Below are 55,450 nucleotides of genomic sequence, written 5' to 3'. Positions count from 1 at the left end.
GCGCTGCACGCACCCTGACCACTCAGACCCTCGAAGAACTTCCGGGGGGTGACCACTAGCCGCCGGTATGTCGTGGAGCGCGCTGGGTACCTACTTCACCAGGTGGTCACGTCGCTGCAGGGACGGGCGGCTGCCCAGGTCCTCGGGGTCCAGCAAAACGCCCCGGGGACCGAACTCTGCGAACGCTCTAGGACTCGCGCCAGACGACCGGATCGCCGTCGAAGGTGTCGTAGTCGGAGTCGTACGCCGAGAACTGGACGCCGTCGACCGAGTCACCGATTGGGGCCAGAGCAACCACGCAGGTCTCGAACGAGTCGCCGACCCGGGCGTCGGGACGGGCTGCCTTGGCCGGGCACGGCCCGAAGTCGCCGAAGCTGACCAGGCGGCCGGCGGTGGTGGTGCCGATCAGGCCGTCGAGGTTGGTGTTGACGCTCAGGCCGCTCAGGCCGTCTCCGGCCTGCGCCCGGATCTCGACCTCGGCGTGGATGTAGAACGGCGTGTACCGCTCGCCGTCGTCGACCTCGGCGTCGAGCAGGTCCTGGGTGTCGCCCTGCTCGATGCCGGTCACGGTGATCCGAATGGTTCCGGCGCCGTCGTCCCCGGCCGTCACCGGCACCTTGGCCGAGTCTCCGACCGACAGAGTGGCGCCGGGGTTGGTGAGCCGGACGGCGGTGTTTGACCGGCCGTCGGTGAGCCCGCTCCCGGTCGGCTCACCGGACGGGTCGTCGCCGGAGTCACGGGACTCGGAACTAGTGGTGACCGGGTCAGCCTCGACGGCGTCGTCGGTCGCCGCATCACATCCGCTCAAGGCGCACACGGACAGTGCCGCGGCGACCCCGAGCCCGAGACGGATACGCATCAAAATTGGCCCCTCACGAAGTGGGTACGACGGGTGGATGGGCCCGTCGTACCCACGCGTGCACTACTGCGAAACCCCTGACCTGGATGAGTTCTGCGTCAGGAGTCCCGGCCGCTGAGCGCGAGTGCGAAGTACTCGCCCATCTGGGCCGGGTCGAGGACCTCGTAGGCGTTGCCGCCGCCGGTCGTCGTCGCGATCTCCTTGAGCGCCTCGATGTCGGAGTCCTTGGTGAGGCCGAAGGCGTTGATCGAGATCGGCCGCGCCGGGTCGGAGAGCCGCCTGAGCTCGCTCAGCAGCTCCTCCTTCGAGATGCTGCCCGGGTCGTCGTTCTCACCGTCGGTGAAGATGATCACCGAGTTGACCGCGCGCGGGTTCCAGCTCGCCTGTGCCGTGCGGTAGGCGGCGAGGACCGTGTCGTAGAGACCGGTGCCGCCGGAGGTCATGCTCGGCAGCTTCCTCGCCTCGGCCAGGATGGCCTCGCGGTGGGTTCCGGAGCCGACCTTGGCGTCCAGCCGCCGGGTGGGTAGCAGCTCCCGGTAGTCGGCGGTGCCCTGCAGCTTCTCGGAGAACACCCAGACGCCGATGCCGGCCGCGTCGGGGAACAGGCTCAGGCCGCCTTCGACCGTGCTGGCCAGCAGCTCGATCCGGGTGCTGCTGCCGGACTGGTAGTCCATCGAGCCGGACACGTCGATCACGGCCAGGATCCAGCTGGGCCGCGCGAACGTTCCCCAGCTACGGAGCAGGGAGTTGAGGTCGTCGGCGTTCGGCAGCGCCAGCCGGGTGATGTCCTTGACGCCGTTCTCGATGAGCTCGCCGCTGGTCGATCGGAACTTCGCCTCGGCAAGCGCCTCCTTCATCTCCGACGACTTGAGCCGCTTGGTCAGGGCCTCGGTCGTGGCTTCGATGTCGGCGCGCCGGTCCTCGGACGTCGTCAGTAGGACCGGGTAGTCGAGGTAGGTGGTGCCGGTGGCGGGGACCGTCATCGTCAGCCCGGGCGCCCTGGTGAGTACGGCCTGCTCGCTGACCGTGGTCAGGCCCTGCTCGCCGGACTCCACGTCCTTGACTCGCGTCGAGTCGGTGGGGAGCTTGCCGGATCCTTCGGACTGCTCCTGGGCCAGCGGCACGATCAGCTGACTGGACTTCTCGAGGCCGGACTCGGCTCCGGTGCCGACAAGTGGGACCACGGCGGCGGTGCTGGTCAGCGGGTCGCCCATGATCAGGTTCGGGTCCTTCAGCAGGTCCGACCAGGTGCTGGGCGGGTTCCCGACCTTGGAGGCGATCACGATTGGCGACGACGCGACTGAGGTGAGCAGCCGCTTGGGCGGCACCGGCGCCAGCTCGGCGATGCGCGCCTCCCAGGCGGACGAGTCCGGGATCCAGACGTCGGGAGCACCCTTGCCGGCCGACACCTTCTGCGCGGTCTCGGCGGACGGAACCCCGATCACCTCGACGTTGTCGCAGCCGGACATCGCGCCCTGGACCACGTCGGCGATCTCGGGCGCGGCCTCGACGGTGACCGTCGGTCCACCGCAGCCAGTGGCACTGCTATCTTCTTCGTCGCCAGCCACGGACCGGATGACGTAGGCGCCGCCGGCCACCATGGCGATGACAGCGAGCACAGCGACGACCGGCCCCCACCGGACGCTCTGTCTCTCTTTGGCTGCCCTGTGCCGTCCAAGCGGCTCAGGGCTCGGGTCGTGCTTCGACAACTCCCCACCCCTTTGTTTGTCGTGCGCGCGGAGTCTATCCGGGGTTTGGTCCGCTGTCCCACTCTCTGAAATGGACGTGCTTGCGGATGTCAAGACTAAAACCTGGAAATTTGCCCGTTCCGTCCAAATTTATGGCGGTTTCGTTTTGCCTCGGGTTCAGGCGGGTTGTCCGATGAGCGCGAGCGTGAAGTACTTGGCCATCTGAGCCGGGTCGAGGACCTCGTAGGCGCCTCCACCAGTTGCCCCGGCGATCTCTCTGAGCGACTCGATGTCGGAGTCTTTGGTGATGCCGAAGGCCTGGATCGTGACCGGCTTGGCCGGGTCGAACAGCCGCCTGAGCTCGCTCAGCAGCTTCTCCTTCGAGACGCTGCCCGGGTCCTCGTTCTCGCCGTCGGTCATGATCGCCACCGAGTTGAAGGCGCCCGGCTTCCAGTCCTCCTGTGCGGAGCGGTAGGCGGCCAGCACGGTGTCGTAGAGGCCGGTACCGCCGGTGGTCATCGTCGGCAGCTTCCGCGCCTCGCCCAGGATCGCGTCCCGCTGGGTGCCGGACCCGACCTCGGCGTCCAGCTGCCGGGTGGGCAGCAGCTCCCGGTGGTCGGTGTCGCCCTCCAGCTTCTCGGAGAAGACCCAGATCCCCATGCCGGCGGTGTCGGGGAACAGACGCAAGCTGCTCTCGACGCTGCTCGCCAGCAGCTCGACCCGAGTGCTGTTGCCGGACTCGAAGTCCATTGAGCCGGACACGTCGACCACAGTCAGGATCCAGCCGGGCCGGCCGAGGGCTCCCCACCGACCGAGAAGCGACCCGAGGTCGTTGGCGTTCGGCAGCGCCAGGCGCGTGATGTCCTGGACGCCGTTCTTGATGTCAGCGCCGTCGGTCGAGCGGAACTTCGCCTTGGTGAGCCTCTCCTTGAACTCCGGTGACCTGAGTACCTCGGTCAGCGCCTCGGTCGTGCTTTCGACGTCCGCACGCCGGTCGTCGGAGGTGGTCAGCAGCACCGGGTAGTCAAGGAATGCGGTGCCCTTGGCGGGGACCGTCATCGGCAGTTTGGGCGCCCGGCTGAGCACGACCTGCTCGCTGACCGCGGTCAAGGCCTGTTCATCGGACTCCACCAACTCGACCCGCTTCGCGTCGGTCGGGAACTCGCCGTCGCCTTCCGACTGCGCCTGGGCGAGGGGCACGATCAGCTGGCTGGACTTCTCGAGATCAGACTCGGCTCCGGTTCCGACGAGCGGAAGGACGGCGGCGGTGCTGGTCGTCGGGTCGCCCATGATCAGGTCGCGGTCACTGATCAGGTCCGACCAGGTGGTGGGCGGGTCCTTGACCCTGGAGGCGATCACGATCGGCGTCGTCGCGAGTGAGGTGATCAGCCGCCGCGGTGGCGTCGACGCCCGTTGAGCTACCCGTGACTCCCACAGCAACGAGTCCGGGATCCATACGTCGGGAGCACCCTCGCCGGCCACGACCTTCTCGGCGGTCTCAGCGGACGAGGTCGGGCTCACCTCGATGTTGTCGCAGTCAGCCGTCACCTTCTGGATGACCTCGGCGATCTCCGGTGCTGCCTCGACCGTGATCGCAGGTCCACCGCAGCCGTCGGCACTGCCGTCGTCGTCGCTGCTCATCGATCGGACCGCGTAGGCGCCGCCGGCGATCGCGGCAACTACTGGGAGTACGGCGACGACCGGTCCCCACCGGACGTTCCGTCTCTCCTTGGCTGCCCTGTGCCGACCAAGCGACTCAGGGGTCGGGCCATGATTCGACAACTCCACCCCTCGTACTTGCAGTGGGCGGGAGTCTAACCGCGCGTCGAACGAAATGTGTGCAGTCACGTCGAACGCAAACCGGTTACTATGAGTCCATGAGTTCGCAGTTCCTGCTTCTTGGCCAGCCGCGCTGATCGAACAGATCGCGCGGCCACCCCTCTGTGTGAGGGGTTTTTTTATGCCCGACCACCAACCAGGCCAGACAGGATCGACAGAGAGAGCAGGACGATGACCCAGGAAGACGCGTCGTACGACATCGAGGCGACCCAGCAGAAGTGGCGCAAGGTCTGGGACGGACTCGACACCTTCGTCGCGGACGAGTCGTCGGGCCGGGAGAAGCGGTACGCGCTGACGATGTTCCCGTACCCCTCCGGCGACCTGCACATGGGCCACGCCGAGGTGACCGCCCTGCACGACGTGATCGCGCGCTACTGGTGGCAGCGCGGCTACGAGGTGCTGAACCCGATGGGCTGGGACTCGTTCGGGCTGCCCGCCGAGAACGCCGCGATCAAGAACGACGAGCACCCCGCGACGTACACCTACGCCAACATCGAGACCCAGTTCGCGTCGTTCAAGAACTACGGGCTGAGCTTCGACTGGACTCGCCGGCTGCACACCTCCGACCCGGAGTACTACCGCTGGACGCAGTGGCTGTTCCTGAAGTTCCGCGAGCGCGGGCTGGCCTACCGCAAGAACAGCCCGGTCAACTGGTGCCCCAACGACCAGACCGTGCTGGCCAACGAGCAGGTCGTCGACGGCAAGTGCGAGCGGTGCGGCGCCGAGGTCACCAAACGTGAGCTGACCCAGTGGTACTTCAAGATCACCGAGTACGCCCAGGAGCTGGTGGACGACCTGGACGTGCTGGCACCGACTTGGCCGGAGCGGGTGATCACCGCGCAGCGCAACTGGATCGGCCGGTCCGAGGGCGCCCACGTCGACTTCGCGGTCGAGGGTCGGGATCAGCCGATGACGGTCTACACGACCCGTCCGGACACGCTGTTCGGTACGACGTTCATGGTGGTCGCTCCGGACGCCGCGCTGGCCGCCGAGCTGGTCACCGACGAGCAGCGGCCGGCGTACGACACCTACCTGCAGCAGGTCCGCAAGGAGTCCGAGATCGAGCGGATGTCGACCGACCGGCCGAAGACCGGCGTCTTCCTGGGCGTGCACGCCATCAACCCGGCCACGGGCGCGCGGATCCCGGTGTGGGCGGCCGACTACGTGCTGGCCGAGTACGGCACCGGCGCGATCATGGCGGTGCCGTCGGGGGACCATCGCGACTGGGAGTTCGCGAAGAAGTTCGACCTGCCGATCGTGCCCACCGTGCAGGTGCCCGACGACTGGGAGGGCGAGGCCTACAACGGCGAAGGCCCCGCCATCAACTCCGCCAACGACGAGATCTCCCTGAATGGGATGGCCGTCGCCGAGGCGAAGCGCGCCATCACGGCCTGGCTGGAGGAGAAGGGCCTGGGCAAGGGCGCGGTCAACTTCCGGCTGCGTGACTGGCTGCTGAGCCGGCAGCGCTATTGGGGTGTGCCGATCCCGGTGATCCACTGCGAGAAGTGCGGCGAGGTCGACGTACCCGAGGACCAGCTGCCGGTCGAGCTGCCGGAGCTGCGCGGCGCCGACCTGAAGCCGAAGGGCGTCTCGCCGCTGGCCGCGGCCGAGGAGTGGGTCAACGTCGACTGCCCGCAGTGCGGGGGACCTGCCAAGCGCGACTCCGACACCATGGACACCTTCGTCGACTCGTCCTGGTACATGTTCCGCTACTGCTCGCCGACCGATGCCACACAGGCGTTCGACCCGGTGCTGGTGAACTCGTGGATGCCGTGCGACATCTACGTCGGCGGCGTCGAGCACGCCGTACTGCACCTGCTGTACGCGCGGTTCTTCACCAAGGTGCTGGCCGACATGGGGATGCTGGACTTCCGGGAGCCTTTCGCATCCCAGCTGAACCAGGGCATCGTCATCAACCAGGGCAAGAAGATGAGCAAGTCGCTGGGCAACGGCGTCAGTTTGGGGGACCAACTTGCTGACTTCGGTGTGGACGCGGTGCGGCTGACCCTGGTCTTCGCGGGGCCGCCGGAGGACGACATCGACTGGGCGGACATGTCGCCCGGCGGGTCGGTGCGCTTCCTGCAGCGGGCCTGGCGGCTGAGCGGTGACGTCACCTCGGCTCCCGGTACGCAGGCGGCTGACGGCGACGTGGCGCTGCGGCGGGTGACGCACCGGACCGTGCGTGATGCCGAGGAGCTGGTCGAGGGCTACCGGTTCAACGTGATGGTCGCGCGGGTGATGGAGCTGGTGAACGCGACCCGCAAGGCGATCGACTCCGGCTGCGGTCCGGCCGACCCGGCGGTGCGCGAGGCGGTCGAGGCCGTCTCAATCCTGCTGTCCCTGGTGGCGCCGTACACCGCCGAGGAGATGTGGGAGCGGCTGGGCAACCAGCCCAGCGTCGCGCGCGCCGGCTGGCCGAAGGTCGACGAGGCGCTGCTGGTCCAGGACTCCGTGGTGGCCGTGGTCCAGGTGCAGGGCAAGGTCAAGGCCCGCCTGGACGTCTCGCCGGCGATCAGCGAAGGCGACCTGGAAGCGGCCGCCATGGCGGACCCGGCCATCGTCAAGGCACTGGATGGCAAGCAGGTGCGCAAGGTGATCGTGCGCGCGCCGAAGCTGGTCAACATCGTGGCGGGCTGACCAGCCAGCGAACGCGCGCTGCGACCTGCCCCGCGCGCGCCGGTAGTCTCTGGCCATGCCCAGGATCGCGATCGTCACCGACTCGACCGCGAGTCTGCCGGCCGAGCTGGTGGCCAAGCACGACATCGTGGTGGTCCCGCTCCAGGTCGTGATCGGGGCCAAGGTCTACGACGAGGGCGTCGAGGGCGGCGCGACGCCGGACCTGGTGGCCGAGGCGCTGCGCGAATGGACGCCGGTGAGCACGTCACGGCCCGGCCCGGCGACGATGCTCGAGGTGTACGACGGGCTCGCGGCCGACGGCGTCGAGGAGATCCTGTCGGTGCATATCTCCGGCGAGATGAGCGGCACCTTCGAGTCAGCGCAGGTCGCGGGCCGCGAGGCCAAGGCGAAGGTGCTGCCCGTTGACTCGCGGCAGGTCGGCTACGCCACCGGGTACGCCGTACTCGACGCGGCGGAGGTTGTCGCCGGCGGCGGCTCGCTCGACGACGCCGCTGCGGCCGCGCGACGCCGGGCGTCCGCGGCGACGTCTCTGTTCTATGTCGACACGCTTGAGTACCTGCGCCGCGGTGGCCGGATCGGCGCGGCGGCGGCGGTGCTCGGCAGTGCGCTGGCGGTCAAGCCGCTGCTGCGGATCGACGACGGCCGGATCGCGACCCTGGAGAAGGTGCGCACCTCCTCGCGTGCGCTGACCCGGCTCGCGGATCTCGCGGTCGCCGCGGCGGGGGAGAGCCAGGTCGAGGTGAGCGTCGCGCACCTCGCGAACCCGACCGCGGCCGAGCAGCTCGTCGAGCGGCTCACCGAGCGGCTGGCCGACAACCTGTCCGGCCGAGAGGTCGGCTGCGGCGAGCTCGGCGCCGTACTGGGTGCACACGTCGGGCCCGGCATGCTGGCCACCTGCGTCGCGCCGATCGTGGGCTGACGCCGGGCGGGAATAGTCGACACTCGCGGGTTGTCTTGCTGGTGTGACCAGTTCCGGCGGAGACCACCGCGTCTTGATCCAGGGATCGACGATCCGCACTCCGCGGCTGGTTCTTCGGCCGTGGACCGCCGACGACGCGCCGGCGGCACTGTCGGTCTTCGGTGACGACGCGGTCACCCGCTGGCTCAGCCCCGCCATGTCGCGCATCTCGTCGGTTGATGAGATGGCAACGGTCATTTCGTCCTGGCTGGACACTCCACCGGTGCCGCCAGCCGGTCGCTGGGCGGTGACGGCGGCCGACACGGGCACCGTGCTCGGCGGCGTAGCGGTGCTCCCGCTGCCGCCCGAGCGCTCGGACCTCGAGGTCGGCTGGCAGCTCGATCCGTCGGCGTGGGGTCAGGGGTACGCCGCTGAGGCGGGTCACGCCGTCGCCCACCATGTCTTCGAGTCCGGGGTCGAGGAGCTGTTCGCCGTCGTCCGGCCTCGCAACGAGCGGGGTGCCCGTACCGCCACGTCGATCGGAATGGAGTGGGTCGGCGAGACGGAGAAGTACTACGACCTCCGGCTTCAGGTCTACCGCCTCCGCAAGGGCGAGCTCGACGTGCCGAGACTGCCCGGCAGCTAGCCGGCCCGGTTTTCGTCCACAGATCGCGGACCGCCGAGTTATCCACAGCCGGCGACTACCGGCTTTCGGGAGCGAGTCGCGCTGCCTACGTTCTTGGGCATGCGCTCCCGTCGTCACACCGCCGCCCAGGCCGAGGCCGTCTCCCGCCGCCTCGAGCTGCTGAGTGCCGAGCTCGCCGCGACTCGCGGCATGCCCGAGGAGACGTACGACGAGCCAGACACGGTCGTGCCTCCGGGCCGGGTGACCTATCCCGCGACCCACACCCGGGTGCCGATGGACTGGCTCGCCGCGGCCGAGGACCACACCCACGTGCCCGGTCTCCGTGAGCCTGAGCCGGCGTACGACGATGAGCCGCCGACCCGGATCCCGGTGCCGGGTCGGCATGCCGCGCGCCGGGCGGCCGCGTTCCCACTGCCTCAGGTGGTGCCGCCGACCCTGCGTGGGAGGGTCCGGCTCGGCCCCGGGCAGCTGGCCGTGGTCGCGGTGCTGGTGGCGCTCGGCCTGGCCGTGACCGCGTGGTGGGTGATCCGCGGGCAGCAGCCGGGGGAGTCGGTGACGGCCGCGCCGGCGGCGCCGCTGACCGGCGTACCCGATGGCTCGCCGAGCGGTGGGCCGATGACCGGTGCGGCAGCCGGGTCGACGCCGTCGGGTGAGGTCGTCGTCGACGTCGCCGGCAAGGTGCGCCGTCCGGGCATCGTCGTCCTCGACTCCGGCTCCCGGGTCGACGACGCGATCCATGCGGCCGGAGGGGTGCGTCGCGGCGTCGACCTCAGCTCGCTGAACCTGGCGCGAGTGCTCGTCGACGGCGAGCAGATCCTGGTCGGGATGCCGGCACCGACCGGCGCGCCGGGTGCCGCCGTGCCGAGCGCCGGTGCCCCGGACCCGACCGGCCTGGTCAACCTCAACACCGCGACCCTTGCCCAGCTCGACGAGCTGCCCGGGGTCGGCCCGGTCACCGGCCAGGCCATCATCGACTGGCGCACCGCCAACGGCGGCTTCAGCAGCGTCGACGAGCTGCTGGAGGTGGACGGCATCGGTGACGCCACCCTCGCCGACCTCGCTCCCCACGTCACGATCTAGACGCTGGAGCCTCCGATGCCGCACCTGCCCGATGCCGAAGCCGACGAGGATGGCGGGCGGGACGGCGTGGACGCGCCGGACCTACGGATGCCAGTCCTGGGCGCGGCGGCCTGGCTCGGCGGCCTGGTCGCGCTCACGCTGCCGTGGTGGGCAGGACTGGCCGCACTGGCGGGCGGTGCCGGGCTGCTGCTCGGCGTCCGACGGCGGCCGTGGACGCGGACGGTGCTCGCCTGTTTGCTGGTGGCGGCCGCGGTGGGTGGCTCGGCGCTGCTGCGCGAGGCCATGGTCGCTCGGAGCCCGGTCGCGGAGCTGGCGGTCGAGCGGGCGGCCGCTCGGACTGCGGTGACCATCACCTCCGACCCCCGCACGAAGCAGGGCCGGTTCTCGGAGTACGTCGTGGTTCGCGCGCGGACCCACGAGGTGCTCGGCCGCGGCGAGGTGCACCGGGTCGGCGTGCCGGTGCTGGTCATCGGCGACAGCTCGTGGCGCGACGTACAGCTCGGCAGCACGGTCCGGTTCCTCGGCCGGCTGGCACCGGCCGAGGACCACGACCTGGCGGCGGTCGTCACCGCCCGATCCGACCCGGAACTGGTCTCGAGACCGAGCCTCGCGTGGCGCGGGGCCGCGGCGGTGCGTGCCTCGATCCGCGAGTCGGTGGCGCACACGCCGGACGCGCCCCGTGCGCTGGTGCCGGCGCTGGTGGCCGGCGACGACCAGGACCTGCCCGAGGAGGTCGTCGCCGACTTCCAGACCTCCGGGCTGACCCATCTGCTCGCGGTCTCCGGCACCAACCTGACCCTGATCGTGGGCTTCCTGTTGATCGTCGCGCGGTGGGTGGGTGTGCGCCGCAGGTGGCTCTACGTCGTGGGCGCGGTCGGAATCGTCGGCTTCGTGCTGCTCGCGCGGACCGAGCCGAGCGTGGTCCGAGCGGCGGCGATGGGCACCTGTGCGCTGATCGCGATGGGCTCCAACGGCCGCGAGCGCGGAACGCGCGCGCTCGGCTGTGCTGTACTCGGCCTACTGCTGCTCGACCCGTGGCTGGCGACCTCGGCCGGCTTCGCGCTGTCGGTCCTGGCCACTGCGGGGATCCTGTTCCTCGGCCCGGCCTGGCGGGATGCCCTGCGGCGCTGGCTGCCCCGATGGCTCGCCGAGGCGCTCGCCGTGCCGCTGGCCGCGCAGCTGGTCTGTACGCCGCTGGTCGCGGTGCTCTCCGGGGAGATCAGCCTGGTGGCGGTGGTTGCCAACCTCCTGGTGGCGCCGGCGGTCGGGCCGGCGACGGTGCTGGGGGTGCTGGCCGGCCTGGTGGGTCTCGTCGTCGACGACCTCGGCCGACTCTTCGGTACCGCGGCCGGCTGGTGCGCCTCCTGGATCGTGGCCGTCGCCGACATCTGCGCGGCGCTTCCCGGTGCGTCGATGGGCTGGGGTGGCGGCGCGTGGGCAGTGCTCGGCCTTGTCGCGGTCTGTGGAGCGGTGCTGCTGCTCGGACCGCGCCTGCTGGCGCGACCGATGGCCGGGGCTGCCGGTTGCGTGCTGCTCGCCGTGGTGCTGCTGGTCGAGGTGCCGACCCCGGGCTGGCCGCCGGGGCGCTGGGTGCTGGCAGCCTGCGACGTCGATCAAGGCGACGGCCTGGTAGTCAACGCGGGCGGAGGGGCAGCCGTCGTGGTCGACGTCGGCCCGGAGCCGCAGGCGATGGACCGCTGCCTGCGCCGGCTCGGCGTCCGGACGGTCCCACTGCTGGTGCTGACCCACTTCCACATCGACCACGTGGCCGGCCTTCCCGGCGTACTCGACGGCCGCCAGGTCGGCGAGATCGACGTGACCTCGCTGCGCGAGCCGGCCGACAGCGCGGCCATCGTGGCGCGCCAGGCCGCGGGCGTGAGGGCGGTCGAACGGGTACCCGGGTACGGCGAGACCCGGCGGATCGGCGAGCTCACCATCCAGGTGATCGCACCGGCCGGCCGGGCGGCCGCGGGCGCCGGCGATGACGAGGGCAGCCGCGCCAACAACGCGAGTCTGGTCCTGCTGGTCGAGGTACGCGGGCTACGGCTGCTGCTCACTGGTGACATCGAGCCGGAGGCGCAGACCGCCCTTGGTGCAGCCCTCCCGGGCCTGACCGTCGACGTGCTCAAGGTGCCGCATCACGGCAGCCGCTACCAGGACTTCGACTTCCTGACCGGCCTGCGCTCGCGGCTGGCGCTGGTCTCGGTCGGCGCCGACAACGACTACGGCCATCCCGCTCCCGAGCTCGTCGACACCCTCGAAGCCGCCGGCACCGAGGTCCTCCGTACCGACGAGCGCGGCGACCTGGTCGTCGTCGAGAGAGGAGGTGAGCTGCGGGTGGTGACGGGGCGCTAGTGGTCATCTCCGTTGATTCGCCACGGTGGGCGGACGGCGGCTCGACGGCCAGTGGGCGCTGCGGCGGCGCGTCGCGCGCGTGTTGTCCATGGTGGTTGCGCGCCGTACGCGCGCGCCGCGGCCAAGCCGCTTGACGCTGCCCACCGGCCGCCGAGCCACCGCCCGCCAGGCCGAGGATCAATGGAGATGACCAATAGTCCGAGGTGTCGGTGTTGTGTGACAGGGTTGCGTCCATGGCGGGTCCGCGGGCGGGTGATGTGTTGGGGCGGGTCACTTTGGTGACCGGCAAGGAGGAGTTCTTCAACGACCGGACGGTGGGGGCGGTGCGGCGTGCGGTGCGCGAGCACGATGCCGAGGCCGACCTGTCCGATGCCACCGCCGGGGACCTCTCACCGGCCGCCCTCGGCGAGCTGGCGGCGCCGTCGTTGTTCTCGACGGTGCGCTGTGTCGTGGTCAGGGAGCTGGAGAACCTCTCCGACGACGCGGCTACCGCCGTCCTGGAGTACGCCGGGCAGCCGGCAGACGACGTGGCGCTCGTGCTGGTCCACAACGGCGGTCAGAAGGGGTCCGGGCTGCTGACCAAGCTGCGCAAGCTCGGCTCGGTCACCGAGGTGAAGTCCGAGCCGCTGAAGCCGAGCGAGTTCCCGCGCTTCGTCGAGGCCGAGGTCCGGATGCAGGGTGCTCGGATCGACTCCCAGGCCGCCTCGGTGCTGGTGCAGTCGGTGGGCCAGGACGTGCGCTCACTCGCTGCGGCCGCCCATCAGCTGACCAACGACTTCCCGGGCGAGCCGTTGACGGTCGACAAGGTGAAGCAGTACTTCGGCGGCCGGGCCGAGGCCAAGTCGTTCGCGGTCGCCGATGCCGCCTTCTCCGGCCGGACGGCCGCGGCGCTGGAGGAGCTGCGGTGGGCGCTGGACGGCGGTACGCCGCCGGTGCTGGTCACCTCGGCGTTCGCCGGCGGCGCCCGCGGGATCGCCCGCTACCTGGCCGCGCCGCGGGGGATGCGTGAGGGCGACCTGGCGCGCGAGGTCGGGGTGCCGCCGTGGAAGGTGCGCTCGATCAGGGATCAGTCTCGCGGCTGGTCCGACCGCGGCATCGCGAGCGCGATCCAGGCGATCGCTCGGGCCGACGCCGACATCAAGGGCGCGGCGACCGACGCGTCGTACGCGATGGAACGGTTGGTGCTGACCGTCACCGGTCTGCGCGAGGCGCGCTGACCCGGCCCCCGAAATGCACGAAAGCGAAATGCACGAAAGCGCCGTCCCGATGGGACGGCGCCGTGCAGCGTGGCGGTGCTGAACTCAGAGGGAGTTGGCCCGCTTCGCGATGGCCGACTTGCGGTTCGCGGCCTGGTTTTTGTGGATGACGCCCTTCGACACCGCGACGTCGAGCTTCTTCGACGCGGCGCGGCCGGCCGCGAGCGCGGCGTCCTTGTCGCCTGTCTCGGCGGCCTCGCGGAACTTGCGGACGGCGGTCTTCAGGCCGGTCTTCACCGACTTGTTGCGCTCGCGGGCAGCTTCGTTCTGCCGGTTACGCTTGATCTGGGACTTGATGTTCGCCACTACGCTGCGCTTTCGATCGTGTGTCAATGGTCGGAAAGTCTGGGTTCGCGGCCGGAACGCCGAGACGACCCGGCAGTAGACACGCGACCTGAAACTCTAGCAGCGGGCCTCCGAGCCGCCCAAATCCCACCGGCGCCGAAGCCAGGGCAGCAGCGGGGCGCAGGCAGCCACCCACGCGATCCCGAGCAGAACGCCGCCGAGCAGGTCGCTGGGGTAGTGGCCACCCAGTGCGAGCCGGGTCCAGCCCGAGAGCAGCGGGAACGCCACCGCAGCCACGACCGCCGCTACCCGGGCGCCGGGGCCCAGCCGCGGCCACGCCACCAGCAGCAGTGCCGCCGCGGCCAACGTGGCACTGCCGGAGTGCCCGGACGGAAAGCTCAGCCCGGAGAAGGCATGGACCGGCTCGGCGATCTCCGGCCGCGGCCGGTCGACCAGCTGTTTGAGGACCGGCCCGACGAGGCTGCCGATCCCTACCACTCCGAACAGCCAGAGCGCAGTCCCCGCCCGACGCCGCCACCAGAGCAGGAGGGAGACGACCGCGACCGCGAGCACGGTCCACTCCGCGTTCAGAGCGTCGGTCAGCGCGGCCAGCGCGCGCCGGTACCCATCGTGGCGGCGGGTGACATCGGTGATCCGCCGGACTGTCTCGGTGTCGACCTCGTGCAGTGGCGCCCACCCGGCCACCACCAGCGCGAGCAGGCCCAGGAACGCGGCCGCCGCGCAGCCGGCGACGACGAGTGCCGACCTCACGGGTTCCAGCCGCGCCGCTCTCCGAGCCAGGCCCAGATGACGTCGCGCTGCCAGGCCTGGGCGTCGCGGATATGCGGCGAGCTCGGCGGCACCGGCTCGTCGGCGGAGGTGAAGAAGTAGCCGGCGATCAGTGCCAACGCGATGTCGATGTGGTCGGCCGGTACGTCGTGCAGCAGCGGACGGCTGGCGATCACGGCGTCCACGTCGATGCCGTCGCCGCGGGGTCCGATCAGCGTGAACAGCGAGTCCAGCCAGTCGGCGCCGGCGACCGGCCAGTTCCAGTCACAGATCAGCACGCTGCCGTCGGGCCGGATCAGGAAGTTGTCATCGCGGACGTCGGTGTGAACCACGGTGTCGCCCTCGGCGATCTCGGTGTACCGGGCGGCGAGCTCAGCGGCCTCGGCGAGATGGGGCAGGTCCGGCCGGGACTCGGCGACGCGGTCCCAGTTCTCCGGCCAGTTGCTGAACTCGTCGAGGAAGTTGCCGAGCTCCAGACCCTCGGGGACGGGGGTGAGGACTTTCGCTGCCAGCTCGACCGCGTCCAGGCAGGCCGCCAGCTCGTCGTCCCGCCACGGCCGGTGCGGGTTGCGGCACTCGACGTACTCCAGACCGAGCACCACCCAGTCCTCGTCGATGGTCCACAGCAGCCGCGGCGCCGGCGCCTCGGGCGGCAGCGCGGCAAGCTTGCGGGCCTCCTCACGGTAGGCGGAGGCGAACATCCGCTGCGCCTTCGTCGAGGCGGCCTTCACGAAGTGCCGGCTCCCGTCGGCACAGGTCAGCACCGAGGCGAAGCCGGGCGTGAAGCCCGCACCCTGCGACACCGAGTCGACGACCGGCGCGCCGCAGCGCTCCTCGATGGCTGCGCGGAGCTCAGGCGGCAGGAAGCGCCACTCCAGGCGCTGGGCGGTGTTTCCGTGAGGAATGTGCACGCGCACATCGTGCCCAACCTGTTGCCTGCTCGCATCTGCGTTTGCCGGCGCGTCGGTGCCATGCTGATGAGCGTGTTGTCCCGTCGAGAGGTGCTCCAGGCCGGTGTGGGCGTGGCGGCCGGTGCCGCCCTGACCCCGCTGGCCGGCTGCAGCGAGAGCGGCTCGCCGGCCGAGACGGCGCAGCCGTCGGCGCCGGGCAGCGGTACGCCGAAGGGCGGCGGAACCACGACGGCCGAGCCTCTGCGGATCGTGCAGACCGGCGCCGAGCAGCAGCGCTCGCTGGCTTCGGTGGTCCGCATCGACGAGCACCCGACGTACCAGATCGACTGGTGGGGCAGCTCGCCCACGGTCGAGGGAGAGGGCGAGCTGAACGCGGCCGCCCGCGCCGAGTGGGCGGTGACGGCGAGCCTGCCGCCGTTCGGCTGCACGCTGTTCGCGGCGCTCGGCGACCCGGACCGCCCGATCGTGGCCCGCAACTTCGACTGGGATCCCCACCCTGCGATGGTCGTCCGCGCCCGCCCGAGCAACGGATTCGCCTCGACCGCGGTCACCGATCTCGCCTACTACGGGTTCGACGACATTCGCCGGCCACTCGACCTCGACGACGCGGGTGTCCGCGAGAGCATGTCGCGCGCGCCGAGCCTGGCCTTCGACGGCGTCAACGAGCACGGGCTGTTCATCGGCCTGGCCGCCGACGAGGGCGCCCGAGCGGCGTACTCCGACGACCTGCTCGCGGTGGGTGGGGTCAGCGTGCAGAGACTGGTGCTGGACCGGTGCCGGACCGTCGAGAGCGCCAAGGCGGTCGTGGCGGCGTACAACCTGGACTTCGCTGGTGGCCCGCCGCTGCACTACCTGATCGCCGACCGCGCCGGCGCCGCGACGATCGTCGAGTTCGTCGGCGGTCGGCTCACCTTCCACGACCGGCCAGAGCAGCAGCCCTGGCTGGTGCTGGAGAACTTCAACTACGGAGCGGTGCCCGAGCCGCAGCGATCGGCGTACCCCCGATGGAACGGCTGCACCGAGCGGCTCGCCGACAGCGACGGCCGGATGACCGTGGGTGCTGCCCTGGAGACGCTGTACGACGTCCGGCAGGACCACACCCAGTGGTCGGTGGTCTACGACCTGGCGAACGGCGACGCGCACCTATTCACCGGTCAGGCGCGCGAGCGGGTCCATCGGATCCCGCTCGCGCGCTGACCTCCCCTCCTGGGTGAGGGGAGGGCCCTAGGGCTTCGGGTTCGCCTGCAGGAACGACCACACCCGATTGTGGAAATCGGTGAGCGCCGCTCCCGTCGGGTAGGAGTGGCTGGTGCCGGTGTAGGTGCGCCAGAGCACCTGCTCGCCGGCGGCACACGAGTAGACCCGGCCGTTCGCACCGAACGAGTTCGGGTCGGCGGTGCCGGTGGTCTCGCAGCTGCTGCGGGTCAGCCAGGCGTTGCGGGCGTCGGTGCTCTGCGGCGAGGTCGGGAAGAGCGGGTCGCCCTCGACGTTGACCACGCCGACCGACACCGGCCGGCTCACGGTGCAGCCGGTGGTCAGCTCGCCGGAGATGGTGCTGACGCCGGACGCGAAGGTGCTCTCGTGGTCGCAGAGGACCCGCTGGGTCATGTAGCCGCCCAGCGAGCCGCCCTCGGCGTACACCCGGTTGCTGTCGATGCAGTACGTCGCCTTGACCTGGTCGACGACCCGCTTCACGAACGTGGAGTCGCCGGAGTTCGGGAGCAGGTTCCAGCCCTGGCCCCAGCTGCTGCCGGCGGGGTAGGCGACGATGAACTTCTTACTGTCGGCGTACGGGCTCCAGCCGGAGGCGACCTCCTGGAAGAACGCGTTGGAGCCGAGGCCGTGGAAGTCCATCAGCAGCGGCACGCTGCCGGACAGGCCGGACGGGACACGGATGTTGTAGCTGCGCGCCTCGATGCCGATCCAGATCACCTTGGTGACGGTGCCGCCGGTCGGCGTGAGCGAGCAGGCGGCCGCGGGTGCGGGTGCGGCGGCCTGGGTGTGGGCCGGGACGAGCGCCACGAGCAGTGGCGCCACGATCCCGACGGCGAGCCCGGCGGCGAGCCGCCGGAGCCGTGATGCGGTGATGGACATCTTCTTCCTCCAGGTGAAGTGGCGTCAGGCCTTGGGATGGGCCTGCAGGAACGACCAGACGCGGTCGTGGAAGTCGGTCAGCGCGGCGCCGGTCGGGTAGGCGTGGCTGGTGCCGGCGTAGGTACGCCAGAGGACCTGCTCACCGGCGGCACACGAGTAGACCCGGCTGTTGGCGCCGTACTGATTGGGTACGGCGGTACCCGTGGTCTCGCAGTCGCTCCGCTCGAGCCAGGCGTCGCGGGCGTCGGTGCTCTGCGGCGAGGTCGGGAAGAGCGGGTCGCCCTCGACGTTGACGATGCCGACCGAGACCGGGCGGTCGATGGTGCAGCCGGTGGTGAGCTCGCCGGAGATGGTGCTGACGCCGGCGGCGAAGGTGCTCTCGTGGTCGCACAGGACGCGCTGGGTCATGTAGCCGCCCAGCGAGCCGCCCTCGGCGTACACCCGGTTGGCGTCGACGCAGTAGGTGGCCTTGATCTGGTCCACCATCTTCTTCACGAACGCCGAGTCCCCGGAGTTGGGCGTCAGGGTCCAGCCCTGTCCCCAGCTGCTGCCGGCGGGGTAGGCGACGATGAACTTCTTGCTGTCGGCGTACGGGCTCCAGCCGGTCGTCGTCTCCTGGAAGAACGCGTTGGAGTTGAGCCCGTGGTGGCTGACCAGCAGCGGCACGCTCCCGGACAGGCCGGCGGGCACTCGGATGTTGTAGCTGCGCAGCGTGGCGCCCATCCAGATCGTCTTGGTGACCGTTCCCCCGGTCGCGGTCAAGGAGCAGGCGGCGGCCGCCGGGGGAGCGGGCTCGGTTCGTGCCGGCGCGGACATCATCACCACCAGAAGTGGCGCGAGCAGGCCGACGGTGAGGCCGGCGGCGAGCTTGGCGAGCGTGGTCGAGGAGTGGCGCATGTGAGGGGACCTTCCAAGAAGTGGAACGCGTTCCACCGAATGTATGACCAACATCACTGCGTGAAAAGGGGTAGAAGCGATCAACTTCGATCAGAAGCAAGAAATGTCTGGCATCAGACATCGCGTCTGGGCGCGGTCGGCGAATCGTCGCCGAGGCGGGGTCTGCTGGGTGCGCATGGGAGAATGTCGCGACCTCGAAGTGAGCACCGATCCGACGAAAGACGTACGTGGCCAACAAGCACGCGCCCGCGCCAGGCCAGACCGACCCGGCGATCATCCGTAACTTCTGCATCATCGCCCACATCGACCACGGCAAGTCGACGTTGGCCGACCGGATGCTGCAGCTGACCGGTGTCGTCGACGAGCGCGCTGCCCGGGCGCAGTACCTCGACCGGATGGACATCGAGCGCGAGCGCGGGATCACGATCAAGAGCCAGGCCGTCCGGATGCCGTGGACCGTCGAGGCCGGCAACGAGCAGGACGCCGAGCCCGGCACCTACATCCTCAACATGATCGACACCCCGGGCCACGTCGACTTCACCTACGAGGTGTCGCGGTCGCTGGAGGCCTGCGAGACCGCCGTACTGCTGGTCGACGCGGCGCAGGGGATCGAGGCGCAGACGCTGGCCAACCTCTACCTCGCGCTCGGCGCAGACCTGCACATCATCCCGGTGCTCAACAAGATCGACCTGCCCTCGGCCAACCCGGAGAAGTACGCCGCGGAGCTGGCCGGCATCATCGGCTGCGACCCGGCCGACGTGCTCCTGACCAGCGCAAAGACCGGTGCCGGAGTGGCCGAGCTGCTCAACGAGATCGTCAAGCAGACCCCACCGCCGGTGGGTGAGGCCGACAAGCCGGCCCGCGCGCTGATCTTCGACTCGGTCTACGACACCTACCGCGGCGTGGTGACCTACGTCCGGGTCGTCGACGGCAAGCTCACCCACCGCGATCGCATCAAGATGATGTCGACCGGTGCCGTCCACGAGATGCTCGAGGTCGGCGTGATCAGCCCGGAGCCGGTGAAGGCCGGGGAGATCGGTGTCGGCGAGGTCGGCTACCTGATCACCGGCGTGAAGGACGTTCGCCAGTCCCGCGTCGGCGACACCGTCACCAGCCAGCATCACGGAGCGACCGAGCCGCTCGGCGGCTACAAGCACCCCAACCCGATGGTGTTCGCCGGGCTGTACCCGATCGACGGTGACGACTACCCGGTGCTGCGCGACGCCCTGGAGAAGCTCCAGCTCAACGACGCCGCGCTGGCCTACGAGCCGGAGACCTCCGGCGCGCTCGGCTTCGGCTTCCGGTGCGGCTTCCTCGGTCTGCTGCACATGGAGATCGTCCGTGAGCGGCTGGAGCGGGAGTTCAACCTCGACCTGATCTCGACCGCGCCCAACGTGGTCTACGAGGTCACCATGGAGGACGGCACCGAGGTCGAGGTGACCAACCCGAGCGAGTATCCCGAGGGCAAGATCGCCGAGGTCCGCGAGCCCGTCGTCCGCGCGACGATCCTGGCGCCGGCGGACTTCATCGGCACGATCATGGAGCTGTGCCAGACCAAGCGCGGCAGCCTGCAGGGCATGGACTACCTGTCCGAGGACCGGGTCGAGATGCGCTACACGCTGCCGATGGGTGAGATCGTCTTCGACTTCTTCGACCAGCTGAAGTCGCGCACCAAGGGCTACGCCTCGCTCGACTACGAACGCTCCGGCGAGCAGGCGGCGGACCTGGTCAAGGTCGACATCCTGCTCCAGGGCGAGCCGGTCGACGCGTTCTCCGCGATCGTGCACAAGGACGCGGCGTACGGCTATGGCGTGATGCTCGCCGGCAAGCTGAAGGAGCTCATCCCGCGGCAGCAGTTCGAGGTGCCGATCCAGGCGGCCATCGGCGCCCGGGTGATCGCCCGCGAGAACATCCGCGCGATCCGCAAGGACGTGCTCGCCAAGTGCTACGGCGGCGACATCACCCGTAAGCGCAAGCTGCTGGAGAAGCAGAAGGAAGGCAAGAAGCGGATGAAGATGGTCGGCCGGGTCGAGGTGCCGCAGGAGGCCTTCATCGCGGCGCTGTCGACCACCGGTCCGACCGACAAGGGCGGCAAGAAGTAGCGCTCGCCTGGGTGGTACTCGGCAGGTGTGCGGGCGGTTCGACCTCGGGCGCCCGCGGGCGCCGGTCAGCGTTTCGGGAGCTCGAACCGGTCGCGGATCGCTCCGGTCCGGACCTCCCACGAAATGACGCCGTCGGACCCCTCCACCGAGAAGAGGGTCCGGCCGTCGGGGGAGAAGACGACCGCGCCGGGCTCGTCGGAGTGGCCGACCAGCTCGCGGACCGGGCTCTCGCTAGCGGACTCCCCGAGGCTCCATAGGCGGACGACGTCGTCCTTGGTGTCGGTGACCGCGAGGGTGTCGGAGCCGGGCGCGAAGGCGAGGTCGCGCAGCTGACGCTCGGGAAGCTGGTCGACCTGGGCGAAGTCGTCGGTCTCCCACACCGTCGGCGCTCCGTCCGTGCCGGGACCCGCCAGCCACCGACCGTTCGGGCTCCAGGCCAGGCCGAACGCCGTCGACCCGGACCCCTCCGCGGTGGCCACGGCGTCGCCGGAGTCGACGGCGTACACGCGGACCTGGTCGCTGGCGGCCGCGAGCAGCTCGCCGTCGGGGCTGAAGGCAAGCGCAGAGGCGTCGTCGCCGCCGGTCTCGATGGCGGCCACCTCGGCGCCGTCCTCGACCGACCAGACGATCACCTGGCCGTCCATGTCGGCGCCGGCGACCAGCGTGCCATCGGGACTCAACGCGACCGCCCGGACCGGCGACGCGTCTACGACGTCCTCGTCGTGGAGCCCGGTGAGCTCGCGGACGACCTCGCCCGACTCATCGGTGAGCACCACGGTCGCGCCGTCCCCGACACTCGCGAACAGCGACCAGTCCGGGCTGACCGCGACGTGGCTGCCGTCGTCGACCTGCTGGAGGGTTCCCTCGGCGGCGTCCCAGCGGCAGATGCCGCCCGCGCAGTCGGCCAGCACCTCACTCCCGTCCGCGCTCACCCAGAGCTGGTCGGGCAGGACCAGGCTGAACGGGACGTCACCGGCCGGCTCGGACTGCTCGGTCCCGTTCGAGTCACCGCCGTCGTCCCCGCTGGACCCGTCAGCACAGCCGGCCAGGGTGCTCGCGGCGACCAGCAGGCCGACCAGTGCGCTCGCGTACGCCGCCCGGCGAGGCGTGCTCCGCATGATGGCTCCTTCCGTCGGCTCAGACGCGATCGAACAGCTCGGTGACGTCGAAGTAGACGTCGCTGCCGTCGGCGCAGATGTGGTGGTCGAGGTAGCGCGCTCCGTCCCTGACGAGCTCCTGACGAGCCGGAGTCTTCTTCATCGAGCTGAGTACGTCGTACTCGTCACGGACGCGTAGCACCGACCAGGGCCGCTCGGCGCTGCCGTCGCCGGTGGAGACGATGCTGGCGACGGCGGCGCGTGCGAGCGTGGACTCCCGCGCGGCGACCTGGGTCTGTCCGGTGTGGCGCAACGCGCTGGCGAGGCGGGTGTGTACGCCGGGGCTGAACAGGCCGCCGGGCATCAGCTCGCGCAGGGCGGTGACCGCCTCGGCGTACCTGCCGCTTGCGAGCAGCGGGTCGACGGTTCGGTCGAAGGTGAGGTCCGCGCTGAAGTTCGGCGCGGATCGCACGGCCCGACGCAGTGCACTCAAGGTGGCCGGCCCGGGCTCGGACAGATAGGCGGTGACCAGATCTTCGTAGGTTCTCATTCCTGGCTCTCCTCAAGAAGCCGGTCCAGCTCGTCCTCGGTCAGCCCGTCGACGTACTCCCTGCCCTCGTCCCGGGCGTTCGACTCGACCGGCTGCTCGTAGTACTCCTCGTAGGCGTCGCCGGGGATCTCCGGGTCATCGGGGCCGTCGGAGTCCTGGTAGTTGTCGAAGTTGTCCTCCCACGCGTCGGCCTGGTCCTCGGTGATCCCGTCGTCCTCGTGCATGTCGAACGGGTCGTCCTCCCAGGGAAACTGCCAGTCGTTGTTGTCCCGGACGGCTTCGTGCTGGCGGGCGTGCTGCATCTCGTGGGCGACGGTGTGGAGGATGTCGGGGTCGTCGATATTGTCGATGTTGAGTCGGACCTCGCCGCCGTTCTCCTCGCTCCACGAGCCGTTGCCGCTCAGCTGCTCCCAGATGATCGTGGGGTTGTCGATGCCGTAGGCCTCGGCGAGCTCCTCGATCTGCTGCTCGATGATCGCCTTGCGCTCGTCGTCGCTGAGCTCGGACCAGCGCTTGGCGACCTCGGGGGAGACGGTGCCCCGCTCGTCGATCTCCGAGACATGACCCGCTGGGATGCCGTTGGCGATGGTCGCGTCGACCACCGCCGCGTTCGCCAGGATGGTGGAGATGTCGTCGGCGATTGCCTGGGCCTGGCCGCTGCGGCCGCGGCCGTACTCCTCGGCCTCCCACCTGTTGTTGAACTCCGGGGGAGTGGCGCCGTCGGTCACCGATCCGTCTGCCGCGATCCCGAACTCCTGGGTCCGCGCCGTGTCGACCACGTCTTTGACCAGGCGCTCGATCTCGATGACGTCGGTCTCGGCGGCGATTAGTGCTCGCTGAAGCTTGCGCTTGCCCTCGACGTGGGTCGTCATCTGGCCGACCAGGGCGTTGCGCCGGGCCACGGCGAAGAACCGCGAGAGCCCCTGCCACGAGTCGGGGATGCCCTGTTTCTCGAGCCCGTCTCGGCTCTCCTCGAGGGCGTCCGCATCTTTCTTGACGCTCTCACCCGCCTTGCCGAGCGGTGCGGACCGCCAGGTCTGGACCTCGCCGAAGGTGAGCGTCATCAGTGGTCACTCCCGGAAGTTCTTCGAGGGTATGAGTGGTCAGGGTGCGTGCAGCGCAAGGCGTCGGAGGGAGGCGGGCCGGTGGCCCGTCGACCGACGGCAACGCAGCGATGTGCGTGCCCTGACCACTCAGACACCGACGAACTTCCGGGAGTGACCACTAGTTGCCTCCGATGAGGCCGAAGAGGTCGTCGAACAGGCCGCCGGCAGCTCCGTCGGTGGTCTGGGTGTCGGCGCTGGTCGCGGCGATGTCGTTCCCGAACGCCTCGGTGCTGTCTGCCCAGGCCTTGATCTCCTCGTCCCAGCTAGTGCCTAGCTCCGACAGGAAGCCGACCGACTTCGCCCCCGGGATGGCCGCGCCGACCGCGCCGAGGGGAACCGACGAGCCGTGCCCGCGCGCGATGTCGGCGGCTTTGGTGGCCGCGTTCTCGGCCTGCTTCATGTCTTTCTGGCTGAGCTGGAAGGTTGACATTCCCTCTGCATTCCTCGTTGTTCCGCACCTCGTCGGCGCCTGGGTCGAGACATCTCCCCGAAGGCCACGTCGTTCAAACGGGCGGCCGACGAGACTCAGCCGTGGCGACCGTCACGTACCATCGGTATGGATTCGGCAGGTCGCCGGAGGACGGGACTGGTGGGGATGAGCCGGCAGCGCGAGGGCTACAGCGGCAAGCAGGTCCCGGTGACAGCTCCCGACGGCACCCGCCTGTACGTCGAGGTGGACGGCCCCGAGCGGGCCGAGGTCACCGTGGTCTTCATCCACGGCATCATCGTCGACCTCGCCACCTGGATCGAGCAGCGGGAGTTCTTCCAGGACACCGACGTGCGCCGGGTCTTCTACGACCACCGCGGGCACGGCCGCTCCGGCTGGCGCGGGCTGGACCCCTCGATCGCCGGTGTCCGGCAGCTCGGCGACGACCTCGCCGCCGTGATCGAGGCGACCGCGCCGACGGGTCGGGTCGTGCTGGTCGGCCACTCGATGGGCGGGATGACGATCATGGGCCTGGCCGCCCAGCAGCCGCGCCTGCTCCGCGAGCGGGTGGCCGGCGTACTCCTCGTGTCGACCAGCGCCGGACCGCTACGGAAGACGATCACGCTCGGCTTCCCCGACCGGATGGCGCCGGTGCACCAGCTGCTCAGGCTGCTTGCGGTGCCGGTGTTCGCCGGCGTCGGCCGGCTGCCGCACGCCGCGTGGCGCCGGGTCGGCCTGCGTCCGTCCCTGCTAGCGGCCAGCAAGATCGCGGTCGGACCCAGCGGCCCCCGCAGCGCTCGGACCCGCACCGCGCACATGGTGCACCGCAGCCGGCTGCGGTTCACGACCCGGTTCGTGCCCAGGGTGCTGGCCCACGACGAGCGGATGACGATGGCCCGGCTGGAGCCGGCCCGGACCGTGGTGCTGTCGGGTGACCGCGAACGGCTGGTTCCCCACGCCGACAGCCTGAGCCTGGCCCGGCTGGCCGACGGCGCCCGCCTGGTCGTGGTCGACGGCGCCGGGCACATGCTGCCGTACGAGGCTCCCGACATCGTGAGCTCCGAGATCGCCGCGATGGTCGGCCTCGCCGCCGCCGAGACCGCGTCCGCGCGGGACCAGCTCGCTTGACCGCGGCAGTCGAGGTCCCGGAGGGACTGCGGGAGCAGGCCGAGCTCGGACCGAACTGGGCGGCCTGGCTGGAGCGGCTCCCGGCGCTGACCACCGATCTGCTGGCCGACTGGCAGCTGAGTGTCGACGGCGAGCCGATGCACGGTTTCTGCGCGCTGGTTATCCCTGTCCGAACCCCGGCCGGTCGGGCGTGCGTACTCAAGGTGCACCTACCCGATGAGGAGTCCGAGCACGAGCATCTCGCCCTTCAGCGCTGGCACGGCAACGGCACCGTCCAGCTGCTGCGGGCGGACCCGCACCGGTTCGCGATGCTGCTCGAGCGCCTGCATGAGGACGACCTCGAGGACCTCTGGGACGTCGAGGCCTGCGAGATCGTGGCCGGGCTCTATAGCCGCATCCACGTCCCGGCGCTGCCGCAGCTGCGCACGCTGACGTCGTACGTCGACCGCTGGACCACCGCGCTCGCCGGCCTGCCGCGCAGCGCGCCGGTACCGCGCCGGCTGGTCGAGCAGGCGGTCTCGCTGGGGCGTGACTTCGTTGCCGACCCCGCCAGCGTCGGCACCATGATCCACACCGACCTGCACTACGAGAACGTGCTCGCCGGCGACCGGGAGCCCTGGCTGGTGATCGACCCGAAGCCGGTCAGCGGCGACCCGCACTACGAGCCGGCGCCGATGCTGTGGAACCGCTGGGACGAGATCGTCGACTCCGGCAACGTCCGTGAGGGCGTACGCCGCCGCTTCCACACCCTGATCGACGCCGCCGGTCTCGACGAGGACCGGGCGCGCGACTGGGTGGTGGTCCGGATGGTGCACAACGCGCTCTGGGCGGTCGAGGACGCCGAGCGCGCCGGCCGCGGTCTCGACGCCGACGAGCGCGACTGGATCACCCAGTGCATCGCGGTCGCCAAAGCAGTTCAGGACTGAGCTGGCCCGGACGGGCCGGCTGCCTCGTTAGTCTCCGGACGTTGGCGGTCACCGCTGGTCGCCTAGGCCTTGAAGTGGTAGTCGCGCTGTGCGGACTTGCCCGTGTCCTCGCGGACCCAGTCCAACTGCCACAGGTCACTGTCGACGGTTGACTCTCGGTTGAACCCGACCCAGCGGCCTCGCATCGACTTTCCGAGGGGGTCGACGACGTATTGCAATGCGCCGTGGTAGACCGAGCCTCGGTAGTAGCCGGCGGGAGAGGTTCGTTCTGACCAGGTCCCGGTCGCAACGTTGCCATTGACACTGAGGTCGAGGCTGACCCTTGAACCGTTGTTGGACGGCAGGCTTCGTCCGAAGAGACGATCGCCGATGTGTCGGATCAGGACGTAATGCTCGCTGTGCAAGTCGCGGCCTCGTCCAGTGCTCGAGTAGCGGTAGCGGCTGTGCCAGATCCCGGAGAGGTCGCCATCGACCGTTGCTGTCCGTGGTAGCGAGCTGTCGAACTCGTCGGCTGCTGCCGGCGCCGCGGCAGCCATCGACAGGGCGGCGCTCAGCTTCAACAACAACGCGCGTCGGCTGGTAGCTGTGCCCAGTCGCTCGGACCATGTCGACGTCAGGCGAGCGAGCTCCTGAGTATCGATTAGTTCGAGCCGGGCAATGAGACCGCGCAGGTTGGGATCGCTGGGCTCGTTGGTGAGCGCGGTCGGGAGGTGTGCGAGCCGCTCGCTGTCCTGATAGCGTGTCTCGGCGGCGGAAGTCGGCACAGTCGGAGACCAGGTCGGCAAGGCTGCATTCGTAGAGTTCAGCGAGCCGAGCGAGGACGTCGAGTGATGGGGCATGGCCGGTCGCGGCCGGCCATTGCTCCCAGTAGGAGAAGTTCTTGAACGTCTTGGGGTCGTCGGGCCAGCGGGAGTTCCATTGGTCGGCGGCTTCGCGCTGGCTCCAGCCGCGTGCGATTCGGAGCGCGGCGCGCACGTTCATGCCGTACCGGTCGCAGAACGCCTTAGCCACCTCGGCCCAGGTTTGCTGCTTGGCGCGGAGGCTTGCTGTCAGCTCTCGTTGCTGCTGTCGGACGCTTCTCGTCAGCGTTGGCACGAGTCGACTCCTTTCGCAGACACAGTGACGGTAATCCGGTCGATGCGTTGGTCGATTTATCCCAGTTGAACTGGGAGAAATGGTGCCACAAGGTCACCGTTGCAGCCGGTGTCCTGCGGCCTCGACCTGCGGTTTCGTCATGGGTGTCCGGCCGGCCCGTGCCGGCCATCCGAAGCCCGCGGGCCGGCTGGACTGCCACACCGACGGCCCGAATCTCGAAAGGCAGGACTGACCTATGACGATGAGCGCACACGATGCGCCGACCGGCCGAGCTTGGGTGCACGAGTCGCTGTTCGATCGGCTCGCGACCCGGATCGTCACCGATCACGAACTGCCTCGCAGCCTGGCCGAACGGATCATGGACCAGGCGATCGCTTTTCTTGTTGCGTCGGCCGCCAACCCGCTCGAACGGCTCGCGCCTAGCGAGTTGGTCGACATCGGCTGGCACACGTTCGTCCTGCACACCCGCGACTACCGGGAGTTCTGCGCACGGGTCACTCACGGATCGTTCATCGACCACGTGCCGACCGAGGACGGTGATCCGCGCGGGCACGGCGCGCAGGCCCGTTCCACCTTGACACGGACCCTGTGCGCGATCCTGGACACCGGGCTGGCTATCGACGGCGACTTGTGGCCGACCGTGACCAGCCAGTGCTCGCAGTGCCATGCGGGCTGCACCGACTCCCCGTAAGGCGGCCATGACCAGAGTCGACTGGTACGACCTCCCGTACTCGGTCCGCTGTGCAGTCGAGGCCGAGTGCGGGTTGGTCGTGGGCGTCACCACGCCGGACGGCGGACGCAACGCGAACCTGATCGTCGTACTCGAAGTCCAAGACGGTCGCCAGGTCTTCGTCAAAGGCGTACAAGCCGACACAGCTGAGGCCGCCGGGTTCCGACGCGAAGCGGCGCTCAACCCGGCGCTACCCGCGGTCGCACCGCGCCTGCTCTGGCAGGTCGAGGTCGACGGGTGGCTGATGCTCGGATTCGAGTACATCCCAGGTCGGCATGCTGACCTGTCACTCGGTTCGGCCGACCTCATCCTCGTCGCGGATGCCGTCTCGGCGATCGCCCGTCACCGGGCTCCGATCCCGACGCCCGAGCTTCCTGCCCTCGCCGACAAGATCACCAGGATCTCCGCCTGGACACGACTCGGATCCGACCCACCGAGCAACCTCGACCCGTGGGCGCGGGCAAACCTCGACCGATTCGCCGATGCCGACGAGTGCGCCGCCGAATGGGCTGCTGGAGACAGCCTGGCCCACACCGATCTCCATGCCCACAACATCCTCGTCAACGATGCCGCCCACGTCGTCGACTGGTCCTGGGCCCACCGAGCAGCCCCCTGGATCGACGCTGCCTACCTCGTCATCCGCCTCATCCAGAACGGCCACGGCCCCGCGCAGGCAGAGCAGTGGGCCGCGACGACCGAGTGTTGGCACACCGCAACGCCGGTGGCACTCGACAGCTTCGCGGTGGGGACGTTCGGGATATGGGAGTTCCTTCGACTCGCGAGGCCACATCCGGTCCGCGAAGCGGCGACGGCGGCAGCTCGGCGTTGGGCCCAGCATCGCCTGGACGAACAGTCCTGACCTTGGCCGTCCTCGGGGCTCAGCGGAAGAGGTAGCGGACCTCATGGGGGCGGTGGTCGCTGCTCACGACGTCGCCGCGTACGGCCGCGCGGCGCACTTCGAGTCCGCGTCGCCAGTCGGCGTCAATCAGCCGGTGGCCGTGGGTGCCGATGCTGTCGTACGACGCCGGCCAGGCGCTGGTCAGTCCGTTGCCGAGGCGGCGGCCGAGCTCGCGTCGTACCCACGCCTTCTTGTGGTCGAGGTTCCAGTCGGCGGCCACGACGAACGAGGCGGTCGGGTACCTCTCACGGAACCGGTTGACCAGCCGCCGCCAGCCGGCGAGGGCGCTCTTGTGGGCCAGCACCTTGGTGTCGTCGGTCGACCAGCGACCCTCGACGTCGGACGGCAGGTGGGTGGCCATGACGATCACGGTGCGGCCGAGGCGGCCGTCGAGCCGCTCGCGCAGCCGGACGACCGAGGCGTACAGCTGGCGGGTCCGGATCCGGCGGTCGGTCAGCTTGACCACCGACTTCGCCCGGGCGGACCAGACCGAGCTCCACTCGATGGCGGTCTCGTCCTTGCCGTCGTTGTGCGCCGGAGCGGGCAGATAGCTGGACCAGCACTCGCCGGCGCCGCCGAGAATCGCGCCGGCGTGGGTGCCGTTCATCATCTCGGTGTGGGTGACGATGCTGGCGGCGGCTCGGTACGACGCGGCGTCGGCGCGCAGTCGCTGCCGCTCGCGCGAGGCCCGCTCGACGGACTTGCCGGCGGTCCGCACCCCATAGCTCCACTTGCCGGAGGCATGGACGTGCGCGAAGGCGCCGCCGGTCGAGGTGGGACACGCGGCGGCGGGGCTGGCGGTCACATGAGCCGGGCTGCCGGGCGTCAGCACGGCGAGCAGCGCGAGCGCGATCGAGGCGGCTAGGGCAGGTGCGCGGTTGGCAGGCATCGCCGCATCGTAGTGAGCCGCCACCTAAGTGAACGGCGCTGTCATCTAGGTACCAGTTCGCGCCGATCTAGGCCGGTGCTACCCATGTGGGCGGCCCACCGCCAACGGCTCAATGAGTTGCGTCATAGCCAACCAACTCATGGGGGATCAATCATATGGCAACACATCTCAACCGAGCCGCGGCGCTGCTGCCCGTGGCCGCGATGGCCCTGGGCGGGCTGCTACTCATCCCGGCGCCGGCACAGGCCGCATCCGGCGTGAACGTGTCGAACGGTGCGCTCAACGTCACCGCGCAGGCCGGCAAGGACAACCAGATCTCGATCCAGTTCAACAGCGCGGCCGGTGCGTTCAACGTCATCGACAACGGTGACACGGTCACGGCGGGCGCCGGGTGCACCCAGGTTGCCGCCAACAACGTGCGATGCGGTTCGGCCGGCGTTGGCAGCGTGGTCGTCAACGCGGGCGACGGCGACGACGTCATCGATGCCCGAACGACCGTCCGGGCGGTGGTGGACGCCGGTACCGGCGTGGACCAGGTCCTCGGCAGCTCGAAGAACGACGTCATCAGCGGCGGCCCGGACAGCGACAACCTCACCGGGTTCGACGGCGGTGACACCCTGAACGGCGGCGACGGCATCGACACGATGAACGGCGGCAACCAGCGCGACACCATGGACGGCGGCGCGGGCGCTGACACGTTCATCGGTGGCGCGGACTCCGACGTGGCGTCGTACCAGTCACGCACGGTCCGCGTGGTCGTCGACCCGGACGACACGGCCGACGACGGTCAGACCGGCGAGCTCGACAACGTCCGGAGCGACGTGGAGGAGATCGTCGGCGGGTCGGCGGGCGACCTGCTCGTCGGCACCACGGCGGACAACCGACTGGTCGGCAACCAGGGTGAGGACACCTTGCTGGGTCTCGGCGGCAAGGACCGGCTGTTCGGCTCCGAGGGCAGCGACACGCTCAACGGTGGCGCCGAGGACGACCAGCTCAGCGGCTTCACCGGCACCGACCTGTTCTCGGGCGGCGCGGGCATCGACCGGGTGCTGTACGACGCGCACCCGGCCAGCGTGCGGGTCAGCCTCAACGGCAAGCCCGACGACGGCTTGTTCTCCGGCCTCAACAGCACCGAGCAGGAGAACGTGCCGAACGACGTCGAGCAGATCAACGGCAGCCAGTTCAACGACAACCTGCAGGGCAACGGCCTCGCCAACCGGCTGGTCGGGCTCTCGGGTGACGACACCCTGATCGGCGGACCGAACGTCGCTGGCCAGGACGTCGCCGACGTGCTCTTCGGCGACTTCGGCCACGACTCGCTTCTCGGCGGCGCCGGCGACGACTCGCTGAGCGGCGGTGCCGACAACGACCCGAGGGTGGACGGCCAGCTGGGCGCCGACGACATGTTCGGTGACGGCGGCGACGACGTCCTGGGCGGCTGCGCGCTGTGCGGTAACGACAACGCGCCGGACTTCATGATGGGTGGCAGCGGCAACGACACCGTCACCTACGTGGACCACGGTCCGGTCACCGTCAGCCTTGACGGTCAGGCCAACGACGGGTCGACCGGTGCCAACGAGGGCGACAACGCCTTCAACGACATCGAGAACCTCCAGGGCTCGATCGGCGGCGGTGACGTGCTCATCGGCAACGAGGTCGACAACGACATCGCCGGCTTCGGCGGGAACGACATCCTGTTCGGCTTCGACGGCAACGACGACCTGGACTGCGGCGCTGGCGTCAACGACCACGGGCTCGGGGGAGCGGGCTTCGACACCGCCAAGGACTGCGAGACGATCAGCGAAGTTCCGTAACAGGCAGTCCTCCTTTCCGGGTGTTACGCACCGGTACGGACCCGGTGAGTGGGCAGCAGGCTGGCCATGCCAGCCTGCTGCCCTCGTGCTCGATCTCACTCGGAGGGAAACCATGACTCGACTACGAACCACCCTGGCGCGCACGGCCGCACTGGTCGCCGCCGCCGGACTGGTGGTCAGCACCGCAGGCCAAGCACCGGCGGCCGCCCCCGCCGCCCCCGCGCCCGCAGTCACCACCGCCCCGTCCACCGACATCCTCGACCAGGTCAAGCAGTTGACCGGCGTCACCTCGGTCACCGAGGCCACCGCTCCCGCCGGCTACCGGTTCTTCAAGATCACGTTCGAGCAGCTGGCCGACCACCGCCGGCCGCGGGCCGGGACGTTCGAGCAGCGGCTGACGCTGCTGCACAAGGACGTCGCCCGGCCGATGGTGATGTACACCAGCGGCTACAACGTCTCCCAGAACCCCAGCCGCAGCGAGCCGACCCAGATCGTGGACGGCAACCAGCTGAGCATGGAGTACCGCTTCTTCGAGCCGTCCCGGCCCGCCAACCCGGACTGGGAGCAGCAGCTCACGATCTGGCAGGCCGCCACCGACCAGCACCGGATCATCCACGCGTTCCAGAAGCTCTACCGCGAGAACTGGATCACCACCGGCGGCTCCAAGGGCGGCATGACCGCGACCTACCACCGCCGCTTCTACCCGAGCGACGTCAACGGCACCATCCCGTACGTCGCGCCCAACGACGTCGACAACCGCGACGACTCGGCGTACGACGAGTTCCTGGACAACGTCGGTAATGACCCGGCCTGCCGCGCCCGCCTGGTTGGCCTGCAGAAGCGGGTGCTGACCGACCGGCAGTGGTACCTCGACAAGGCCCGTGGCATCGCCGAGGCCGAGGGGTACACCTTCGACACGGTCGGCGGGCTGGAGATCGCGGTCGAGCTGTCGGTCATCGACTCCTACTTCGTGTTCTGGCAGTACTCCCGCCAGCAGGACTGCGCGATGCTGCCCGATCCGGCCACCGCGACCAACGACGACGTGTGGGCCTTCTACGAGGGAACCGCCTCGCTCGTGGGCAACGCCGACCAGAGCTTCGCGGGCTTCATTCCCTACTACTTCCAGGCCAGCTACGAGCTCGGCGCGCCGCTGCCGTACGAGGGCCCGCTCGCCGATGTCCTGCAGTACCCCGGCCTCAACGTCGCCGAGACCTTCGTGCCGGCCGAGCTCAAGCCGCGCCGCTTCTCCAAGCGGGCGATGCCCGACATCGACCGCTGGGTGCGCAACAGCTCGACCCGGATGCTCTACGTGTACGGCGCCAACGACCCGTGGAGCTCCGAGCCGTTCTCCTGCGGCCGCACCGGCGCGAAGCGGGAGTGCGCGCGCTACTGGGTCGCCGGCGGCAACCACGGCTCCCGGATCGCGCAGCTGCCCGAGGCCGAGCGGATCCGCGCCACCGCGCTGATCCTGAAGTGGGCAGGTCTCGGTGACGGCGACCGCGCCGTCGAGCAGATCGACGACGCCGGCCGCCCGAAGCGCAACCCGTCCCTCGACACGCAGCCCGACTACCTGAAGCACCGCATGCTCTAGCTCGCCGACCCGGCTCGTGTTGACCTGATACAGCGTCGACACGGGCCGGGTCAGCGGTCTGTGGTGTCGACACCGGCCGGGTCGGCGTCAGTCTGAGCTAGCGAAGACTGTCGCCCGTCCCGGAGCTCCGCTGGCGGCGGTTGGGCGGGAGCTGGTCGAGTCGGTGGGTGAGCCAGGCCTTCTCGGCGGTGTTGCCGGCCAGGTCGATCGCGCGCTGGTAGGCCTCGCGCGCCTCGTCGTACCGCTCCAGCCGGCGGAGCAGGTCGGCGCGGGTGGCCTGCCAGGCGTGGTAGCCCTCGAGGTCGAGCCGGTCGACCTGCGCCAGCCCGACTGCAGGCCCGTCCAGCTCGGCGACGGCGACCGCCCGGTTCAGCTCGACCATCTGGGTGGGGGAGACCCGCAGCAGGCCGTCGTACAGCTGCACGATCTGCTCCCAGTCGGTCATCGAGGAGTCCAGCGCGTCGGTGTGTACGGCGTTGATCGCGGCGAGGTACTGGTACGGCCCCGGCCGGTTCACCGCCAGGCAGCGGCGCACCAGCGCATGGCCCTCGTCGATCTTCTGGGCGTCCCAGAGGGTCCGGTCCTGCTCGGGCAGGATGACCAGCATCCCGTCGGCGACCCGGGCCGGACGCCGCGAGTCGAGCAGCAGCATCAGCGCCAGCAGGCCGTCGACCTCGGGCAGCGGGTCCGGGCCGAGCGGCCCGGGCTTGCCGGGTGGCCCGGTGACCAGCTCCTGGATCAGCCGGGTCAGCCGGATCGCCTCGTCGCACAGCTCCTCACGGACGGCGCGGTCCGGGTCGTCGGCGGAGTCGGTCGCGAGATAGCCCTCGTTGAAGATCAGGTAGAGAACCGACAGCACGCCGCTGAGCCGCTCGGCGATGTCCTTCTCGCGCGGCACCCGGTACGGGATCTTCGCGGCCTTGATCTTCTGCTTGGAGCGGGTGATCCGCTGCGCCATCGTGGTCTCCTCGACCAGGAAGGCCTTGGCGATCTCGGCGACGGTCAGGCCGCCGAGCAGGCGCAGCGTCAGGGCGACCCGGTGCTGGGGTGCCAGCGCGGGGTGGCAGCAGGTGAAGACCAGGCGGAGCCGGTCGTCGGTGACCGGTCCGGTCTCCCGGCCGGAATCGTCGTCCTCAAGCTGTGCGTTCATCTGGGCGGCCTCGGCGTACTTGCCCTCACGCTTGGCCTCGCGCCGGATCCGGTCGAGCGCCTTGTTGCCGGCGACGGTGGTCAGCCACGCCCCTGGGTTGGGCGGGACTCCGTCGACCGGCCACTTCTCCATGGCGGCGACGATGGCTTCGGACGTGGCGTCCTCGGCGAGATCGAGGTCGCCGAAGCGACGCGCCATGGTGGCGACGACCCGGCCATGCTCGGCACGGAAGATCTGTTCGATCTCCACGCCGAGCGCCGGTGACGAGGTGCGATCCGGCATTCGCGAGATCAGGCAGGCTCGGCCTGGAAGGGGCGGACCTCGACCTTGCCCTGACAGGCCTCCGAGGCCCGCTGGGCCCATTCGAGCGCCTCGTCGAGGTCGGCGTGCTCCATCACCCAGAAGCCGCCGAGGTACTCCTTGGACTCCGAGAACGGTCCGTCGGTGACCAGCCGCTCGCCCTTGGTGTTGTCGACGGTCGTCGCGCTCGTGATGTCCTCCAGGCCGCCACCGAAGACCCACTTGCCGGCCGCCCTAACCTCCTCGTTGTAGGCGTCGACCGCGTCGAAGATCGGCTGCATCTCCTCTTCAGTCATCGACTCGAAGTCCTCGGTGCCGTCGTGGTGAACCGAGATCATGTACTGCGGCATGGTGTTTTCTCCTTGATCGAGGTGGCTCTGCCACCCATCTTGTCGGTTGTTGGCGACGACCGTGCGGCCGCCTCACACTCACACCACGAACGGGTACCCGTCGATACGACAACACCCACGAAAACAGATGCGATGAATTCTGGTACGGCGACAGCCCACCGCCTACCCGGGCGTGCGGGGCCCGACCAGGTCGTCAACCGCCAAGCCGGCGTTCGTGGTCTCGACGACGGTTGCTGCGCAACCTGCTCGACCATCCGGAAGTCCTGGTCGGCGAACGCATCCGTGCAACACCCTTCAAGACCTGGATGGCCGCGGGCGGCTTCGACGCGGCCGGCTGGCTCAAGCGGTTCACCGCCGACGGCCGGCCCTGACCGCGGAGCGGTCCTGGCAGCCCAGGTTGCTGCTCGCCGACGCCCTCCCGGCCCGGATCCGGGCCAAGGTGGAAGCCGCCCACTCTCTTACCTGAAAATGCGCGAGTTCGGGTACCTCGTCTCCGATCGTGGCGGCATACTTACTCGGACGTAACCTGGTGATCTAAGTTACAGACCACGAACGTTGGAAAATCTCGTGCACTCGGGGCGCGATGGGCGGAGCGAGGAGTCCCATGCCGATCAACACTGACCCTTCCTTTATCGATGACATGCCGGCCAACGTGGCCGTGCAGTTCCTCGACCGAGTGGCGAAGTCGCCGGACAGTGAGGCCTTCCGCTACCCCAAGGGAGAAGGCTGGGAGTCGGTCACCTGGAAGCAGGCCGGCGACCAGGTCAAGCGGTACGCCGCTGGCCTGCTGGCGCTCGGCATCCAGGCCGAGGAGCGGGTCGGCATCGCGTCGACCACGCGCTACGAGTGGATCGCCGCCGACCTCGCCATCATGTGCGCCGGCGGCGCGACCACGACGGTCTACCCGTCGACCAACGAGGAGGACACCGTCTACATCCTCGGCGACGCCGAGGTGAAGGTGCTGTTCGCCGAGGACGACGAGCAGATCGCCAAGGTGGTGAGCGGCCGCGAGCAGCTGCCGAAGCTGGAGAAGGTCGTCACCTTCGACGGCAAGGCCGATGGTGACTGGGTGATCGGCCTCGACACGCTCGCCGAGCTCGGCGACGCCTATCTCGCCGAGCACCCCGACGCCATTGCCGACGTCGCCCAGAGCATCAAGCCCGACCAGCTCGCGACCCTCGTCTACACCTCCGGCACCACCGGCAAGCCCAAGGGCGTCCGGCTGCGGCACCGGTCGTGGGTCTACGAGGGCGAGGCGATCAAGGCCCAGAACATCCTCGACGAGTCCGACCTGCAGTTCCTGTGGCTGCCGATGTCGCACGTGTTCGGCAAGGTGCTGATGTCCACCCAGATGGCATGCGGCTTCCCGACCGCCATCGACGGCCGGGTCGACAAGATCGTCGACAACCTGGCTGTGGTGAAGCCGACCTTCATGGGTGCCGCGCCGCGCATCTTCGAGAAGGCGCACGGCCGGATCGTGACCATGACCGAGGCCGAGGGCGGTATCAAGAAGAAGCTGTTCGACCAGGCGTTCAAGGTCGGCCTCGAGGTCAACGCGCTCAAGCGGGCCGGTAAGCCGGTGCCGCGCGGGCTCGGCGTACAGCACAAGCTGTTCGACAAGATCGTCTTCAGCAAGGTCCGCGAGCGGTTCGGCGGCCGGGTGCGCTTCTTCATCTCTGGCTCCGCGGCGCTGAACCGCGAGATCGCCGAGTGGTTCGGCGCGGCCGGCATCCTGATCCTCGAGGGCTACGGCATGACCGAGAACTCCGCCGGCGCCACCGTCAACCACCCCGACGACTACAAGTACGGCTCGGTGGGCCTGCCGTTCCCCGGCAGCGAGGTCAAGATCGCCGAGGACGGCGAGGTGCTGCTGCGCGGCCCGCACATCATGGAGGGCTACCACAACAAGCCCGACCAGACCGCGGAGACGCTGAGCGACGACGGCTGGCTGCACACCGGTGACATCGGCGAGATCGACGCCGACGGCCACCTCAAGATCACTGACCGCAAGAAGGACCTGTTCAAGACCTCCGGCGGCAAGTACGTCGCGCCGTCGGCGATCGAGTCGACGTTCAAGGCGATCTGTCCCTACGCCAGCCAGTTCCTGGTGCACGGCGACGAGCGCAACTTCGTCGTCGCCCTGGTCACCCTCGACCCGGACCTGATCGCCGGCTGGGCTGCCGAGAACGGCATGGAGGGCAAGTCGTACGCCGAGATCGTCACCTCCGAGCCGGTCAAGAAGATGGTCGCCGGCTACATCGACGAGCTCAACAGCCGCCTGAACCGCTGGGAGACGATTAAGAAGCACGTCCTGCTCGACCACGACTTCACCATCGAGTCCGGCGAGCTCACCCCGTCGCTGAAGGTCAAGCGCAAGGTCGTCGAGGCCAACAACAAGGACGCCCTGGACGCGCTCTACTCCTGACGTCGCTGGCTAGGCTGGGGCGGTGCCCTCCGCCCTGCCTGTCGGTGACCCCGTCCCACCGGACGGCAGCCTGCCGAGCAGCGCGCTGACGGGGTTCGGCCAGCGTGGGTTTGGGTTCTACGTCCACGTGCCGTTCTGCAGCGTGCGCTGCGGGTACTGCGACTTCAACACCTACACCGCCGAGGAGCTGGGCAACCAGCCCGGGGCGTCGCGCCTGACGTACGCCGGTGCGGCGATCGCCGAGGTCCGGCACGCCAGGCGGGTGCTGGGCGAGGCCGCCGTACCGGTGCAGACGGTCTTCTTCGGCGGCGGTACGCCGACCCTGCTGAAGCCGTTCGACCTGGCCTCGATCCTGGCCGCGATCGGCGCGGAGTTCGGGCTGGCCGACGACGTTGAGGTGACCACCGAGTCCAACCCGGACAGCGTGACGCTGGAGGACCTGGAGAAGCTGCGCGCCGCCGGTTTCACCCGAATCTCGTTCGGGATGCAGTCGGCGGTGCCGCACGTGCTGGCCACCCTTGACCGCACCCACGACCCGCGTCGGGTGCCGGCGGTGGTGAACTGGGCGCGGGCCGCGGGTTTCGAGCAGGTCAGCCTGGACCTGATCTACGGCACGCCGGGGGAGTCCGCGCAGGACTGGCAGGTCACCCTGGAGGCTGCGCTTGCCTGCAGCCCCGACCACATCAGTGCCTACTCGCTGATCGTCGAGGAGGGCACCGCGATGGCCCGGCAGGTACGCCGCGGCGAGCTGGCGTTGCCCGACGAGGACGACCTGGCCGACAAGTACCTCGCAACCGACCAGGCGCTGTCGGCGGCCGGTCTGCGCTGGTACGAGGTGTCCAACTGGGCGCGGTACGACGAGTACCGGTGCCGGCATAACCTCATCTACTGGCGCGGCGGGGACTGGTGGGGTGTCGGCCCGGGTGCGCACTCGCATGCCGGCGGGGTTCGCTGGTGGAACGTCAAGCACCCCTCCGCGTACGCCGCCCGGCTGGCCGCCAAGGAGAGCCCCGCCCACGCCAGGGAGGTCCTCGACCACGAGTCGCGGCGGCTGGAGCGGATGCTGCTGGAGCTGCGGCTGCGCGAGGGGCTGCCGGCCGACGTACTCGACCATCACGGCTGGCGGGCGGTCGGCCGACTGGTCAAGGGCGGGCTGCTGACCGCCGAGGGCGAGCGGCTGGTGCTGACCATCCGCGGCCGGCTGCTCGCCGACGGCGTGGTCCGCGAGCTGCTCTCCTGATCCGTGGATGGAGCACCTCCATGGAGCACCAGCCACTAGTGTGTGCGGCATGACCCAGGGGCCTGACCTCAGCAAGAACCCGGACCGCGACGACCAGTCTGGCGTGCCCGAGCCGGAGCCGACGCGTGCCTACGAACAACCGCCTGTGAACCCGGCGGCGTACGGCCAGCAGCCCCAGGATCCGTACGCCCAGGACCCCTATGCCCAGCAGGGCCAGCCGGGTTACGCACAGCAGCCCCCGCCGGCGTACGGACAGGCTCAGCCGGGCTACCCGCAGGCGGGCCAGCCGCAGCCGGTGTACGGCTATGCGGGTGCCCCCGACCCATCCGCGCCGTACGGCCGGCACCCGGTCACCGGGATGCCGTACTCCGACAAGTCGAAGCTGGCCGCCGGCCTGCTCCAGCTGCTGATCCCGCTCGGGATCGGCCGGATGTACATGGGCGACGTCGGACTCGGTGTCGCACAGCTGCTGGTCACGATCTTCACGTGTGGGTTCGGCGCGCTGTGGCCGTTCATCGACGGCATCATGATCCTGGTCGGCGAGCCGACAGACGGCGAAGGCCGCCCGCTACGTCAGTAGCGAACGGCCTTCGGCTTCGGACTGTGGGTGGTCAGCTGACCATCCGGAGGTTGACCGGGTACCGGTAGTCCTCGCCGTTGTAGGCCTTGATCGTGGCGATCACGGTGAGGACGATCCAGCCGATCGAGAGCGCGATCGTGGTCAGGATTCCGATCAGGATGAAGATCAGGAAGATCGAGACGGTCATCGCGATCGCCATCGTGATCTGGAAGTTGAGGGACTCGACAGCGTGGCGCCGGATCGCCGGCGACTCGTTGCCCTTGGTCAGCATCACTACCAGCGGCGCGACGAAGCCGAGGATCAGCGCGCCGCCGTGGGCGCCGGCCGACCACATGTTGATGTCGTTCGCGGTCAGCGGCTGCGGGGCGCCAGCGGGCGGCATGCCGGCGGGCTGGTGACCCGGGTTGGGAGGGTTCTGCGGGTACTGGTCAGACATCTGTGCGTTCTCCAGTCACGTAATGGTGGGCCGTTCAGGTACCGAGGAGGCGTGACACCGGGCCTGAGTACGAGAAGACCCGAGAAATCTGGTGAACCTCCAGGCTCACGGCGTCCGACGGCTCAACGGGTGACTGGGTTCCGTGCGAACCTCCGGCTAGCTGACCATCCGGATCGTCATCGGGTACTTGTAGTCCTCGCCGTTGTTGGTCTTGACCGCACCCATGATCGTGAACACCAGCCAGGCGACGCCGAGCGCGATCGTGGTCAGGATGCCGATCAGCACGAAGATCAGGACCACCGAGACGATGAAGTAGATCAGCATCGAGAGCTGGAAGTTCAGCGACTCGACCGCGTTGCGGCGGACCCACGGTGACGCGTTGCCCTTGATCACCAGCACCAGAAGCGGCGCCAGGAAGGCCAGGCCGGTGACCATGCCCGCGATCAGCGCGCCCCAGTGGGCCATGCCGGCCCAGAGCTTCTCGTCGGAGGGCGAGAGGGCGGCCGGCGCGCCGGGCTGACCGGCGTACGGCTGGCCAGGCGCACCTGGCGGCGGCGCTGGGTACGGCGTCTGGCCGTAGCTGCTCTCGGGGGCGGGCGGAGGAGGCGGCGGTGGGGCGCCGGCTTCTTGCTTGCCGAGTTCTACGGGCTCCTGCGGGTCGTTGGTGTCAGACATCGGTGCCATCTCCTGTGACGAAGTCGATGAGTTCCTCGACCCTACCGAGAAGTGCGGGTTCCAGGTCGGCGTAGGAGCCGACACGCGAGAGGATGAACTTCCAGGCCCGCGCAATGTCGGCCTGGTCGGCGTGCGGCCAGCCGAGCGACTGGCAGATGCCCTTCTTCCACTCGATGCTGCGCGGTACGGCGGGCCACTCCTCCAGCCCGACCCGGTGCGGCTTGACCGCGGCCCAGATGTCGATGAACGGGTGGCCCACGATCAGCACGTGCTCGCCGACCGTCGAGTTCTGGACCGAACGCGCGATCCGGCTCTCCTTGGAGCCCTCGACCAGGTGGTCGAGGAGTACGCCGACCCGCCGGTGCGGGCTGGGTCCGAACTCACGCAGGTGGTCGGCCAGGTCGTCGGCACCCTCGAGGTACTCCACGACCACACCCTCCAGCCGCAGGTCGTCGCCCCAGACCTTCTCGACCAGCTCGGCGTCGTGCCGGCCCTCGACGAAGATCCGGGAGGCTCGGGCGACCCGCGCCTTGGCCCCGTGAACCGCGACCGAGCCGGAGGCAGTCCGGGTCGGCTTGGCGGGCGCTGCGCGGCGTACCGGCGCGACCAGGATCACCGGCTTGCCCTCGAGCAGGAAGCCGGGCCCGAGCGGGAATGCACGGCGGGTGCCGCGCCGGTCCTCGAGGGTGAGCGTGTGCAGGTCGCGGTCCACGGCCACGATCTCGCCGCACCAGTCGGTGGTCACCTCTTCGACGACCAGGCCGATCTCGGCACCGTGCTCCACCGCGCGGCCGCGCGCCGGTTCCCTCCAGCCGGACGACAGCACGTCCGCCCCATAACGGTCGAAAGTCACCGGGTCACGCTAGGTCGGCGGCAGGTGCCGATTTCGGCGGCGCGCCGTACCGCTGAGCGTTGGCTGAGGAAGTGGGCAAAGCCCTTGGCTTCCGAACGGTCGCGATATATCGTCGACGTATCGCGATACTGCGGACATCGGAGGAGCTATGAGAGGGTACGGAACCGACCCTTGCGGCCGCCGCGGCGGCGGCGTGTGGGCGATGGCGACCGACATGGTCGACTGGATCGGTGAGGAGAAGGTGCGTCAGATGACCAAGCAGGGACCCGGATGGGTTGGCGGCGGCTGGCACAGCGGACACGGTGGTCGGCCCGGACGTCCCGGCCCGCCTCCGTGGGTGCAGGACCTGGTGCGCAGCTTCGGTGGCCCGGACCTCGGCGGCGGCACGCGCGGCCCGAAGGTACGCCGCGGCGACGTCCGCTCGGCGATCCTCGACGTGCTGTCGCGGGAGCCGATGAACGGCTACCAGGTGATCCAGCAGATCTCCGAGCGCAGTGGCGGCGCGTGGAAGCCGAGCCCCGGCTCGGTCTACCCGACCGTGCAGCAGCTCGAGGACGAGGGCCTGGTTGCCGGCCGCGAGGTTGACGGCCGGCGTCTGCTCGACCTCACCGACGATGGCCGGGCGTACGTCGCCGAGCGCACCGAGGAGCTGGCGGCGACCTGGCGTCCCTTCGAGGCGACCGAGACCGAGCAGGCCGCGGCCGCCGGCGTAGGCGATCTCAAGCCGGTGATCGGCCAGGTGATGGGCGCGGTGTGGCAGGTGATGGCCAACGGCAGCGACGAGCAGCGGGCCCAGGCGGCCGAGATCCTGAGCGAGACCCGGCGCCGTCTCTACGGCCTCCTTGCCGAGGGTGAGCCGGAATGACCGCCCGGCCGCAGCAGCCCTGGTCATCGGCACGGCCCCGGCCGTGGGCGGAGTTCGCCCTGCAGCAGGTTGCGTCCGCCAACGGCAGCCTCCGGGTCGGAGACGCCGAGCGAGAAGAGGCCGCCTCGGCCCTGGGCGAGCACTTCGCCCAGGGCCGGCTGAGCCGCGAGGAGTACGACGACCGGCTGGCCGCCGCGTTCGCGGCCAAGACCGGCGGCGACCTGCAGCAGCTGTTCCGTGACCTGCCGGCCCCCCATCCGGGCGCGCCGGCCAGGGTGGCCGCCGCCCGGCCTCGCCCTGGCAGGCCGCGTGGCTTTCGGCTGCCCGTGTTCCCGATGCTCCTGGTCCTGATCGGCCTCGCGATCGTGCTGGACGCGTGGTGGGTGCTCTTCGTCGGGCTCGGCGTGGTGTGGTGCCTGGGTAGCTCGCGGCGCCGGCGCCGGTGGCACGCGGCGTACCACCAGCCCTACGCACGCACCTGATCAGCCGGTGTGGCGGGCGGAGATGATCGCATCGAGCTCCGCCCGCTGCTCCGCTGTCAGCGGCTTCAGTACGCAGAACTCGTTGCCCTCCGGGTCGGCCATCACGACCCAGCTGACGTTCGGGCCCTGGCCGACGTCGATGCGGGTCGCGCCGAGCGCCTCCAGTCGGGCGACCTCGGCCTCCTGGTCGTCCGGGCGCAGATCGAAGTGCATCCGGTTCTTTCCGGCCTTGGCCTCCGGGACCCGGATGAACAACAGGTCCGGCGCGACCCCGTCCCAGATCGAGTGCTCGGCAGGCTCGAGGGCGACCTCGTCAGCCGAGTCGTGAGTACGCCGCCACTCCAGCGCCTCGGCCCAGAAGTGGGCTAAGCGGTCGGGGTCGGCGGCGTCGATGTCGAGGCACTGGATGCGCAGGGTCATGGCCTCACCTTGATGGCCCGCCTGTAGCGAGCGCCAGCGGATTTCAGATCAGCGGCAGCTGGCGGGCGTGCCGGGGCAGCTGCTCGTAGCCGCGGCGTACCGCCTTGGCGAGGCCGTCGGCCGGGAACGGCCACTCGGCCGCCGCCAGCGCCTCGTCGAGAGGTATGCCACGCCCGGCCAGGTCGCGGATCGTCTCGGCGACCACGCCGATGTCGGAGCGTTGGTCCTCCACGAACGCGCGGTCGACGACGGCGCCGTGACCGGGCACCACGACCGACGTGCCGTTCAGCAGCTGCAGGACCAGGTCGAGCGAGGTCGGCCAGTCCAGCGGGTGGCAGTCGCCGCCGAAGACCGGGGGAGCGGACTCCTCGATCAGGTCTCCGGCAGCCAGGACGTTTGCGTCCGGCACCAGCACCACCAGGTCGCCGGCGGTGTGACCGCGGCCGGGATGGATCAGCTCCACCGCTCGGTCGCCGAGGTCGACCGTGCCGACCGAGGAGAAGGTGTGGTCGGCCGGCACGATCGGGGCCGCCATCACCTCGTCGCGATGCGGGTCGTCGGACTTCTCGTAGTTCCGCTTCATCCGCTCGCCCGCGGAGATGGTGTGCTCGGCGGCCCACTCGGTGGCGTGGATCGGGAGCTCGCCGTACTCGTCGCGGAAGATGGCGTTGCCGAAGGTGTGGTCGAAGTGCTCGTGGGTGTTGATGATGCCGATCACCTCGCCCGCGCCGAGCCGGCGTACGTCGGCCACCACCTCCTTGGCTGCGGGCTCGGAGGAGTGGGTGTCCACGACCAGCAGTCCGCGCTCGCCGCCGACCAGGGTGACGTTGAGGTCGAACCAGTCGTAGTTCGCCACCCAGACCCGGTCGCCCACCTCGGTGAAGTCCGCCATGCAGGCGAACCTACCTGGCGCCGAAGCGGCGCCGCGTCAGCAGATGCCGGCGTGCAGCTCGCGGCGCAGGTGCTGGCCCAGCTCGACCGGGGTCCGCGCGGACTCCGGGAACCGGATCTCTCGGGCTCGCGCGCCACCGGCGTCGACCCAGCGGAGGGTGACGCCGTCCGGGCTGAGGTCGGCCAGGGCCACCCCGGCGATGTCGTCGAGTCGGGTCTGGGTGGCCTGGGCGACCGAGTGCCGCAGCTCGCGCTGATGGCAGTGGTTGGCGTGCTCGACGGACTTCTGCAGGTAACCGGCGTTGAGATCGTGCACTGGGCTCCGGAAGTCCTCGACCGGCACCGGGAGATGGCGTTCGGGCTCGCCGGGCAGCCCCGGCCGGACCAGCACCACCTTGCGGGTCTCGACCACGGCCGCGCGCCAGTCCCCGCTCGCATCCGCGTCGGCGCAGGCGTGCCCGCCGCTGCGGAGCCTCGCTGCCATCACCACTGAGGGCGGGATGGGCATCCCTTGGTGCTCGGCGAGGCCGCTGCTGATCTCGAGCAGTGCGGTACGCCGGCTGTCGGCCGCCTGGTCGACCGGCGAGCCGGCCGGGCAGACGAACACGGGCACGCCATCGCGGTCCTCCATGACCAGCCGCGGGTTGCCGTGCACCTGCTCGACGCCGTCCACGACCAGGCTCACCGCGCCCGGGCAGGACAGGATGCTGCGCGCCTCGGCGGCGAGAGTGAACGACGTGGGCGTACGGTCGACAGCTTCCACAACGGCCTCCTGATGTCCGAGTTAGGTGAGCCTAACCTAATGCGGCCTTGATCGGCCAGGACAGATCGCCCACCCACCTGTCTCGCCGCGTGGATAGTCCAGAACGTTTGACATCACTTTCGGCCCAGAAGTGATGTCAAACGTTCTGGACTATCCGGCTTGCGCGGTCGCGACGACGGACTCTTGGGGCTACTGGTCTAGTAGGCTTGGCACTCAGTCAGCGTGAGTGCCAGCGACGAGTGCACGAAGCAATACGGAGAAGGAGGAGCCATGGTCGAGGACCGCCGGCTCGCCGTACTCCGGGCGATCGTTGAGGACTACGTCTCCACCGAGGAGCCGGTCGGCTCCAAGGCGCTGGTCGAGCGGCACCGGCTCGGGGTCTCTCCCGCGACGGTGCGCAACGACATGGCCGTGCTCGAGGAGGAGGGGTTCATCACCCAGCCGCACACCAGTGCGGGGCGGGTGCCCACCGACAAGGGCTACCGGCTGTTCGTCGACCGGCTCACCACCGTCAAGCCGATGAGCACCGCCGAGAAGCGGGCAATCGCGACGTTCCTCGACGGTGCGGTCGACCTCGACGACGTGGTGCAGCGCAGCGTCCGGCTGCTGGCGCAGCTGACCCGCCAGGTCGCGGTCGTGCAGTACCCCACGCTCTCGCGCAGCACGGTGCGGCACGTCGAGATCGTGGCGCTGGCCCCGATCCGGCTGCTGCTGGTGCTGATCCTGAGCACCGGGCGGGTGGAGCAGCGGCTCGTCGAGCTGCCCGACCCGCTGACTGACGACGTACTCGCCGATCTCCGGGTCCGGGTCAACCGGGCGGTGGCCGGCGAGCGAATCTCCGACGCTGCCGCCGCCCTGACCACCCTCCCCGACCAGGTCGGACAGCCGATCGCGCCGGCCGCCAAGGCCGTGGTGGCCGCGCTGGTCGAGGCGATGTCGGACCACCGCTCCGACGAGCGGGTCGCGGTTGGCGGGGCGGCCAACCTCGCCCACTTCGGTGAGGGTTTCGACACCACGATCCGGCCGATGCTGGAAGCCCTGGAGGAGCACGTCGTACTCCTCAAGCTGCTTGGTGAGGCCAGCACCGGCGGCACCATCACGGTCACCATCGGCCACGAGGGTCCCTACCAGGAGCTCGCCAGCACCAGCGTGGTCGCCACCGGCTACGGCCCGGGCGACGAGGCGCTGGCCAGCCTGGGCATCGTCGGACCGACCCGCATGGACTATCCCGGCACGATGGCGGCGGTGCGTGCGGTGGCGCGCTACGTCTCGCGCATCCTCGACGAGGCCTGAGCGCCAGGCCGCCCTCCCAACAAGACCCACGAAGGACACACCACGTGCAGGACCTCTACGACCTCCTCGGAGTCGACCGCGACGCGGATGGCGACACGATCAAGAAGGCATACCGGCGTCTGGCCCGGCAGCTGCACCCTGACGTGAACCCGGACCCCGCGACGCAGGAGAAGTTCAAGGAGATCTCGCACGCCTACGAGGTGCTGTCCGACCCGCAGAAGCGCGCGGCGTACGACCGCGGTGGCTCCGACATCTTCGGTGGCCCGGGCTTCGGCCAGGGCGCCGGCTTCTCGTTCACCGACATCATGGACGCGTTCTTCGGCGGCGGCGCGCCCGGCAGTACGGCGGCCGGCCGCGGTCCGCGGCCGCGGGTGCGCCGTGGCCAGGACGCCCTGATCAGGCTCGACGTCGAGCTCGCCGAGGCCGCGTTCGGGATCAGCCGCGAGATCAAGGTCGACACCGCCGTACTCTGCGAGACCTGCAACGGCGACGGCGCGGCTCCCGGCAGCAAGCCGGTGACCTGCGAGACCTGCCACGGCGCCGGCGAGGTCGCCCACGTCCAGCGCTCGTTCCTGGGCGAGATCCGCACCCTCCGGCCGTGCGCAGCCTGCCGCGGGTTCGGCACGATCATCCCCGAGCCGTGCCGCGAGTGCTCCGGTGACGGCCGCGTGCGGGCACGGCGCTCGCTGACGGTGCGGATCCCGGCCGGCGTCGACACCGGCACCCGGGTCCAGCTCGCCGAGAAGGGTGAGGTCGGGCCGGGCGGCGGCCCCGCCGGCGACCTGTACGTCGAGATCCACGTCGCCCCGCACGCCACCTTCACCCGCCACAACAACGACCTGCACTGCACGGTCTCGGTGCCCATGACCGCCGCAGCGCTCGGCACCTCGATCAAGATCCCGACGCTGGAGGCCGACCTCCCGTCCGAGGACAAGTCGAAGCGCGAGACCTCGTTCCAGCTGGAGCTGAAGGCCGGCACCCAGTCCGGCGCGGAGCACATCATGCACAGCCGCGGCGTACCCGGCCTGCGCGGCACCACCCGCGGCGACCTGATCGTGACCGTGGTCGTGGAGACGCCGACCAAGCTCGACGGCCGGCAGGAGCTGTTGATGCGGGAGCTGGCCGCCGCGCGTGACGAGCTGAGCCCCGACGGCACGATCAAGCCGAGCACGCCGAAGTCGGTCTTCGGCCGGCTGCGCGACGCGTTCAACCAGCACTGAGCCAGCGGTCACGCCTGTGAGCCTCCCGGTCCATCTGGTTCCGACGCTGGCCGGGGTCGGCGTCGGCGGCACGGTCGAGGTGACCGGCGACGAGGCGCATCACGCGGTCACGGTCCGCCGGCTGCGCGTCGGTGAGCGGGTAGTGCTCACCGACGGCGCCGGTACGTCGGTCACCGGCGAGGTCGCCAGCACCGGTAAGAAGGTCTTCACCATCGGCGTCACCGACCTGGCGTACGCCGACCGGCCGGCGCCGTCGATCACCGTCGTCCAGGCGATCCCCAAGGGTGACCGCGGCGAGCTGGCCGTCGAGGTGCTCACCGAGATCGGCGTCGAGGCGATCGTGCCGTGGGCGGCCGCACGCTGCGTCGCGGTGTGGCGCGGCGAGCGCGCCGAGAAGTCCCTCGCGAAGTGGCGCTCGACCGCGCGCGAGGCGGCCAAGCAGTCCCGCCGTTCCTGGTTCCCCACGGTCGCACCGCTGGCGACGACCGACGCGGTCGCCGAGCTGCTGCGTGGGGCCGAGGTGAGCGTCGTACTCCACGAGGCAGCGACAACCTCGCTCGCGTCCGTGGCGATTCCCGAATCCGGGTCGATCGTGGTCGTGGTCGGCCCCGAGGGCGGCATCACCGACGAGGAGCTCGCCGCCTTCGCAGCCGCAGGCGCAACCTCGGTCCGGCTCGGCACCGAAGTGCTCCGCACCTCCACCGCCGGCCTCGCCGCCACCAGCGCGCTGCTCGCCCGGACGTCTCGCTGGGCGTAAGGGGCGGGCAGTTTCACTAGGTACCTAGTGAAACTGCCCCATCCCGTCGGAAACTTCCAGCGGGCACGGACAGTTTCGCGTGGGGCAACTTGTCCGACTAGCGGGCGAGGAGAACCTTGGCGCGGTCCAGTTCCTCGTCGAGGTCGGACTGCTCGGGCTTGGTGAGGTCGCGGTAGGTCGTCACGGTGATCGTGCCGTCCTCGACCCGCCACATGCCTTCGAGCATGCCGTCGACGAAGATCGTGTTACCGATGCCGCCGTTGACGCCCATCCAGTTCTTCCGCTTGACCGGATCGGTCACCCGGTCGCGGCCGGCGTGCGAGAGCCAGACGTTGTCGTAGACGCCGAGCAGACGCACCGGCGCCGGGGTCTCGCCGGTGACGATCTCGCCCTCGGGTACGTCGTACAGGGTCTTGCCGTTCTCTCCCGCGTGCTGGACGAGGTCGTCCATGCCTTTAAGCACCGGGACCAGCCGGGTGACGCCGGACCACGCGGTGACGTCGGCGGCGGTCGCGGGGCCGTAGGCGCGCAGGTAGCGGCGGACGATCTCGGCCACGTCCGGCTCTCGCAGCGGCTCGCCCAGCCAGCGGTCGACGTACTGGTAGATCACGCCGCCCGGCTTCTTCCACTGGCCGCGCGGCGGCAGCTGGGCCAGCGGCTGGTTGATCCGGGCGAGGTGGGCCAGCGCGTTGCCCGGCACGCCGGGGAAGCGCTCCTCGAGGGCTTCGCCCAGCGTCTTCATCGCGAGCGGCCCGTCGAGCAGCGCCTCGGAGATCGCGGCGTTGACCTCCGCGGTGTCGAGGTGGAGCGCCTCGATGACGTTCTGGCTGTGCTTGCGTTCGCGGTCCTGGCACGGCTGGGTCCACTGGCGCAGCGTGAGCGCGTCGCCGGGCACCAGCAGGTGGATGGTCCCGCGCATGCACAGCAGCCGCACCAGCGACTTGTCCTCCAGCGCGGCGGAGACGGCGTACGGGTCGAACTCGGCCAGCCGAGCCGCGAGCGAGAGGTACGGCGGCAGGTTCTCCTGCGCCTGCAGCCCGATGAGGTGCTCCACGACATGCGGGATCGGGCGCGTAGTCCGCTCCAGGAGGTGCTGGCGGTGCAGGAAGGTCCGGTTCAGGTCGCGGGGGCTGAGCTGCATGCCGCCAAGTTAGCGACTACTTCACAACGATGGTTCGAGTGTCCTCACTCGGACCGTTGCCTTCGGCGCCACCGCTCGGGTCGTCGGTCATCGCGGCGAACGTGTAGGTGCCGGGAGTCAATCCAGCGACCGAGACTGCCCCCTCGAATGCCGCGAGGCGGGTCATCCAGTCACCGCTCGACATGACGGACCCGCGTCTGATCACCTCGTCGCCCTGCCGGAGCTGCCAGGGCACGGTCGCCTCGAACGAGCTGGCCCGCCCGGAGAACTCCAGCCGGCCTCCGCTGACCGTCTGGCCTTCGGCAGGCGTGGTGAGCGACACGAGGGCGAGGACGTCGAGCTCCGCGGCCTGGGTAAGCGGCTCCGAGGTGGGTACGCCGAGGGTCTCGGCCACCGGGTTGCCGGAGACCTCGAACTGCACCGGCAGCCGCTGCTGGACCGCCGCCTGTGCGGTATAGATCAGCTGCTGGATCGCGAGCTCGGCCTCTCGGTCGGTCATCCGAGCGGGTCGCTCGGCGACGTCGGACAGGCCGATCCGAAGCACGTCGCCGTCCACCTCGGCCGAGTCGATGGTCATGACGCCGAGCCATGGGGTGCGGTAGTCGGGATCGGCCGGCTCGACCACGGTGGCCTCGCGCAACGCGCCGAGCAGCGCACTCTCCTCCGGGACCTGGTGGAACTCGCGGTACAACCCGGCGCCGGACGGGGTGTCGCCGAGGTAGTAGACGCCGACGGCCTGCTTCTCGCCGGTGGCCGGCTCCCCGGACTCGGACGGGTCGGGGCCGTCGGGCTCGGTCGGGGTGACGTCGGTCGTCGGGTCGACGTTCTCGCTGACCGAACCGGTCGGGGCGACCGGGTCCTCCTTGTCGGCCTCGTCGCCGCCCGGCGTACCAACGGCCGCGATCAGCGCCACGGTCGCAGCGGTGGCGACGACGGCGCCGCCGACTCCCCAGATCCACGGTCGGCGGTCGGTCATCTGATTCTCCTTGGTACGGGCACGGATCTGGTCAAGGGCATTGCGAGGCTCGATGTCGGACACCGCGTCGTCGAGGAGCCCGCGCAGCCGGCGCTCGTCGTTCGAGTCGGTCATGACGGCTCCTCCAGCAGGTGTCGCAGGGCGGCCAGGCCACGCGAGGCGTGGCTCTTGACCGAGCCCCGGCTGATGCCGAGGGCGGTGGCGATCTCGGTCTCGGAGAGGTCCAGGTAGTAGCGCAGCGCGACCACCTCGCGCTGGCGCTGCGGCAGCTCGGCCAGCGCATCGAGTACGGCGCGGCGCCGGGCCGCCTGCAGCACCGGCTCGTCGGCGCCCGGCTCGTCGTCAGGTGGTGCCGCGCTGGCCAGGTGCCGCTCGACCACGCCCCGGTGCCGGAGCGCGGAGCGGGAGCGGTTGACCACACCCTGGCGCAGGTAGGCGACCGCCTTGTCGTGATCGCGTAGCTTGCGCCAGCGGCCGTGAGTGGCCACGAAGACGTCCTGCACGATCTCCTCGGCCTGGCCGAGATCGCGGACCAGCAGCACCGAGAGCCGGACAAGCTGCCGCCAGTGGGCGGCGTACAGCTGCTCGATCGCCCGGTCGGGATCGTGCAGGTCGGCGTCCCACTCGGAACGCGCGGTGGGTGCCATCGCGATCCTCAGAGCCGGCAACGTTGGACTTCTCACGGTAGTTCCACGCGCGACCCGGGTCACCGGTTGACACACCCGCTCGGCGGATTTCTAGTGTGGAGCCATGAGCGCACCCGAACCGTCCGCCGACTGCCTGTTCTGCAAGATCGTGGCGGGTGAGATCCCGGCCGAGATCGTGCACGCGACAGAGACCGTGGTCGCCTTCCGAGACGTCAACCCGCAGGCGCCCACGCACGTGCTGATCGTGCCGCGCAGCCACTACGCCAACGCCGCCGAGGTCGCCCACTGGGAGCCGACCACGATGTCCGAGCTGGTGGGTGCCGCCGCCGCGGTCGCCGACAAGGAGGCGTTTGGCGACAGCTACCGGCTGGTCTTCAACACGGGACCAGGCGCCGGCCAGACCGTCTTCCACGCACACCTGCACCTGCTCGGCGGCCGCCCGCTGACCTGGCCGCCCGGCTGAGCGACAAACCCGTCAGGCGTCGCCGCGGAGCAGGCTGATCACCGAGAGCAGCAGAGGCAGGCCGAGCGCGAGCAGCGCGATCCAGGCGACCAGCCGGTGGCTGAGGCGGGACGGGTTGAGCGCGTTCGCGAACTCGAGGAGGGCACCCTCCTCGGTGTTGCGGCTCAGTCCCATCCGCTCGTGCTCGGCGGGCAGTCGGGGCGGCGTCCAGACATCGCTGACCGACGAGTGGCCGGGGTCGCCGGAGGGTTCCAGTCGACGGTCATCCATGGTGACGCTCCCTTCGCAGGACCCACCCAGGTGGGTGGGCCCAGCGTACCGGCGTACCTTCCGATCCGGCTGCCGCTCGAGGGCAGCCTGTGGAAAACGCTGGCGACGGGCGTGGCCCACTCGCGTAGCATGGAGGGCGACAATTCCGACCGAGAGGACGCCCGCACGCCGGGCCTTATGACAGACACGCAGACCAGCCCAGGTACCCGACACACCGTCGTCGTGCCCGCGAGCATCAACATGGTCAGCCTGCTCGGCCCCGGCGATGAGCACCTTGCGCTGATCGAGGACGCCTTCGAGGCGGATATCCACGTTCGTGGCAACCAGGTGACGCTGTACGGCGACCCCGGCGAGGTGGCCCTGGCGGAGCGGCTCCTCGACGAGCTGGTGACCATCATCCGCACCGGCCAGGGTGTCAGCCCCGAGACCGTCGAGCGGGTGATCGGCATGCTCCGCACCGAGACCAAGGAGCGGCCGGCCGACGTACTCTCGCTCAACATCCTGAGCAACCGCGGCCGCACCATCCGGCCGAAGACGCTCAACCAGAAGCGGTACGTCGACTCCATCGACAAGCACACGATCACCTTCGGCATCGGCCCCGCGGGCACCGGCAAGACCTACCTGGCGATGGCCAAGGCCGTGCAGGCGCTGCAGTCCAAGAACGTCAACCGGATCATCCTGACCCGGCCGGCGGTGGAGGCGGGCGAGCGGCTCGGCTTCCTGCCGGGCACGCTCAGCGAGAAGATCGACCCCTACCTGCGCCCGCTGTACGACGCCCTGCACGACATGCTCGACCCCGACTCGATCCCGAAGCTGCTCGCGGCCGGGACGATCGAGGTGGCGCCGCTGGCGTATATGCGTGGCCGCTCGCTCAACGACTCGTTCATCATCCTCGACGAGGCGCAGAACACCTCGCCGGAGCAGATGAAGATGTTCCTGACCCGGCTCGGCTTCGGCTCCAAGATCGTGGTGACCGGCGACGTCACCCAGGTCGACCTGCCCAGCGGCATCAAGAGCGGCCTGCGCATTGTCGAGGGTATCCTCGACGGGCTCGACGACGTCTCGTTCAACCGGCTGACCGCCCACGACGTAGTCCGGCACAAGCTGGTCGGCAAGATCGTGGCCCGGTACGACGAGTTCGACGCGCGTCGTGAGGCCGAGGATTCCCCATCGAAGGAGCACAGACAGCGGTGAGCATCGAGGTGCTCAATGAGTCCGGCCACGACCTGGACGTGAAGCAGCTCGCCGCGCTGGCGCGGTTCGTGATGGACCGGATGCGGGTGCACCCACTGGCCGAGCTGTGCATCAAGGCCGTCGACGAGCCGACGATCGCCGAGCTCAACGAGAAGTGGATGGAGAAGGAGGGCCCGACCGACGTGCTCGCCTTCCCGATGGACGAGCTGCGGCCCGGCCTGGTCAACGAGGAGCCCGAGGAGGGCGTGCTCGGCGACCTGGTGCTCTGCCCGGACGTCGCCGAACGGCAGGGCGCGACCGCCGGCCACGGGACCGAGGCCGAGCTGGAGCTGCTCACCGTCCACGGCATCCTGCACCTGCTGGGCTACGACCACGCCGAGCCCGAGGAGCACAAGGTGATGTTCGGTCTGCAAGGCGACCTGCTGGCGGCCTGGGCGGCCGCAGAGTCCGCCGCCGCAACCGACCTGCGATGACCGGCGACCTCACGCTGCTGGTCACCGCGGCGGCGCTCGTCGTCCTCGCCGGGGTGTTCTCGGCGGCCGACGCGGCGCTCTCGTCGTTCTCGCGCGCCCGGGCCGAGGAGATCGCCGCCGAGGGCCGGGCGGGCACCCGCTGGCTGCTCACGATCCTCGACGACCCGCCGCGCTACCTCAACACCGCGCTGCTGCTGCGAATGTTCTGCGAGGTGTCGGCGATCGTGCTGGTCACTCTGCAGCTCCACGACGGGTACGACGGCGCCTGGTGGCCCGCCGTACTCACCTCGATCGGCGTGATGCTGGTGGTCTCGTTCGCCGTTATCGGCGTCGGTCCGCGCACCCTCGGCCGCCAGCACAACGAGCGGATCGCGCTCGTCTCGGCGCTGCCGATGGTGCTGGCCACCCGGGTGCTGGGACCGCTGCCGCGGCTGCTGATCCTGCTCGGCAACGCGATCACGCCCGGCAAGGGCTTCCGCGAGGGCCCGTTCGCGACCGAGACCGAGCTGCGTGAGCTGGTCGACCTCGCCGAGGCGTCGGCGGTGATCGAGTCCGGCGAGCGGAAGATGATCCACTCGGTCTTCGAGCTCGGCGACACCATCGCCCGCGAGGTGATGGTGCCGCGCACCGACATCGTGTTCATCGAGCGGCACAAGACGCTGCGCCAGGCCCGCTCGCTGTTCCTGCGCAGCGGCTTCAGCCGGGTCCCCGTGATCGGCGAGAACCTCGACGACATCGTCGGCTTCGCCTACCTCAAGGACGTCGCACGGCGCGACTTCGAGGACGCCGAGGCAGAGACCTCCGAGCGGATCGACTCGGTGCTGCGGTCGGCGCACTTCGTGCCGGACTCCAAGCCGGTCGACGAGCTGCTGAAGGAGATGCAGGCCCGCCGCCAGCACATCGCGGTGGTCGTCGACGAGTACGGCGGCACCTCCGGTCTGGTCACCATCGAGGACATCCTGGAGGAGATCGTCGGCGAGATCACCGACGAGTACGACACCGAGGAGATCGAGGTCCAGCACCTGCCGAGCGGCCAGACCCGGGTCTCGTCGCGGTTCCCGGTCGACGACCTCGACGAGGCCGTCGGCGTGGCCGTCGAGGACGAGGAGGTCGACAGCATCGGTGGGCTGATGGCCAAGCACCTCGGCTGGGTGCCGATCCCGGGCTCGACCGTCGAGGTGAACGGGCTCCGGTTCGAGGCCGAGGGCGTCTCCGGCCGTCGCAACCGGATCGACACGGTGCTGATCACCCGCCTCGACCGTCCGTCGGAGATCTCCGAGACCGGCTGAGACGTTCGGGGGCGCGGTCGGCCCGACCTCGGACGCCTGCGGGCGCTGCGGCGGCGCGTCGCGCGCTTGGCCGCCGCCTTTGGTTGCGCTCCGTTGGCGCGCGCCGCGGCCAAGCCGCTGGACGCCGCCCGCAGGCGTCCGAGGCCGAGCCGACCGCGCACGGGTGGCTAGCGCTCCTGGGCTGCGGAGGGCGCGACCCTTCCCAGGGCGGCGGCGGCAAGTGCTGTGCTCGCGAAGGCGATGGCGGTGAGGGCGCCGCCGACCACCCAGACGTCGGTGACCGGTGGTGCGGGGAGGCGGCCGAGGGCGGGCTGGTTGAGGACCATCGGCACGGCGATCACGGCGTACACCGCCAGCCCGAGCAGTAGTCCGGCGAGCACCACGCCCGCGCACTCGGTGAGCAGCCAGTTGCGGACCTGTGCCCGGTCGGCGCCGACCAGACGCAGCACCGCCGCCTCGCGGCGCCGGTCCTCGACCGACATCAGCACCGAGTTGACCAGCGAGACCGCGCCGAGCAGGACCGCGATGGCCAGGATGATCCGGATCACCAGCTTGTTCGAGCCGGCCTGTGCCTCGGCCTGGGCCGAGCTCAGCTCGGCTGCCGGCGCCGCCTCGGCGCCGATCGCCTCCGCCTCCTCTGCGACCGCAGCGGCGGCCCGATCTCGGGCGGCCGCGTCGAGGTCCTCGTCGTAGGAGACGAGCACGCGGTCGGCGTACGGGGTGACCTCGGCGGCCGGGTAGGGGAGCACCGCCTCAACCGAGAGCATCGGCAGGTCGAGCAGCGCGGCCACCTTGGCGGTTGTCGGCCGACCGTCGGGGCCACGGAACTTGGCGGTGTCACCGACGTCGAGGTCGCCCATCGCGCCGGCGAGACCGGTGGACAGCGCGATGGTACCTGGCTGGAGTTGGGAGAGGCTGCCGGCCCCAACCGGAAGCGCGGTGACCTCGGTCAGCGTGGCCGGGTCGACCAGCCAGGCCGCCCGCTCGAAGGAGTCCACCTCGGAGCCGGCGACGATCTCGCTGGTGCGCAGCGGCATCGCCGCCCGGACGCCGTCGATGCCGGCGAACGCGGTCGCGACCTCGCGGTCGAGCAGACCGGACGGTCCGGGCACCACCACCTGGTCGGCGGTGATCGCATCGGCGGACTCCTTGTTGCTGGCGGCGACGGCGACATCGGTCAGGCCGAGCATGGTCGCGCAGAGGCCGACGGTGATTGCGATCGGCATCGCGGTGGCGGCGGTACGCCGGACGGCCCGGCGGGACGAGGCCCGCGGGAGCTCCCACGCCCGGAGCCGGAGCAGGCCGCTGGCCACCCGGGGCACGATCACCGGCCCGATGGCGGCGAGGCCGATCAGCACCAGCCAGCTGAGCATCACCGCACCGGCGAGCACGACCTCCAGGCCGGTCGGCAGTATCAGCGAGATCACCACCGCCGAGCCGATGCAGAGCACGCCGAACGCCAGCCGGAGCACGCCCGGGCGCCGTACGTCGGCACCGGCTTCGGCCACCGCCTCGACCGGACGGATCTTCGAGGCGCGGCGGGAGCCGCCGTACGCCGCTAGCAGCGCGACCGCGCCCGCCGCACCAGCCGCGATCGTCAGCGCGAGCGGCGACGGCGGCGCCGTGAAGTCCTTCGGCGCCAGCTCGTTGTCGACCAGGAGCCGCACGAACGGCCCGGTCAGCGGCGGCCCGACCAGCAGCCCGAGCAGG

General features: G+C 70.0%; 54 protein-coding genes (1 of these 54 only partly in view). 27 read left to right on the top strand and 27 right to left on the bottom strand.

All coding sequences use genetic code 11. The features are described from left to right. Nucleotides 1–187: 187 nt before the first annotated feature. From DDV73_RS23875 to DDV73_RS23865, 3 genes are all read right to left on the bottom strand, one after another. The gene (locus DDV73_RS23875) at nt 188–859 is read right to left on the bottom strand and encodes a hypothetical protein (protein ID WP_109509765.1); all 672 of its coding nucleotides are present in this window, start codon (nt 857–859) and stop codon (nt 188–190) included. A gap of 98 nt (nt 860–957) precedes the next feature. Next, on the bottom strand, nt 958–2,478 hold the full coding sequence (locus DDV73_RS23870) for a substrate-binding and VWA domain-containing protein (RefSeq protein WP_109509764.1): 1,521 nt from the start codon (nt 2,476–2,478) through the stop codon (nt 958–960). Nucleotides 2,479–2,724: 246 nt separating this feature from the next. Continuing rightward, complete coding sequence (locus DDV73_RS23865) at nt 2,725–4,188, bottom strand: VWA domain-containing protein (RefSeq protein WP_109509763.1); 1,464 nt, start codon at nt 4,186–4,188, stop codon at nt 2,725–2,727. Between the two features lie 369 nt (nt 4,189–4,557). On the opposite strand from DDV73_RS23865, the gene leuS reads away from it, so the two are divergent. The 6 genes from leuS (at nt 4,558) to holA (ending at nt 13,219) form a co-directional block, all read left to right on the top strand. Then, nucleotides 4,558–7,023, top strand: a complete 2,466-nt coding sequence (gene leuS / locus DDV73_RS23860) for a leucine--tRNA ligase (protein ID WP_109509762.1) — start codon at nt 4,558–4,560, stop codon at nt 7,021–7,023. Nucleotides 7,024–7,078: 55 nt separating this feature from the next. Further along, nucleotides 7,079–7,942: a DegV family protein gene (locus DDV73_RS23855; RefSeq protein WP_109509761.1), complete on the top strand. Its 864-nt coding sequence runs from the start codon at nt 7,079–7,081 to the stop codon at nt 7,940–7,942. Between the two features lie 43 nt (nt 7,943–7,985). Beyond that, nucleotides 7,986–8,567 (top strand): GNAT family N-acetyltransferase, encoded by a 582-nt coding sequence (locus DDV73_RS23850; protein ID WP_240617443.1) that lies wholly within the window; start codon nt 7,986–7,988, stop codon nt 8,565–8,567. Between the two features lie 99 nt (nt 8,568–8,666). Beyond that, complete coding sequence (locus DDV73_RS29380) at nt 8,667–9,647, top strand: ComEA family DNA-binding protein (protein WP_109509760.1); 981 nt, start codon at nt 8,667–8,669, stop codon at nt 9,645–9,647. Nucleotides 9,648–9,662: 15 nt separating this feature from the next. After that, nucleotides 9,663–12,002: a ComEC/Rec2 family competence protein gene (locus DDV73_RS23840; RefSeq protein ID WP_109509759.1), complete on the top strand. Its 2,340-nt coding sequence runs from the start codon at nt 9,663–9,665 to the stop codon at nt 12,000–12,002. Between the two features lie 233 nt (nt 12,003–12,235). Further along, nucleotides 12,236–13,219: a DNA polymerase III subunit delta gene (gene holA, locus DDV73_RS23835; RefSeq protein ID WP_109509758.1), complete on the top strand. Its 984-nt coding sequence runs from the start codon at nt 12,236–12,238 to the stop codon at nt 13,217–13,219. Nucleotides 13,220–13,303: 84 nt separating this feature from the next. On the opposite strand, the gene rpsT is transcribed toward holA, so the two are convergent. The 3 genes from rpsT to DDV73_RS23820 form a co-directional block, all read right to left on the bottom strand. After that, the gene (gene rpsT / locus DDV73_RS23830) at nt 13,304–13,564 is read right to left on the bottom strand and encodes a 30S ribosomal protein S20 (RefSeq protein WP_109509757.1); all 261 of its coding nucleotides are present in this window, start codon (nt 13,562–13,564) and stop codon (nt 13,304–13,306) included. Nucleotides 13,565–13,660: 96 nt separating this feature from the next. Beyond that, entirely contained in the window at nt 13,661–14,314 is a 654-nt protein-coding gene (locus DDV73_RS23825; protein WP_161962523.1) for a phosphatase PAP2 family protein, read from the bottom strand. Continuing rightward, the gene (locus DDV73_RS23820) at nt 14,311–15,243 is read right to left on the bottom strand and encodes a phosphotransferase (protein ID WP_240617442.1); all 933 of its coding nucleotides are present in this window, start codon (nt 15,241–15,243) and stop codon (nt 14,311–14,313) included. Before DDV73_RS23820 ends, DDV73_RS23825 begins: the two co-directional genes overlap by 4 nt. 72 nt (nt 15,244–15,315) lie before the next feature. On the opposite strand from DDV73_RS23820, the gene DDV73_RS23815 reads away from it, so the two are divergent. Next, nucleotides 15,316–16,440 carry a linear amide C-N hydrolase gene (locus tag DDV73_RS23815; RefSeq protein WP_161962522.1) on the top strand — a complete coding sequence of 375 codons (1,125 nt, stop codon included), beginning with the start codon at nt 15,316–15,318 and terminating at the stop codon, nt 16,438–16,440. Between the two features lie 27 nt (nt 16,441–16,467). On the opposite strand, the gene DDV73_RS23810 is transcribed toward DDV73_RS23815, so the two are convergent. Both DDV73_RS23810 and DDV73_RS23805 read right to left on the bottom strand, forming a co-directional pair. After that, nucleotides 16,468–17,337 carry a CE1 family esterase gene (locus DDV73_RS23810; protein WP_109509753.1) on the bottom strand — a complete coding sequence of 290 codons (870 nt, stop codon included), beginning with the start codon at nt 17,335–17,337 and terminating at the stop codon, nt 16,468–16,470. Between the two features lie 24 nt (nt 17,338–17,361). Beyond that, nucleotides 17,362–18,234 (bottom strand): CE1 family esterase, encoded by an 873-nt coding sequence (locus DDV73_RS23805; protein WP_161962521.1) that lies wholly within the window; start codon nt 18,232–18,234, stop codon nt 17,362–17,364. Nucleotides 18,235–18,461: 227 nt separating this feature from the next. On the opposite strand from DDV73_RS23805, the gene lepA reads away from it, so the two are divergent. Beyond that, nucleotides 18,462–20,336 carry a translation elongation factor 4 gene (gene lepA, locus DDV73_RS23800; protein WP_109509751.1) on the top strand — a complete coding sequence of 625 codons (1,875 nt, stop codon included), beginning with the start codon at nt 18,462–18,464 and terminating at the stop codon, nt 20,334–20,336. Nucleotides 20,337–20,401: 65 nt separating this feature from the next. On the opposite strand, the gene DDV73_RS23795 is transcribed toward lepA, so the two are convergent. The 4 genes from DDV73_RS23795 to DDV73_RS23780 all read right to left on the bottom strand — a co-directional run bounded on the left by DDV73_RS23795 (nt 20,402) and on the right by DDV73_RS23780 (nt 23,519). Continuing rightward, entirely contained in the window at nt 20,402–21,454 is a 1,053-nt protein-coding gene (locus DDV73_RS23795; protein ID WP_109509750.1) for a WD40 repeat domain-containing protein, read from the bottom strand. A gap of 19 nt (nt 21,455–21,473) precedes the next feature. Beyond that, nucleotides 21,474–21,983, bottom strand: a complete 510-nt coding sequence (locus tag DDV73_RS23790) for a DUF4919 domain-containing protein (RefSeq protein WP_109509749.1) — start codon at nt 21,981–21,983, stop codon at nt 21,474–21,476. After that, on the bottom strand, nt 21,980–23,047 hold the full coding sequence (locus DDV73_RS23785) for a hypothetical protein (RefSeq protein WP_109509748.1): 1,068 nt from the start codon (nt 23,045–23,047) through the stop codon (nt 21,980–21,982). The genes DDV73_RS23790 and DDV73_RS23785 overlap by 4 nt, the downstream gene beginning before the upstream one ends. Nucleotides 23,048–23,207: 160 nt before the next feature. After that, entirely contained in the window at nt 23,208–23,519 is a 312-nt protein-coding gene (locus tag DDV73_RS23780; RefSeq protein ID WP_109509747.1) for a hypothetical protein, read from the bottom strand. A 165-nt stretch (nt 23,520–23,684) separates the two neighbouring features. Between DDV73_RS23780 and DDV73_RS23775 the strand changes: the two genes are divergently transcribed. Both DDV73_RS23775 and DDV73_RS23770 read left to right on the top strand, forming a co-directional pair. Next, complete coding sequence (locus tag DDV73_RS23775; RefSeq protein WP_240617446.1) at nt 23,685–24,644, top strand: alpha/beta fold hydrolase; 960 nt, start codon at nt 23,685–23,687, stop codon at nt 24,642–24,644. Next, on the top strand, nt 24,641–25,570 hold the full coding sequence (locus tag DDV73_RS23770; RefSeq protein WP_109509745.1) for an aminoglycoside phosphotransferase family protein: 930 nt from the start codon (nt 24,641–24,643) through the stop codon (nt 25,568–25,570). Before DDV73_RS23775 ends, DDV73_RS23770 begins: the two co-directional genes overlap by 4 nt. Nucleotides 25,571–25,632: 62 nt before the next feature. Here the strand turns inward: DDV73_RS23770 and DDV73_RS28115 are convergent, their stop codons facing one another. Further along, on the bottom strand, nt 25,633–26,409 hold the full coding sequence (locus DDV73_RS28115; protein ID WP_154402883.1) for a hypothetical protein: 777 nt from the start codon (nt 26,407–26,409) through the stop codon (nt 25,633–25,635). A 497-nt stretch (nt 26,410–26,906) separates the two neighbouring features. Here DDV73_RS28115 and DDV73_RS23760 point away from each other — a divergent pair, with 497 nt between their 5' ends. Both DDV73_RS23760 and DDV73_RS23755 read left to right on the top strand, forming a co-directional pair. Further along, entirely contained in the window at nt 26,907–27,356 is a 450-nt protein-coding gene (locus DDV73_RS23760) for a glycine-rich domain-containing protein (RefSeq protein WP_109509797.1), read from the top strand. A gap of 7 nt (nt 27,357–27,363) precedes the next feature. After that, entirely contained in the window at nt 27,364–28,254 is an 891-nt protein-coding gene (locus DDV73_RS23755; protein WP_161962518.1) for a phosphotransferase family protein, read from the top strand. A 19-nt stretch (nt 28,255–28,273) separates the two neighbouring features. On the opposite strand, the gene DDV73_RS23750 is transcribed toward DDV73_RS23755, so the two are convergent. After that, nucleotides 28,274–29,182, bottom strand: a complete 909-nt coding sequence (locus DDV73_RS23750; RefSeq protein WP_109509742.1) for an exonuclease/endonuclease/phosphatase family protein — start codon at nt 29,180–29,182, stop codon at nt 28,274–28,276. A gap of 155 nt (nt 29,183–29,337) precedes the next feature. On the opposite strand from DDV73_RS23750, the gene DDV73_RS23745 reads away from it, so the two are divergent. Both DDV73_RS23745 and DDV73_RS23740 read left to right on the top strand, forming a co-directional pair. After that, nucleotides 29,338–30,996 carry a calcium-binding protein gene (locus tag DDV73_RS23745; protein WP_109509741.1) on the top strand — a complete coding sequence of 553 codons (1,659 nt, stop codon included), beginning with the start codon at nt 29,338–29,340 and terminating at the stop codon, nt 30,994–30,996. 112 nt (nt 30,997–31,108) lie between these two features. Next, nucleotides 31,109–32,587: a S28 family serine protease gene (locus DDV73_RS23740; protein ID WP_109509740.1), complete on the top strand. Its 1,479-nt coding sequence runs from the start codon at nt 31,109–31,111 to the stop codon at nt 32,585–32,587. A 97-nt stretch (nt 32,588–32,684) separates the two neighbouring features. Here the strand turns inward: DDV73_RS23740 and DDV73_RS23735 are convergent, their stop codons facing one another. Then, complete coding sequence (locus DDV73_RS23735) at nt 32,685–34,019, bottom strand: RNA polymerase sigma factor (protein ID WP_109509739.1); 1,335 nt, start codon at nt 34,017–34,019, stop codon at nt 32,685–32,687. Nucleotides 34,020–34,027: 8 nt separating this feature from the next. Further along, on the bottom strand, nt 34,028–34,387 hold the full coding sequence (locus DDV73_RS23730) for a YciI family protein (RefSeq protein WP_109509738.1): 360 nt from the start codon (nt 34,385–34,387) through the stop codon (nt 34,028–34,030). A 230-nt stretch (nt 34,388–34,617) separates the two neighbouring features. Between DDV73_RS23730 and DDV73_RS28110 the strand changes: the two genes are divergently transcribed. From DDV73_RS28110 to DDV73_RS23715, 4 genes are all read left to right on the top strand, one after another. Further along, nucleotides 34,618–34,758, top strand: a complete 141-nt coding sequence (locus DDV73_RS28110) for a hypothetical protein (RefSeq protein WP_154402882.1) — start codon at nt 34,618–34,620, stop codon at nt 34,756–34,758. A 233-nt stretch (nt 34,759–34,991) separates the two neighbouring features. Next, nucleotides 34,992–36,812 carry an AMP-dependent synthetase/ligase gene (locus DDV73_RS23725; protein ID WP_109509737.1) on the top strand — a complete coding sequence of 607 codons (1,821 nt, stop codon included), beginning with the start codon at nt 34,992–34,994 and terminating at the stop codon, nt 36,810–36,812. A gap of 22 nt (nt 36,813–36,834) precedes the next feature. Then, entirely contained in the window at nt 36,835–38,052 is a 1,218-nt protein-coding gene (gene hemW, locus DDV73_RS23720; protein ID WP_109509736.1) for a radical SAM family heme chaperone HemW, read from the top strand. Between the two features lie 49 nt (nt 38,053–38,101). Then, nucleotides 38,102–38,632 carry a TM2 domain-containing protein gene (locus DDV73_RS23715; RefSeq protein ID WP_206051065.1) on the top strand — a complete coding sequence of 177 codons (531 nt, stop codon included), beginning with the start codon at nt 38,102–38,104 and terminating at the stop codon, nt 38,630–38,632. Between the two features lie 31 nt (nt 38,633–38,663). On the opposite strand, the gene DDV73_RS23710 is transcribed toward DDV73_RS23715, so the two are convergent. The 3 genes from DDV73_RS23710 to DDV73_RS23700 all read right to left on the bottom strand — a co-directional run bounded on the left by DDV73_RS23710 (nt 38,664) and on the right by DDV73_RS23700 (nt 40,596). Next, complete coding sequence (locus tag DDV73_RS23710) at nt 38,664–39,068, bottom strand: DUF4870 domain-containing protein (RefSeq protein WP_109509734.1); 405 nt, start codon at nt 39,066–39,068, stop codon at nt 38,664–38,666. A gap of 156 nt (nt 39,069–39,224) precedes the next feature. Continuing rightward, entirely contained in the window at nt 39,225–39,743 is a 519-nt protein-coding gene (locus DDV73_RS23705; protein WP_161962517.1) for a DUF4870 domain-containing protein, read from the bottom strand. Next, nucleotides 39,736–40,596 carry a DUF3097 domain-containing protein gene (locus DDV73_RS23700; protein ID WP_109509732.1) on the bottom strand — a complete coding sequence of 287 codons (861 nt, stop codon included), beginning with the start codon at nt 40,594–40,596 and terminating at the stop codon, nt 39,736–39,738. The genes DDV73_RS23705 and DDV73_RS23700 overlap by 8 nt, the downstream gene beginning before the upstream one ends. A gap of 148 nt (nt 40,597–40,744) precedes the next feature. Here DDV73_RS23700 and DDV73_RS23695 point away from each other — a divergent pair, with 148 nt between their 5' ends. Both DDV73_RS23695 and DDV73_RS23690 read left to right on the top strand, forming a co-directional pair. Beyond that, complete coding sequence (locus tag DDV73_RS23695; RefSeq protein WP_240617441.1) at nt 40,745–41,461, top strand: PadR family transcriptional regulator; 717 nt, start codon at nt 40,745–40,747, stop codon at nt 41,459–41,461. Beyond that, nucleotides 41,458–41,943 carry a DUF1707 SHOCT-like domain-containing protein gene (locus DDV73_RS23690; protein ID WP_109509730.1) on the top strand — a complete coding sequence of 162 codons (486 nt, stop codon included), beginning with the start codon at nt 41,458–41,460 and terminating at the stop codon, nt 41,941–41,943. The genes DDV73_RS23695 and DDV73_RS23690 overlap by 4 nt, the downstream gene beginning before the upstream one ends. Here the strand turns inward: DDV73_RS23690 and DDV73_RS23685 are convergent, their stop codons facing one another. From DDV73_RS23685 to DDV73_RS23675, 3 genes are read right to left on the bottom strand one after another with little or no spacing between them, the layout of a single operon-like run. Further along, a complete protein-coding gene (locus tag DDV73_RS23685; RefSeq protein ID WP_109509729.1) occupies nt 41,944–42,363 on the bottom strand; it encodes a VOC family protein in 420 nt (139 codons plus the stop codon). 43 nt (nt 42,364–42,406) lie between these two features. Continuing rightward, nucleotides 42,407–43,255, bottom strand: coding sequence for an MBL fold metallo-hydrolase (locus tag DDV73_RS23680; RefSeq protein ID WP_109509728.1), 849 nt, complete (start codon nt 43,253–43,255; stop codon nt 42,407–42,409). Nucleotides 43,256–43,291: 36 nt separating this feature from the next. Continuing rightward, the gene (locus DDV73_RS23675; protein WP_109509727.1) at nt 43,292–44,017 is read right to left on the bottom strand and encodes a hypothetical protein; all 726 of its coding nucleotides are present in this window, start codon (nt 44,015–44,017) and stop codon (nt 43,292–43,294) included. A gap of 270 nt (nt 44,018–44,287) precedes the next feature. Here DDV73_RS23675 and hrcA point away from each other — a divergent pair, with 270 nt between their 5' ends. Genes hrcA through DDV73_RS23660 form a run of 3 tightly spaced genes read left to right on the top strand, consistent with a single transcriptional unit; the run spans nt 44,288 to nt 47,287 of the window. After that, nucleotides 44,288–45,310: a heat-inducible transcriptional repressor HrcA gene (hrcA, locus tag DDV73_RS23670; protein WP_109509726.1), complete on the top strand. Its 1,023-nt coding sequence runs from the start codon at nt 44,288–44,290 to the stop codon at nt 45,308–45,310. Between the two features lie 44 nt (nt 45,311–45,354). Next, the gene (gene dnaJ, locus DDV73_RS23665; RefSeq protein ID WP_109509725.1) at nt 45,355–46,530 is read left to right on the top strand and encodes a molecular chaperone DnaJ; all 1,176 of its coding nucleotides are present in this window, start codon (nt 45,355–45,357) and stop codon (nt 46,528–46,530) included. Nucleotides 46,531–46,546: 16 nt separating this feature from the next. Then, a complete protein-coding gene (locus DDV73_RS23660) occupies nt 46,547–47,287 on the top strand; it encodes a 16S rRNA (uracil(1498)-N(3))-methyltransferase (protein ID WP_109509724.1) in 741 nt (246 codons plus the stop codon). Between the two features lie 97 nt (nt 47,288–47,384). Here the strand turns inward: DDV73_RS23660 and DDV73_RS23655 are convergent, their stop codons facing one another. The 3 genes from DDV73_RS23655 to DDV73_RS23645 are packed head-to-tail and all read right to left on the bottom strand — an operon-like array spanning nt 47,385 to nt 50,051. Continuing rightward, nucleotides 47,385–48,428 (bottom strand): winged helix DNA-binding domain-containing protein, encoded by a 1,044-nt coding sequence (locus tag DDV73_RS23655; protein ID WP_109509723.1) that lies wholly within the window; start codon nt 48,426–48,428, stop codon nt 47,385–47,387. Between the two features lie 16 nt (nt 48,429–48,444). Further along, on the bottom strand, nt 48,445–49,518 hold the full coding sequence (locus DDV73_RS23650; protein ID WP_109509722.1) for a Gmad2 immunoglobulin-like domain-containing protein: 1,074 nt from the start codon (nt 49,516–49,518) through the stop codon (nt 48,445–48,447). Next, nucleotides 49,515–50,051 (bottom strand): SigE family RNA polymerase sigma factor, encoded by a 537-nt coding sequence (locus DDV73_RS23645; RefSeq protein ID WP_206051064.1) that lies wholly within the window; start codon nt 50,049–50,051, stop codon nt 49,515–49,517. The genes DDV73_RS23650 and DDV73_RS23645 overlap by 4 nt, the downstream gene beginning before the upstream one ends. 103 nt (nt 50,052–50,154) lie before the next feature. Here DDV73_RS23645 and DDV73_RS23640 point away from each other — a divergent pair, with 103 nt between their 5' ends. Beyond that, on the top strand, nt 50,155–50,514 hold the full coding sequence (locus DDV73_RS23640; RefSeq protein WP_109509720.1) for a histidine triad nucleotide-binding protein: 360 nt from the start codon (nt 50,155–50,157) through the stop codon (nt 50,512–50,514). 12 nt (nt 50,515–50,526) lie between these two features. On the opposite strand, the gene DDV73_RS23635 is transcribed toward DDV73_RS23640, so the two are convergent. Then, nucleotides 50,527–50,784 carry a hypothetical protein gene (locus DDV73_RS23635; RefSeq protein WP_109509719.1) on the bottom strand — a complete coding sequence of 86 codons (258 nt, stop codon included), beginning with the start codon at nt 50,782–50,784 and terminating at the stop codon, nt 50,527–50,529. A 177-nt stretch (nt 50,785–50,961) separates the two neighbouring features. Between DDV73_RS23635 and DDV73_RS23630 the strand changes: the two genes are divergently transcribed. From DDV73_RS23630 to DDV73_RS23620, 3 genes are read left to right on the top strand one after another with little or no spacing between them, the layout of a single operon-like run. After that, entirely contained in the window at nt 50,962–51,978 is a 1,017-nt protein-coding gene (locus tag DDV73_RS23630; protein ID WP_109509718.1) for a PhoH family protein, read from the top strand. Further along, complete coding sequence (gene ybeY, locus DDV73_RS23625; protein ID WP_109509717.1) at nt 51,975–52,451, top strand: rRNA maturation RNase YbeY; 477 nt, start codon at nt 51,975–51,977, stop codon at nt 52,449–52,451. Before DDV73_RS23630 ends, ybeY begins: the two co-directional genes overlap by 4 nt. Beyond that, the gene (locus DDV73_RS23620; RefSeq protein WP_109509716.1) at nt 52,448–53,740 is read left to right on the top strand and encodes a hemolysin family protein; all 1,293 of its coding nucleotides are present in this window, start codon (nt 52,448–52,450) and stop codon (nt 53,738–53,740) included. The genes ybeY and DDV73_RS23620 overlap by 4 nt, the downstream gene beginning before the upstream one ends. Before the next feature lie 167 nt (nt 53,741–53,907). Here DDV73_RS23620 and DDV73_RS23615 read toward each other — a convergent pair whose 3' ends face one another. After that, on the bottom strand, nt 53,908–55,450 hold the 3' portion of the coding sequence (locus tag DDV73_RS23615; protein WP_109509715.1) for an ABC transporter permease. The gene runs 989 nt beyond the window's last position; the window shows 1,543 of its 2,532 coding nt (coding positions 990–2,532); its start codon lies beyond the right edge, outside the window; the stop codon is at nt 53,908–53,910.

Origin of the sequence: Nocardioides speluncae, assembly GCF_003121585.1 — a bacterium.
GTDB lineage: Bacteria > Actinomycetota > Actinomycetes > Propionibacteriales > Nocardioidaceae > Nocardioides > Nocardioides speluncae.
This window is presented reverse-complemented; position numbering and strand designations above follow the sequence as displayed.

What these genes read in the sequence shown, in the direction of transcription:
- DDV73_RS23785 (WP_109509748.1), bottom strand. Translation starts at nt 23,047, where the DNA reads ATGACGCTCACCTTCGGCGAGGTCCAGACCTGGCGGTCCGCACCGCTC.
- DDV73_RS23855 (WP_109509761.1), top strand. Translation starts at nt 7,079, where the DNA reads ATGCCCAGGATCGCGATCGTCACCGACTCGACCGCGAGTCTGCCGGCC.
- DDV73_RS23695 (WP_240617441.1), top strand. Translation starts at nt 40,745, where the DNA reads ATGAGAGGGTACGGAACCGACCCTTGCGGCCGCCGCGGCGGCGGCGTG.
- DDV73_RS23865 (WP_109509763.1), bottom strand. Translation starts at nt 4,188, where the DNA reads ATGAGCAGCGACGACGACGGCAGTGCCGACGGCTGCGGTGGACCTGCG.
- DDV73_RS23745 (WP_109509741.1), top strand. Translation starts at nt 29,338, where the DNA reads ATGGCAACACATCTCAACCGAGCCGCGGCGCTGCTGCCCGTGGCCGCG.
- DDV73_RS29380 (WP_109509760.1), top strand. Translation starts at nt 8,667, where the DNA reads ATGCGCTCCCGTCGTCACACCGCCGCCCAGGCCGAGGCCGTCTCCCGC.
- DDV73_RS23875 (WP_109509765.1), bottom strand. Translation starts at nt 859, where the DNA reads ATGCGTATCCGTCTCGGGCTCGGGGTCGCCGCGGCACTGTCCGTGTGC.
- DDV73_RS23810 (WP_109509753.1), bottom strand. Translation starts at nt 17,337, where the DNA reads ATGTCCATCACCGCATCACGGCTCCGGCGGCTCGCCGCCGGGCTCGCC.
- DDV73_RS23775 (WP_240617446.1), top strand. Translation starts at nt 23,685, where the DNA reads ATGAGCCGGCAGCGCGAGGGCTACAGCGGCAAGCAGGTCCCGGTGACA.
- DDV73_RS23735 (WP_109509739.1), bottom strand. Translation starts at nt 34,019, where the DNA reads ATGCCGGATCGCACCTCGTCACCGGCGCTCGGCGTGGAGATCGAACAG.
- DDV73_RS23790 (WP_109509749.1), bottom strand. Translation starts at nt 21,983, where the DNA reads ATGAGAACCTACGAAGATCTGGTCACCGCCTATCTGTCCGAGCCCGGG.
- DDV73_RS23740 (WP_109509740.1), top strand. Translation starts at nt 31,109, where the DNA reads ATGACTCGACTACGAACCACCCTGGCGCGCACGGCCGCACTGGTCGCC.
- DDV73_RS23635 (WP_109509719.1), bottom strand. Translation starts at nt 50,784, where the DNA reads ATGGATGACCGTCGACTGGAACCCTCCGGCGACCCCGGCCACTCGTCG.
- DDV73_RS23710 (WP_109509734.1), bottom strand. Translation starts at nt 39,068, where the DNA reads ATGTCTGACCAGTACCCGCAGAACCCTCCCAACCCGGGTCACCAGCCC.
- DDV73_RS23630 (WP_109509718.1), top strand. Translation starts at nt 50,962, where the DNA reads ATGACAGACACGCAGACCAGCCCAGGTACCCGACACACCGTCGTCGTG.
- holA (WP_109509758.1), top strand. Translation starts at nt 12,236, where the DNA reads ATGGCGGGTCCGCGGGCGGGTGATGTGTTGGGGCGGGTCACTTTGGTG.
- DDV73_RS23750 (WP_109509742.1), bottom strand. Translation starts at nt 29,182, where the DNA reads ATGCCTGCCAACCGCGCACCTGCCCTAGCCGCCTCGATCGCGCTCGCG.
- DDV73_RS23780 (WP_109509747.1), bottom strand. Translation starts at nt 23,519, where the DNA reads ATGTCAACCTTCCAGCTCAGCCAGAAAGACATGAAGCAGGCCGAGAAC.
- DDV73_RS28115 (WP_154402883.1), bottom strand. Translation starts at nt 26,409, where the DNA reads ATGCCCCATCACTCGACGTCCTCGCTCGGCTCGCTGAACTCTACGAAT.
- DDV73_RS23795 (WP_109509750.1), bottom strand. Translation starts at nt 21,454, where the DNA reads ATGCGGAGCACGCCTCGCCGGGCGGCGTACGCGAGCGCACTGGTCGGC.
- DDV73_RS23705 (WP_161962517.1), bottom strand. Translation starts at nt 39,743, where the DNA reads ATGTCTGACACCAACGACCCGCAGGAGCCCGTAGAACTCGGCAAGCAA.
- DDV73_RS23715 (WP_206051065.1), top strand. Translation starts at nt 38,102, where the DNA reads ATGACCCAGGGGCCTGACCTCAGCAAGAACCCGGACCGCGACGACCAG.
- DDV73_RS23655 (WP_109509723.1), bottom strand. Translation starts at nt 48,428, where the DNA reads ATGCAGCTCAGCCCCCGCGACCTGAACCGGACCTTCCTGCACCGCCAG.
- DDV73_RS23690 (WP_109509730.1), top strand. Translation starts at nt 41,458, where the DNA reads ATGACCGCCCGGCCGCAGCAGCCCTGGTCATCGGCACGGCCCCGGCCG.
- DDV73_RS23645 (WP_206051064.1), bottom strand. Translation starts at nt 50,051, where the DNA reads ATGGCACCCACCGCGCGTTCCGAGTGGGACGCCGACCTGCACGATCCC.
- DDV73_RS23760 (WP_109509797.1), top strand. Translation starts at nt 26,907, where the DNA reads ATGAGCGCACACGATGCGCCGACCGGCCGAGCTTGGGTGCACGAGTCG.
- DDV73_RS23680 (WP_109509728.1), bottom strand. Translation starts at nt 43,255, where the DNA reads ATGGCGGACTTCACCGAGGTGGGCGACCGGGTCTGGGTGGCGAACTAC.
- DDV73_RS23725 (WP_109509737.1), top strand. Translation starts at nt 34,992, where the DNA reads ATGCCGATCAACACTGACCCTTCCTTTATCGATGACATGCCGGCCAAC.
- DDV73_RS23685 (WP_109509729.1), bottom strand. Translation starts at nt 42,363, where the DNA reads ATGACCCTGCGCATCCAGTGCCTCGACATCGACGCCGCCGACCCCGAC.
- DDV73_RS23620 (WP_109509716.1), top strand. Translation starts at nt 52,448, where the DNA reads ATGACCGGCGACCTCACGCTGCTGGTCACCGCGGCGGCGCTCGTCGTC.
- DDV73_RS23730 (WP_109509738.1), bottom strand. Translation starts at nt 34,387, where the DNA reads ATGCCGCAGTACATGATCTCGGTTCACCACGACGGCACCGAGGACTTC.
- DDV73_RS23640 (WP_109509720.1), top strand. Translation starts at nt 50,155, where the DNA reads ATGAGCGCACCCGAACCGTCCGCCGACTGCCTGTTCTGCAAGATCGTG.
- DDV73_RS23805 (WP_161962521.1), bottom strand. Translation starts at nt 18,234, where the DNA reads ATGCGCCACTCCTCGACCACGCTCGCCAAGCTCGCCGCCGGCCTCACC.
- DDV73_RS23755 (WP_161962518.1), top strand. Translation starts at nt 27,364, where the DNA reads ATGACCAGAGTCGACTGGTACGACCTCCCGTACTCGGTCCGCTGTGCA.
- DDV73_RS23650 (WP_109509722.1), bottom strand. Translation starts at nt 49,518, where the DNA reads ATGACCGACTCGAACGACGAGCGCCGGCTGCGCGGGCTCCTCGACGAC.
- hrcA (WP_109509726.1), top strand. Translation starts at nt 44,288, where the DNA reads ATGGTCGAGGACCGCCGGCTCGCCGTACTCCGGGCGATCGTTGAGGAC.
- leuS (WP_109509762.1), top strand. Translation starts at nt 4,558, where the DNA reads ATGACCCAGGAAGACGCGTCGTACGACATCGAGGCGACCCAGCAGAAG.
- DDV73_RS23840 (WP_109509759.1), top strand. Translation starts at nt 9,663, where the DNA reads ATGCCGCACCTGCCCGATGCCGAAGCCGACGAGGATGGCGGGCGGGAC.